Annotated in this window: 50 protein-coding genes, 1 pseudogene and 1 riboswitch (2 of these 52 running past the window's edge); of the genes and pseudogenes, 21 read left to right on the forward strand and 30 right to left on the reverse strand. The window is 60.2% G+C overall.

Annotated features, from left to right (window positions below; translation table 11 throughout):
* A protein-coding gene (locus FZ934_RS27335) for a sugar ABC transporter ATP-binding protein (protein WP_153273892.1) crosses the window boundary here: on the reverse strand, positions 1 to 1017 show its 5' portion. Its footprint begins 498 nt before the window's first position; 1017 of the gene's 1515 nt are visible here — the first part of the coding sequence; its start codon is at positions 1015 to 1017; its stop codon lies off the left edge, out of view.
* Entirely contained in the window at positions 1014 to 1940 is a 927-nt protein-coding gene (locus FZ934_RS27340; protein WP_153273893.1) for a substrate-binding domain-containing protein, read from the reverse strand. Before FZ934_RS27340 ends, FZ934_RS27335 begins: the two co-directional genes overlap by 4 nt.
* A gap of 230 nt (positions 1941 to 2170) precedes the next feature.
* Here FZ934_RS27340 and FZ934_RS27345 point away from each other — a divergent pair.
* A pseudogene (locus FZ934_RS27345) lies at positions 2171 to 3573 on the forward strand (xylulokinase).
* A 20-nt stretch (positions 3574 to 3593) separates the two neighbouring features.
* On the opposite strand, the gene FZ934_RS27355 reads toward FZ934_RS27345, so the two are convergent.
* The gene (locus FZ934_RS27355) at positions 3594 to 4076 is read right to left on the reverse strand and encodes a ProQ/FinO family protein (protein ID WP_153273896.1); all 483 of its coding nucleotides are present in this window, start codon (positions 4074 to 4076) and stop codon (positions 3594 to 3596) included.
* Between the two features lie 196 nt (positions 4077 to 4272).
* Here FZ934_RS27355 and FZ934_RS27360 point away from each other — a divergent pair, with 196 nt between their 5' ends.
* Complete coding sequence (locus tag FZ934_RS27360; protein WP_246737972.1) at positions 4273 to 5256, forward strand: 3'-5' exonuclease; 984 nt, start codon at positions 4273 to 4275, stop codon at positions 5254 to 5256.
* 9 nt (positions 5257 to 5265) lie between these two features.
* On the opposite strand, the gene FZ934_RS27365 is transcribed toward FZ934_RS27360, so the two are convergent.
* Both FZ934_RS27365 and FZ934_RS27370 read right to left on the reverse strand, forming a co-directional pair.
* Positions 5266 to 5922 (reverse strand): HAD-IA family hydrolase, encoded by a 657-nt coding sequence (locus FZ934_RS27365; protein WP_153273898.1) that lies wholly within the window; start codon positions 5920 to 5922, stop codon positions 5266 to 5268.
* Positions 5923 to 6039: 117 nt separating this feature from the next.
* Positions 6040 to 7056 carry a LacI family DNA-binding transcriptional regulator gene (locus tag FZ934_RS27370; protein ID WP_153273899.1) on the reverse strand — a complete coding sequence of 339 codons (1017 nt, stop codon included), beginning with the start codon at positions 7054 to 7056 and terminating at the stop codon, positions 6040 to 6042.
* A 287-nt stretch (positions 7057 to 7343) separates the two neighbouring features.
* Here FZ934_RS27370 and FZ934_RS27375 point away from each other — a divergent pair, with 287 nt between their 5' ends.
* From FZ934_RS27375 to FZ934_RS27400, 6 genes are all read left to right on the forward strand, one after another.
* Entirely contained in the window at positions 7344 to 8375 is a 1032-nt protein-coding gene (locus tag FZ934_RS27375; RefSeq protein WP_432443676.1) for an ABC transporter substrate-binding protein, read from the forward strand.
* Between the two features lie 70 nt (positions 8376 to 8445).
* Positions 8446 to 9267, forward strand: a complete 822-nt coding sequence (locus FZ934_RS27380) for an ATP-binding cassette domain-containing protein (RefSeq protein WP_153273901.1) — start codon at positions 8446 to 8448, stop codon at positions 9265 to 9267.
* Positions 9264 to 10535, forward strand: a complete 1272-nt coding sequence (locus FZ934_RS27385) for a sugar ABC transporter permease (protein WP_153273902.1) — start codon at positions 9264 to 9266, stop codon at positions 10533 to 10535. Before FZ934_RS27380 ends, FZ934_RS27385 begins: the two co-directional genes overlap by 4 nt.
* Before the next feature lie 22 nt (positions 10536 to 10557).
* On the forward strand, positions 10558 to 11286 hold the full coding sequence (locus FZ934_RS27390) for an SDR family oxidoreductase (RefSeq protein WP_153273903.1): 729 nt from the start codon (positions 10558 to 10560) through the stop codon (positions 11284 to 11286).
* Between the two features lie 54 nt (positions 11287 to 11340).
* Positions 11341 to 12975, forward strand: coding sequence for an FGGY-family carbohydrate kinase (locus tag FZ934_RS27395; protein ID WP_153273904.1), 1635 nt, complete (start codon positions 11341 to 11343; stop codon positions 12973 to 12975).
* A 102-nt stretch (positions 12976 to 13077) separates the two neighbouring features.
* Entirely contained in the window at positions 13078 to 14169 is a 1092-nt protein-coding gene (locus FZ934_RS27400) for a helix-turn-helix transcriptional regulator (protein ID WP_153273905.1), read from the forward strand.
* Between the two features lie 22 nt (positions 14170 to 14191).
* Here FZ934_RS27400 and FZ934_RS27405 read toward each other — a convergent pair whose 3' ends face one another.
* The 5 genes from FZ934_RS27405 to hutC form a co-directional block, all read right to left on the reverse strand.
* Positions 14192 to 14554 (reverse strand): PAS domain-containing protein, encoded by a 363-nt coding sequence (locus FZ934_RS27405; protein WP_153273906.1) that lies wholly within the window; start codon positions 14552 to 14554, stop codon positions 14192 to 14194.
* Positions 14555 to 14832: 278 nt separating this feature from the next.
* Positions 14833 to 16368, reverse strand: a complete 1536-nt coding sequence (locus FZ934_RS27410; protein WP_153273907.1) for a SpoVR family protein — start codon at positions 16366 to 16368, stop codon at positions 14833 to 14835.
* Between the two features lie 11 nt (positions 16369 to 16379).
* A complete protein-coding gene (locus FZ934_RS27415; RefSeq protein WP_153273908.1) occupies positions 16380 to 17696 on the reverse strand; it encodes a YeaH/YhbH family protein in 1317 nt (438 codons plus the stop codon).
* Between the two features lie 25 nt (positions 17697 to 17721).
* Positions 17722 to 19671 (reverse strand): PrkA family serine protein kinase, encoded by a 1950-nt coding sequence (locus tag FZ934_RS27420; protein WP_153273909.1) that lies wholly within the window; start codon positions 19669 to 19671, stop codon positions 17722 to 17724.
* A gap of 262 nt (positions 19672 to 19933) precedes the next feature.
* On the reverse strand, positions 19934 to 20695 hold the full coding sequence (hutC, locus tag FZ934_RS27425) for a histidine utilization repressor (protein WP_153273910.1): 762 nt from the start codon (positions 20693 to 20695) through the stop codon (positions 19934 to 19936).
* A gap of 198 nt (positions 20696 to 20893) precedes the next feature.
* On the opposite strand from hutC, the gene FZ934_RS27430 reads away from it, so the two are divergent.
* From FZ934_RS27430 to solA, 6 genes are all read left to right on the forward strand, one after another.
* Complete coding sequence (locus tag FZ934_RS27430; RefSeq protein ID WP_153273911.1) at positions 20894 to 21736, forward strand: transporter substrate-binding domain-containing protein; 843 nt, start codon at positions 20894 to 20896, stop codon at positions 21734 to 21736.
* A gap of 100 nt (positions 21737 to 21836) precedes the next feature.
* The gene (locus tag FZ934_RS27435; RefSeq protein WP_153273912.1) at positions 21837 to 22562 is read left to right on the forward strand and encodes an ABC transporter permease; all 726 of its coding nucleotides are present in this window, start codon (positions 21837 to 21839) and stop codon (positions 22560 to 22562) included.
* Between the two features lie 9 nt (positions 22563 to 22571).
* A complete protein-coding gene (locus FZ934_RS27440; RefSeq protein ID WP_153273913.1) occupies positions 22572 to 23276 on the forward strand; it encodes an ABC transporter permease in 705 nt (234 codons plus the stop codon).
* A 28-nt stretch (positions 23277 to 23304) separates the two neighbouring features.
* Positions 23305 to 24081, forward strand: a complete 777-nt coding sequence (locus FZ934_RS27445; protein ID WP_153273914.1) for an ABC transporter ATP-binding protein — start codon at positions 23305 to 23307, stop codon at positions 24079 to 24081.
* Positions 24078 to 25571: an HAL/PAL/TAL family ammonia-lyase gene (locus tag FZ934_RS27450; RefSeq protein WP_153273915.1), complete on the forward strand. Its 1494-nt coding sequence runs from the start codon at positions 24078 to 24080 to the stop codon at positions 25569 to 25571. The genes FZ934_RS27445 and FZ934_RS27450 overlap by 4 nt, the downstream gene beginning before the upstream one ends.
* A 9-nt stretch (positions 25572 to 25580) precedes the next feature.
* Positions 25581 to 26738 carry an N-methyl-L-tryptophan oxidase gene (solA, locus tag FZ934_RS27455; RefSeq protein ID WP_153273916.1) on the forward strand — a complete coding sequence of 386 codons (1158 nt, stop codon included), beginning with the start codon at positions 25581 to 25583 and terminating at the stop codon, positions 26736 to 26738.
* Between the two features lie 46 nt (positions 26739 to 26784).
* On the opposite strand, the gene FZ934_RS27460 is transcribed toward solA, so the two are convergent.
* The gene (locus FZ934_RS27460; protein WP_153273917.1) at positions 26785 to 29805 is read right to left on the reverse strand and encodes an alpha-mannosidase; all 3021 of its coding nucleotides are present in this window, start codon (positions 29803 to 29805) and stop codon (positions 26785 to 26787) included.
* Between the two features lie 387 nt (positions 29806 to 30192).
* On the opposite strand from FZ934_RS27460, the gene FZ934_RS27465 reads away from it, so the two are divergent.
* Positions 30193 to 30402 (forward strand): hypothetical protein, encoded by a 210-nt coding sequence (locus tag FZ934_RS27465; RefSeq protein ID WP_153273918.1) that lies wholly within the window; start codon positions 30193 to 30195, stop codon positions 30400 to 30402.
* Here the strand turns inward: FZ934_RS27465 and FZ934_RS27470 are convergent.
* Positions 30399 to 31433 (reverse strand): LacI family DNA-binding transcriptional regulator, encoded by a 1035-nt coding sequence (locus tag FZ934_RS27470; RefSeq protein ID WP_153273919.1) that lies wholly within the window; start codon positions 31431 to 31433, stop codon positions 30399 to 30401. The two genes, FZ934_RS27465 and FZ934_RS27470, sit on opposite strands and share 4 nt — an antisense overlap.
* A gap of 187 nt (positions 31434 to 31620) precedes the next feature.
* Here FZ934_RS27470 and FZ934_RS27475 point away from each other — a divergent pair, with 187 nt between their 5' ends.
* The 5 genes from FZ934_RS27475 (at position 31621) to FZ934_RS27495 (ending at position 38610) form a co-directional block, all read left to right on the forward strand.
* Positions 31621 to 34380 carry a glycoside hydrolase family 2 protein gene (locus FZ934_RS27475; protein ID WP_153273920.1) on the forward strand — a complete coding sequence of 920 codons (2760 nt, stop codon included), beginning with the start codon at positions 31621 to 31623 and terminating at the stop codon, positions 34378 to 34380.
* A 66-nt stretch (positions 34381 to 34446) separates the two neighbouring features.
* Entirely contained in the window at positions 34447 to 35529 is a 1083-nt protein-coding gene (locus tag FZ934_RS27480) for an ABC transporter ATP-binding protein (RefSeq protein ID WP_153273921.1), read from the forward strand.
* Positions 35522 to 36403 carry a carbohydrate ABC transporter permease gene (locus FZ934_RS27485; protein ID WP_153273922.1) on the forward strand — a complete coding sequence of 294 codons (882 nt, stop codon included), beginning with the start codon at positions 35522 to 35524 and terminating at the stop codon, positions 36401 to 36403. The genes FZ934_RS27480 and FZ934_RS27485 overlap by 8 nt, the downstream gene beginning before the upstream one ends.
* Complete coding sequence (locus tag FZ934_RS27490) at positions 36400 to 37248, forward strand: carbohydrate ABC transporter permease (protein WP_153273923.1); 849 nt, start codon at positions 36400 to 36402, stop codon at positions 37246 to 37248. The genes FZ934_RS27485 and FZ934_RS27490 overlap by 4 nt, the downstream gene beginning before the upstream one ends.
* A 45-nt stretch (positions 37249 to 37293) precedes the next feature.
* Positions 37294 to 38610 (forward strand): extracellular solute-binding protein, encoded by a 1317-nt coding sequence (locus tag FZ934_RS27495; protein ID WP_153273924.1) that lies wholly within the window; start codon positions 37294 to 37296, stop codon positions 38608 to 38610.
* A gap of 65 nt (positions 38611 to 38675) precedes the next feature.
* Here FZ934_RS27495 and apnL read toward each other — a convergent pair whose 3' ends face one another.
* The 9 genes from apnL to oiaX form a co-directional block, all read right to left on the reverse strand.
* Entirely contained in the window at positions 38676 to 40553 is a 1878-nt protein-coding gene (gene apnL, locus FZ934_RS27500; protein WP_153273925.1) for a D-apionate lactonase, read from the reverse strand.
* Entirely contained in the window at positions 40550 to 41584 is a 1035-nt protein-coding gene (locus tag FZ934_RS27505; protein ID WP_153273926.1) for a Gfo/Idh/MocA family protein, read from the reverse strand. The genes apnL and FZ934_RS27505 overlap by 4 nt, the downstream gene beginning before the upstream one ends.
* Position 41585: 1 nt before the next feature.
* The gene (locus FZ934_RS27510; RefSeq protein ID WP_153273927.1) at positions 41586 to 42650 is read right to left on the reverse strand and encodes an ABC transporter permease; all 1065 of its coding nucleotides are present in this window, start codon (positions 42648 to 42650) and stop codon (positions 41586 to 41588) included.
* Positions 42647 to 44191 carry a sugar ABC transporter ATP-binding protein gene (locus FZ934_RS27515; protein ID WP_194273847.1) on the reverse strand — a complete coding sequence of 515 codons (1545 nt, stop codon included), beginning with the start codon at positions 44189 to 44191 and terminating at the stop codon, positions 42647 to 42649. Before FZ934_RS27515 ends, FZ934_RS27510 begins: the two co-directional genes overlap by 4 nt.
* 2 nt (positions 44192 to 44193) lie before the next feature.
* Entirely contained in the window at positions 44194 to 44838 is a 645-nt protein-coding gene (locus FZ934_RS27520; RefSeq protein ID WP_153273929.1) for a DUF2291 family protein, read from the reverse strand.
* Between the two features lie 78 nt (positions 44839 to 44916).
* Entirely contained in the window at positions 44917 to 45858 is a 942-nt protein-coding gene (locus FZ934_RS27525; protein WP_056814949.1) for a D-ribose ABC transporter substrate-binding protein, read from the reverse strand.
* 76 nt (positions 45859 to 45934) lie between these two features.
* The gene (locus tag FZ934_RS27530; protein ID WP_153273930.1) at positions 45935 to 46762 is read right to left on the reverse strand and encodes a phosphogluconate dehydrogenase C-terminal domain-containing protein; all 828 of its coding nucleotides are present in this window, start codon (positions 46760 to 46762) and stop codon (positions 45935 to 45937) included.
* 106 nt (positions 46763 to 46868) lie between these two features.
* Entirely contained in the window at positions 46869 to 48200 is a 1332-nt protein-coding gene (locus FZ934_RS27535) for a four-carbon acid sugar kinase family protein (RefSeq protein WP_153273931.1), read from the reverse strand.
* Between the two features lie 5 nt (positions 48201 to 48205).
* Positions 48206 to 49462 carry a 3-oxo-isoapionate-4-phosphate decarboxylase OiaX gene (gene oiaX, locus FZ934_RS27540; protein ID WP_153273932.1) on the reverse strand — a complete coding sequence of 419 codons (1257 nt, stop codon included), beginning with the start codon at positions 49460 to 49462 and terminating at the stop codon, positions 48206 to 48208.
* A 179-nt stretch (positions 49463 to 49641) separates the two neighbouring features.
* Between oiaX and FZ934_RS27545 the strand changes: the two genes are divergently transcribed.
* The gene (locus FZ934_RS27545; RefSeq protein ID WP_153273933.1) at positions 49642 to 50346 is read left to right on the forward strand and encodes a transcriptional regulator NanR; all 705 of its coding nucleotides are present in this window, start codon (positions 49642 to 49644) and stop codon (positions 50344 to 50346) included.
* A gap of 61 nt (positions 50347 to 50407) precedes the next feature.
* Here the strand turns inward: FZ934_RS27545 and FZ934_RS27550 are convergent, their stop codons facing one another.
* From FZ934_RS27550 to FZ934_RS27590, 9 genes are all read right to left on the reverse strand, one after another.
* The gene (locus FZ934_RS27550) at positions 50408 to 50884 is read right to left on the reverse strand and encodes a 6,7-dimethyl-8-ribityllumazine synthase (protein ID WP_153273934.1); all 477 of its coding nucleotides are present in this window, start codon (positions 50882 to 50884) and stop codon (positions 50408 to 50410) included.
* A gap of 119 nt (positions 50885 to 51003) precedes the next feature.
* Positions 51004 to 51150, reverse strand: a riboswitch (FMN riboswitch).
* 116 nt (positions 51151 to 51266) lie between these two features.
* Complete coding sequence (dhaL, locus tag FZ934_RS27555) at positions 51267 to 51905, reverse strand: dihydroxyacetone kinase subunit DhaL (protein ID WP_153273935.1); 639 nt, start codon at positions 51903 to 51905, stop codon at positions 51267 to 51269.
* A 13-nt stretch (positions 51906 to 51918) separates the two neighbouring features.
* A complete protein-coding gene (locus tag FZ934_RS27560; protein ID WP_153273936.1) occupies positions 51919 to 52926 on the reverse strand; it encodes a dihydroxyacetone kinase subunit DhaK in 1008 nt (335 codons plus the stop codon).
* A 128-nt stretch (positions 52927 to 53054) separates the two neighbouring features.
* Positions 53055 to 53510, reverse strand: coding sequence for an RpiB/LacA/LacB family sugar-phosphate isomerase (locus FZ934_RS27565; protein WP_153273937.1), 456 nt, complete (start codon positions 53508 to 53510; stop codon positions 53055 to 53057).
* 11 nt (positions 53511 to 53521) lie between these two features.
* Positions 53522 to 54292: a triose-phosphate isomerase gene (locus FZ934_RS27570; RefSeq protein WP_153273938.1), complete on the reverse strand. Its 771-nt coding sequence runs from the start codon at positions 54290 to 54292 to the stop codon at positions 53522 to 53524.
* Between the two features lie 3 nt (positions 54293 to 54295).
* A complete protein-coding gene (locus tag FZ934_RS27575; protein WP_113364820.1) occupies positions 54296 to 55066 on the reverse strand; it encodes a DeoR/GlpR family DNA-binding transcription regulator in 771 nt (256 codons plus the stop codon).
* An 87-nt stretch (positions 55067 to 55153) separates the two neighbouring features.
* The gene (locus tag FZ934_RS27580; RefSeq protein WP_153273939.1) at positions 55154 to 56089 is read right to left on the reverse strand and encodes a sugar-binding transcriptional regulator; all 936 of its coding nucleotides are present in this window, start codon (positions 56087 to 56089) and stop codon (positions 55154 to 55156) included.
* Positions 56090 to 56162: 73 nt separating this feature from the next.
* Complete coding sequence (locus tag FZ934_RS27585) at positions 56163 to 57095, reverse strand: sugar phosphate isomerase/epimerase family protein (protein ID WP_153273940.1); 933 nt, start codon at positions 57093 to 57095, stop codon at positions 56163 to 56165.
* Positions 57096 to 57106: 11 nt separating this feature from the next.
* Positions 57107 to 57450, reverse strand: the 3' end of a protein-coding gene (locus FZ934_RS27590; protein ID WP_153273941.1) for a glycerol-3-phosphate dehydrogenase. 1165 nt of this gene lie beyond the right edge of the window; 344 of the gene's 1509 nt are visible here — the last part of the coding sequence; its start codon lies beyond the right edge, outside the window; it ends in the stop codon at positions 57107 to 57109.

Genomic DNA, 57450 nt, shown 5'->3' on the forward strand with positions numbered 1-57450 from the left:
ATACGCAATTCCGTCTGCCCAGCGCGTGGCCGGCGTGCCGCCCGCAAGCGTCCGGCCGTCGAGTTCGACGCCGCCGCCGGTGCGCTTGTCCGCTCCGATCACAAGGCGCAGGATGTCGCTCTGGCCGGCGCCCGACAGGCCGGTGATGCCAAGTATTTCGCCGGCATGCAGTTCGAACGAGATATCGTGAGCAGACGACGAACTCGCGCCAGTAAGGCTGAGCGCGGTACCCGATGTCGCGGCCGCCTGGCGCGGCGGATAAGCTTCGGCGATCTGGCGGCCCGTCATCATCTCGATCATCTCGGCCTTTGAGATGCTGGAGATGGCCCGGGTAGCGACGGTTTCTCCGTCGCGCAACACGCTCACCCTGTCGGCGATCCGCATCACTTCGTCCATCCTATGGGATACATAGACGATGCTGCGTCCTCTTGCCGTCAGCCCGGCAATCACCTTGAACAGCCGTTCCGACTCCTCGCTGGTCAGCGCGGCGGTCGGCTCATCCATGACGTAGACCCGCGCCGCTTCGCCATCCTCGTCCAGGAAGGCCGCCGCGATCTTCACGAGCATCTGATCGCCGAGCGACAGACGCGCCATCTTTCGACTAGGAATGATGTGGCCGATATCCAGGGCGTCGAGGGCCTTGGAGGCCTGCCTGTTGAGTTCTCGCCAGTTGGCAAAAATACCGAATCGGCGGGGATACGGCCTGCCCAGGAAAAGGTTCTCGGCGACTGACAGCTCGGGGATGACGCTCAGTTCCTGGTGGATGAAGCGAAGCCCGAGCCGGCGTGACTGCGACGGATGCTCGATCGAGACCTCTGCACCATCGACAAAAATCGCGCCGGCGTCGGGCTTTGTGGCGCCGGCGAGGATGCGGATCAGCGTCGATTTGCCCGCGCCGTTCTCGCCCATCAACGCATGGACCTCGCCAGGCGCAATGGCGAGGGATCCATCCTTCAATGCGGGGACACCCGCATAGCTCTTGGAAAGCTTGCGGGTCTCGAGAATTGGAGCGTTCATTCCTTGGCGTTTGCCGAGGTGACAAGCTTGGTCGGCACGTAGATCACGCTCTGCTTGATCTTCTCGCCGGCCAGATGGCGCTTCACGGCATCTGCGGTGGCGCGGCCAATACCCTTGAAATCCTGCGCCATCGACGCTTCGAAATTACTGCCCTTGGCGATCGCGTCGCGGGCCTGCGGGTTTGCATCGATACCGGTGATCACGATACCTTCATCCTGGCGACCGGCTGCCTCGATTGCCTGCAAGGCGCCGAGCGCGGGTTGATCCCAAGCGGCCCATACCGCCGAGATCGATCCCTTTTCGGGATGGGCTGTCAGGATCGCTTCCATCTTGGCGCGCGAGTCGGCAATGCCGCCGTCAGAGACATCAGGCGTGACACGCTCGACGACCTTGATGTCAGGATTGTTCTTGAAGATCGCGTCCGCAATCACGCCGCGTGCCTGGACTGGCGGAAAGGCGTCGAAAACGAACATCACGACGTTGCCCTTGCCGTTGATACGGTTGGCCGTATAGGCGGCGGTATCGGCGGCCATCGCGTAACCGTTCGAGGTTACGTTTGTCACGAGCAGCGGGCTCGCTCCGGCGTCCATGCCGAAGACCGGTATTCCGTCAGACTTGGCGGTCTCGAGGCCGGCGGCAACCTGCGCCGGATCGACGTTGATGACGATCGCGTCAACCTTCTGCGTGCTGACATCCTCGATGCGGCTGATCGCTGCGGCGACGTCGCCTTTCGTATCGATGACGTTCACGTCCCAGCCGTTGGTCTTGGCTTCCTCCTGGAAGGCCTCGACGTAGAATTGCGTGCCTGGTTGGGAGAGGTAAGGCGTGATTACGGCGATCTTGCCGGCTGCATTGGCGGCATTAGCCATCAAGAGTGCAGCAATAGCTCCCGCCACCGCGCCGATTTTCGAAATGGAAGTCATCTAGGTCCCCGCCCATATCTTTTGATTTCTTTAATAGGTGCGGGACGTTAGCCGAGCTCGATGTTCATTTCAATAGAGTGACACAGTCGGGTTGTCGCAGATTGTCATCGACATCTAGCGCAGCTAAGGATGGGCCCTCTCAGAGGGTGTGGACGGAGACAGTTGTGAGCGGGCCAATGCTGATCGGTATCGACGTGGGAACGACGGCGGTCAAAGCGGCGCGCTTTGACATGCACGGCAATGTCGAACGCAGCTATGCCAGGCACTACCCGACGAGGCGTGAGGCGCCAAGCATCGTTGAACAGGATCCCGGTGACTGGATGGTGCACGTTCAGGCGGCGCTGCGGGAACTGAGCGACGGACTTACGCCCGGACAGGTGCAGGCGGTCGGCCTATGTTCCCATGTCAACAGCCACGTGTTCGTGGCTGCCGACGGCGAGGTCCTCATGCCTGCGATCATCTGGCAGGATGGTCGCTGTGCCGAGGTGGCAGCCGAACTCGACGCACAGGTGACCGAGCAGGACAAGATCAGGTGGTGGGGAGCGCCGTTGCCTGTTGACGCCAGCCATGTTCTTTCGCGGATGGAATGGGTGAAACGCCACCGTCCCGACGTCTGGCAAAAAACTCGCTGGGTGATGTCGCCGAAGGATTATTGCATCCTGCAACTGACCGGAGAAGCCGTTGCCGACCCGATGACGTCCTTCGGCGTCGTTGATCAGGACCTGCGATACATCGATAGCCTGATTAGCCTCGTCGACGGAGCAGCCGAACGTCTCGCGCCGATCCATCCGTTCACGTCGGTCGCCGGACGTATCAAACCGGGAATGCCTGCATCGGGTACCCCGCTGGCCGTCGCGACCATGGATGCGTGGTCCGGACTGTTTGGATGCGGCGCGATCCGGGAGGGAGACGGTTTCTATCTCAGCGGGACGAGCGAGGTCCTCGGCATCATTTCAGAAGAAAGGAACCCCGAACCGGGCGTTATTGCCTTTCCGCCTTGCGAAGCCATAACGCTCCATGCCGCGCCGACCCAGGCGGGCGGCGCATCGATGGCCTGGCTCTCGACCTTGCTCGGACGATCGCCAACCGAACTCTCGGCGCTCGCGGCGCAGGTGAACCGGCAGCAGCTGACGCCAGTGTTTCTTCCACACCTGCAGGGCGAGCGAGCGCCCGTATGGAATATTCACGCACGCGCGTCCTTCTCCGGCATAGATGCGGCCATGGGACCGGCCGAGTTCACCGTTTCGATGATGGAGGGGTAGCGTTTTCGGTGCGAATGGCGTTGGATAGCCTGCAGCGGTCGGCTGGTATCGCGCCTCAGGTTCTGAGTGCTGCGGGCGGTGGCATGGGATCAGATATCTGGTGCCAGATCCGGGCCGATGTTCTCGGGAAACCCCTGCATCGGCGGAGGAATCTCGATGCCGGTGTCCTTGGAGCCGCTGTCCTGGCCGGCGCAGGTGCTGCGGTGTTTCCTTCGGTGGCCGACGCCGCCGCACAACTTGTTGTGACCGAACGCGTGTTCGAGCCAAACCCGTCGCTCTGCGAACGTTATGCCTATGGCTACGAAAAGTATCGGGAACTCTATCGTCAGCTTGAGGCGTTCAACCGCGATCTGGTTTTGCGCTCGCAGTAACAAACGCCGATCAGCAACGGTCAGTTCGCCGGTGCGGAAGATGCGCGACGGTTCAAGAGCGCGGCACGGATCAGTTCCGCCTTGCTTGGCGCAGCAATGACCACAGGTGCTTCTGTTGGCTCCGGAGCTTCCTTGCCCTCCCGTTTCAGGAGCGTCAGGAAACTCTCCTGCGCGGCGAGGCGATCCTGGTCCGAAATCTCACCGACAGGCCGTCCATCAAGATCGTGGCGCATAGCATCGGGCTGGGCGCTGGCAAGATAATAGCGTTTGGAATGCAGGTAGCTGCCCATCGCCTTCCGCAAGACTGTCGTGCCGATGCCCGGCTTCAGCAATGGCCGTATCTCGTGCCAGATGCCGACAGCAAGCGGACGAACCGGATCTCCCGGTTCCTTGGGCAGGATTTCAAGCGGACTGACGAGCAATGCATTGATCGCACCTGCACGTCGGACATCGATGTCGCTGGCCGGGATCGGCCCACGGCTGTTTGTCCAGAGTTTTGCCATTACAATCTCCTTGGGAGGGATCTCTTTATCGTCGTTCTATGAAGCGATTTTGACGACATCGTGTGCTGTTCCAATGGCTGCGAGAGCAGAGCGCTATAAGGCGAAGATCAAAACATGGGGATGACAGGCAGGCGTTGCCACAATCAATCTACCGATCATGTATGCTGTGGTCATCGCAGACCAGCAAGAGACTCGCATGGCAGGCATGAGTTCGGCGCCGCAGCTCGATATGTTCGAAGCCGCGAATGAGGTATCCCTGAAGGTCAATCGGGCCGCTCGAGGTCGCCATGAGCGAGCCGGAAGCTTGAGCGAGGACGAGATGGTTCGTCACCTCGAGAAGACTGGTCAGTTTCGCATCCTCAGAAAGCTCGTCCCGCGTACCGTCGCGCCGGTCAGAAGACCGGAGTTTCCACGGGTTGGCGTTATCGTCGATACGGAGACGACCGGCCTCAACCATCGACAGGATCAGGTCATCGAGATCGGTGCCGTCAGCTTCACCTATGACGATGCCGGCCAAATCGGTGATGTCATCGGCCTTTACGGTGGGCTGCAGCAGCCGGACGGTTCTATTCCTCCTGAGATAACCCGCCTGACCGGGATTACCGATTCGATGGTCGAGGGGCAGGCGATCGATCTCGACCTTCTAGATCAGCTCATTGCTCCAGCCGATCTCGTCATCGCGCACAACGCGCGCTTTGATCGCCCATTCTGTGAAGCGCTTTCCCCCGTCTTCAAAGACAAGCCCTGGGCATGCTCGGTATCGGAGATCGATTGGGGCGCACGAAGCTTCGAAGGCACGAAGCTTGGCTATCTGATCGGGCAGGCAGGCTACTTCCATGATGGGCATCGTGCCGTCGATGACTGTTTTGCCTTGCTCGCCGTTCTCGATACACGGGATGGCGAAGAGGAGCTTCCCTTTGCCGAGCTTTACCAGACCAGTCAGCGATCACGGGCACGGGTTTTTGCCGAACACAGCCCCTTCGAGATGAAGGATAACCTCAAGGCGAGAGGTTACCGCTGGTCGGACGGCAGTGATGGCCGCCCGAAGTCATGGTGGATCGAGGTAGACGAGGAAAACCTCGCCGACGAGCTCGATTATCTGAGGTCGGAGATCTACCGATGGCGCGAGGCAGATCCGCCGGTAAAGCGCCTCACCGCCTTCGACCGCTTTCGGGCATAAAACCGTCCGTCAGTTGCCGTTGGCGGACCGGATGAGCGTGATTTCTCGGGCTTCAGCGATCGCGCGGATATCCAGATAGTTCTCCACCTGAGGCTTGCTGGCCGTCAGGGGAATATGTCTCGTTTCAGTTATGGCAAGAACGGCGCATCCCGCAGCCTCTCCGGCCGAGATGCCGACATCAGCGTCCTCGAATACCAGGCAACGCGCCGGGTTTACTGACAGCAACTTCGTTGCTGCGAGATAGCAGTCCGGTGCGGGCTTCCCGACTGAAATGTCTTCCGCCGAAATCATCAGGTGCGGGCTCGGCAGGCCAGCCGCCGCAATCCGTCGAAGCGCCAGCGCTTTGGGAGCGGAGGTTACGACCGCCCAACGCTCAGCAGGAAGCTGCGAAAGAAACTCCCGCGCGCCCGGAATGGGAATGACGCCATCCACGTCGTCGATCTCCATGGCCGTTATCGCCGCCCCTTCGGCATCCGGATCGACGCCCGGGAGATTGAGGTCCCGGACCGTGTCGTTTGCTCTGCGGCCATGATAGTTCGGCGTCGGGATGCCGAGCTTACGTGCCCAGTTGCCCCAGACGCGCTCCGATGGAGCGGCCGAATTCAGGATGGTGCCGTCCATATCGAACAGAAACGCTTCGAACGACGTCGCAAAAAGCCCGTCCATTTGTCCTCGCATGATTTGGTTTGCGCTTCGTTTGGCATTGTCCTGCGGCTTATGCAACCGCACTGCCTGAAGCGATGGAAGCGTCTGCCGCCCCCGGGGAAATTAAGTTGATCACGGTCACGCACTCACGAACAGAGGCGCAATCTGGATGACCTTGTTTGCCGAGCGACCGGTGTCGATGATCTCGAAGACTGCATCGAGCATGCCTTGCACATCCTGCCGCACCATCTCGATGTCGCCGCCGAGCAGCGCCGCGAAAGGATCCCAGTCGAAGCAGCCGATGACGGGCGTGCGATTGTCGTAGTGATGGGACGTCTTGATCCAGCGCATGACGCCTTCCAGCGAGATGGTGGAATTGACGAACATTCCGCGTGGCAGCTCTCCCTCCGAGGCGGCGAGGGCGGCGAGTGAACTCTCGGCTTTTTCAGGGGCATAGCCGCAGGCGAGGATGTGGCGCTCGTCGACCGCGATTCCGAGATCTTCGTGAGCTGCGCGAAATCCGCGTACACGCTCCAGCGTGTTGTGATCGCTCCCGCGACCACCGACGAAAAGCAGTGGCGAGGTTGAACCAAACTTGCGCTGGTAGCTCAACAGCACGCGCCGCGTCAGTTCGCGGGCGCCACCAAAATTATCGGATATGACGGAAACGGCCTTGGCGCCCGGCAGGTCGAGATTGAGGCTGTGTGCGCCCGCAGCGTTGCAGATGTCGGTGATGCGATCGGGATCGGTGGCGCCGGTCGAGATCAGCCATTCCACCTGATAGGAGAGCATGGTTCTCGCTGCCTCGACTTCCAGTTCCGGATCGCGGCGTGTGCAGGTAATGATTGGAAATAGGCCGCGCGAACGTGCCATGTTCTCGAACGTCTCGACGATCGAGCCAAAATAGCGGTTGTCGTACTTCGGCACGATCATCCCGATGATCTTCGATCTGTCGCGCCGCAGCAGGCTGGCCTGCATGTTCAGCGCATAGCCCTGTTCTTCCGCAATTTTCGTGATCTTGTCGGCCAACTGGACGCTGATACGGCGCTTCTTCCAGTTGCCGTTCAGAACTGCGCTGACGGCGCTGGCGGATGTGCCGGCCAACTCCGCCAGATCGTAGATCGTCGTCTTTTTGGTCTGCCTGTCCTGATTCACGAATTTCTCCTTATTGCGCCAGCTTGACATCAATCGAGAGAAGTGACAATTGTTGCTTCATCGATTGAGCAATGTTGCGCAATCGATGAAGTTGGTTGACCGTGGAGGGTCGACCGGGGAGGCATCCAGGTGCAGGCCGCGAATCGACCATGCTGCTTACTAGGCATCGGAAGAGGTCTGTGTGCGTATCGTCTACGAAAGACGAGCGCGGACTTGGGCATAAACCGGAGAGCATCTCTCAGCACGGGTTTGCGCTCACTAAGGAGGAGACAATGAAAATTCATTCCATGCTTTTGCTCTCGGCTGCCGCAGCGGCCGTGTTTGCCGGATCGGCCCTTGCCGACGACGCAGCAACGGTCGCGTTCCTGATGCCTGACCAGGCCTCGACGCGCTACGAACAGCACGATTATCCGGGCTTCAAGGCCGAGATGGCGAAGCTGTGCGCCGGCTGCACCGTGATCTATCAGAACGCCAATGCCGATGCCGCCCTTCAGCAGCAGCAGTTCAACTCGGTCATCGCGCAGGGCGCCAAGGTAATCGTGCTCGATCCGGTCGACTCTGCTGCCGCCGCTGGTCTGGTAGAGATTGCCCATTCGCAGGACGTGAAGGTCATCGCCTATGACCGCCCAATCCCTGACAAGGCGGCTGATTACTACGTCTCCTTCGACAACGAGGGTATCGGCTATGCCATTGCCAAGTCGCTCGTCGACCACCTGAAGGCGAACGGCGTTGCCGAAGGTGCCGGCGTTCTCGAGGTCAATGGTTCGCCGACCGATGCCGCCGCTGGGCTGATCCGCGACGGAATCCATCGTGGGCTGAAGGATTCGGGCTACAAGACGCTTGCCGAATTCGACACGCCGGAATGGGCGCCGCCGAAAGCACAGGAATGGGCTGCCGGCCAGATCACGCGATTTGGCGCCGATATCAAGGGCGTCGTTGCGGCAAACGATGGCACGGGCGGTGGCGTGATCGCTGCGTTCAAGGCCGCTGGCGTGAAGCCGGTACCCCCGGTAACCGGCAACGATGCGACGATTGCAGCACTTCAGCTGGTGATCTCCGGCGACCAGTACAACACGATTTCGAAGCCTTCTGAAATCGTTGCTGCGGCGGCCGCCAAGGTTGCCGTGCAGCTGGCCAAGGGCGAAACGCCCGCGCCGAAGACCACGCTCTACAACACGCCCTCGGAGCTGTTTGTCCCTGCTGTCGTGACGGCTGAGAACATCAAGGCTGAAATCTTCGACAAGAAGATCCAGACGCCTGAGGAAATCTGCACCGGCGAATACGCGGACGGTTGCAAGAAACTCGGCATTACCAAGTAATACCTCCCGACGTACTGGGCCGGAAATCTCCGGCCCAGTACACCATCCCTGCTCAGAAGAGTGCAAAGCCATGGTAAGAGAACAAAGTTCACTTCCGGAGAAGGGTAGCCCGATCCTCCGGTTGCGGCATGTTTCGAAGAATTTCGGCGCCGTCTCCGCGCTCACCGATATCGAGCTCGACGTTCACGCTGGTGAAGTCGTTGCTCTCGTGGGCGACAACGGAGCTGGGAAATCCACGCTCGTGAAGGTTCTCGCTGGTGTCCATCAGCCAAGCTCCGGATCAATCGAATTCTGCGGGCGAGAAGTTTCGCTCGACAACCCGAGCCGCGCGCTTGAGCTCGGCATTGCGACGGTGTTTCAGGATCTGGCGCTTTGCGAGAACCTTGACGTTGTCGCCAATCTATTTCTCGGTCATGAGATGTCGCCATGGAACCTCGACGAGGTCGCCATGGAGGTGCGGGCATGGACCCTGCTGAGAGAGCTCGCAGCGCGTATTCCCTCCGTGCGCGAGCCCATCGCCTCGCTTTCGGGTGGCCAGCGCCAGACGGTCGCGATTGCCCGCTCGCTGCTTCTTGATCCCAAGATCATCATGCTCGACGAGCCGACCGCGGCCCTCGGCGTGGCCCAGACGGCAGAGGTCCTCAACCTCATCGAGCGCGTACGCGAACGCGGTCTCGGCGTCATCATCATCAGTCACAACATGGAGGACGTGCGCGCCGTTGCCGACCGTATCGTCGTCCTGCGACTGGGACGCAATAACGGCGTGTTCAGCCCCGACGCGTCGAACCAGGAACTTGTGGCGTCCATCACCGGCGCGACGGAGAATTCGGTTTCCCGCCGTCTTGACCGCAAGTCGAACCAGAACAACGAGATAGGCGGGAGCCCCGCATGAGCCAGAAGATGTCAAAGGATTTGGTAGGCCAAGCCAAGGCTGGCCAGGCGCTCGACCGAAGCGATGAACGCGTCAAGCACAATGACAGCATAGGCGGCGTGGTCAGCGCCTTCGTGGATCGCGTCCGTGCCGGCGATCTCGGCATGCTGCCGGTTGCGGTCGGGCTGGTCGTGATTTCGACCGTCTTCAGCATTCTGAACCCGGTCTTTCTCGCTCCGAACAATCTCGTCAACCTGCTGTTCGACTGCGCGACGGTCGGTATCATATCGCTGGGGATCGTGTGCGTTCTGCTTTTGGGCGAGATCGATCTTTCGGTGGGCTCGATGAGCGGCTTGGCATCGGCCATGATCGGGGTGCTCTGGGTGAACTCCGGTTTGCCGATTGCGGTCGCGATCATCGCCGCCCTGGCAACCGGTGCGGTCGTTGGCGCGCTCTACGCGGCCCTTTACAATCGTCTCGGCATGCCGAGCTTCGTTGCAACGCTGGCCGGTCTCCTGGCTTTGCTCGGCCTGCAGCTTTACATCCTCGGTCCGACCGGCAGTATCAATCTGCCCTACGCGTCGCCGCTTGTGCGTTTCGGCCAGATCATGGTCATGCCTGATTGGATGTCCTACGTGTTCGCGCTGCTGCCTGGCCTGCTGATGGTCACCGTCGGTGCCGTCGTTGCGCGCCGGCGCAAGGCAGTCAACCTGTCCTCGCAGCCGCTCGGCCTTCTCACTGCGAAAGCAGCAGCCCTCACCCTCGCGCTTGAATTTGCCGCCTACTACCTCAATCTCGGCCGCGGCGTGCCATGGATGTTTGGCCTCTTTGTCGCGCTGGCCGTTGTTCTTAACTACGCACTGACCAGGACGAAGTGGGGTCGCTCCATGTTCGCGGTCGGCGGAAACCGGGAAGCGGCTCGCCGTTCCGGCATCAATGTCCGCCGGATCTACATGAGCGCTTTCGTCCTCTGCTCCACGCTGGCGACGCTCGGCGGCATTCTTTCGGCCTCGCGGCTAGCCTCGTCCAGCCAGCAGGCTGGCACTGGTGACGTAAACCTCAACGCCATCGCCGCAGCCGTCATCGGCGGAACCAGCCTCTTCGGCGGCCGGGGAAGTGCCTATTCCGCTCTGCTCGGCATCATCGTTATCCAGGCTATTTCCAACGGCCTGACGCTCTTAAATCTCAGCTCGTCCCTGCGCTACATGATCACCGGTGCTGTTCTTGCGATCGCCGTTATCGTCGACTCGTTGGCCCGCCGCTCTCGCGTCAGCCACGGCCGCGCCTGAAAAACCAATTGGAGAATTACCCATGGCAGACATCATGAAGGGCAAGGTTGCCGCCATAACCGGCGCGGCATCGGGTATCGGTCTGGAGTGCGCCCGCACTCTGATCGCCGAGGGTGCGACCGTTGTTCTGATCGATCGTGCAAGAGACAAGCTCGAGGCGCTTTGCAAGGATCTCGGCGAACGCGCCAAGCCGCTGGTCGTCGATTTGCTCAACGGTTCGGAGGTCTCCAGCATGTTGCCGTCGATACTGGAGCTGGCGGGTCGCCTCGACATCTTCCACGCGAATGCGGGTGCCTATATCGGCGGTGCCGTGGCGGAAGGTGATCCGGATGCCTGGGATCGGATGCTGAACCTCAACATCAACGCTGCGTTCCGCTCCGTTCATGCGGTTCTCCCGCATATGATCGCGCAGAAGACCGGCGATATCCTTTTCACGAGCTCGATCGCCGGTGTTGTGCCGGTTGTGTGGGAGCCGATCTATACGGCGTCGAAGTTCGCGGTGCAGGCATTCGTGCATTCCACCCGTCGTCAGGTCGCTCAGCACGGTGTACGCGTCGGCGCGGTTCTCCCTGGACCGGTCGTGACGGCGCTGCTCGACGATTGGCCGAAAGCCAAGATGGAAGAGGCACTTGCCAACGGTAGCCTGATGCAGCCAAAGGAAGTCGCGGAAGCGGTTCTGTTCATGTTGTCGCGCCCGCGCAACGTCACGATCCGCGATCTCGTGATCCTTCCAAACAGCGTCGATCTCTGATCGGCGCTTAGGCTCACAGCACCTCTGAAGACCGGAATCTATAAGGCCACGATCATGACCAACGCTCAAAACACGGCGGCGGCTGCCGCGCCACGCTATGTCATCGGTGTCGATGTCGGAACCGGCAGTGCGCGGGCCGGTTTGTTTGATCTGGGCGGCAATATGCTTGCGGCCGCCAAACAGGACATCGACCTGTTCCGCGAGGCCGGCGCCATCGTCGAGCAATCGAGCGCGCAGATCTGGGATGCCGTGTGCGCGACCGTGCGAAGCGTGGTCGAGACGGCAGCGGTCGATCCCGCCGACATTATTGGATTGGGGTTCGACGCGACGTGCTCGCTTGTCGTGATGGGCGAGGGAGGACGTCCGCTTCCCGTCGGACCGTCCGACGAACCCAGCCGCGACATTATTGTCTGGATGGATCATCGTGCCGTCGCTCAGGCGGAACGGATAAACGAGCTGGGTCATGATGTGCTCCGCTATGTCGGCGGGCGGATCTCGCCGGAGATGGAGACGCCGAAGCTCCTCTGGCTCAAGGAGAACAGACGCCATGTCTTCGATGCGGCGTGGCAGTTCTTCGACCTTGCGGACTTCCTGACGTGGCGGGCAACGGGTGACCTCAGTCGCTCCACGTGCACCGTTACTTGCAAATGGACCTATGTTGCCCACGAGCGGCGATGGGAGCCGAGCTACTTCGCCAAGATCGGTCTTGAGGAGCTAGCCGATGAAGGCTTCGCCCGGATCGGCACTGATATCGTCGACCCCGGTACGCCGTTGGGCAGCGGGTTGACCGAGGCCGCAGCGCAGGCGATGGGCCTGAAAGCCGGAACTGCGGTGGCTGCCGGAATGATCGACGCCCACGCCGGCGGTGTCGGTACCGTCGGGATCGGTGGCAAGCCACAGGACAATCTCGCCTATGTTTTTGGAACATCGTCGTGCACGATGACTTCCACGGCCGAACCCGTCTTCGTGCCGGGAGTATGGGGACCATACTATTCGGCGATGGTGCCGGGCATGTGGCTGAACGAAGGTGGCCAGAGTGCGGCAGGTGCCGCGATCGACCAGTTGCTCTCCTTCCATCCTGCTGCAGCGGACGCGGCAGCCAAGGCAAGCCAACTGAAAATTCCTCTGCCGGTCCTGATTGCCGATGCGGCCATGTCGGGTTCGGATAGCGCGTCGGCTGTCGTGCGGCTCGCGACCGGCCTCCATGTCGTCCCGGAATTTCTCGGCAATCGGGCGCCGTTTGCGGATCCGAACGCGCGCGCGGTCATCGCCGGGCTCGATATGGAGCGCGATTTCGACAGTCTGGTTGCGCTCTACATCGCAGGACTTTGCGGCATCGGCTACGGCCTACGGCAGATCATCGATACACAGGCCGCCAATGGCGCCGAGATCCAGCAGGTCGTCATCAGTGGTGGTGCTGGCCAGCATCATCTGGTGCGCCAGCTTCTGGCGGATGCATGCGGCAAGCCTGTTGTTGGCACGGCAAGCGAGGAACCGGTCCTTCTCGGATCGGCTATTCTCGGAGCTGTCGCAGCCGGTGCGTTTCAGCATATCCCCGCTGCAATGGAAAGTCTAAGCGCGGAGGCACAGAGATATGAGCCTGCCCCGGAAACCGCAGCACTTCACGCCGACCGCTACCAGGCCTTCAAAGATCTGCAACTAATGGCTCGTCGCATACGCGACATCTGATGGTTGTTGTTCTTCGTCGGATGTACGAAAGACAGAAATTATACTGCAGTATAGGCTTGAAGCCTCTCCCTTGGCGTGTATCTTGGTGCCAAGGGGGCATCTATGCTCGTAAACATCGAAAGACTTGATCGAGCTCTCGATACCGTGTTGGAAGCGGCAGTCGATACAAGCTTGTGGCCTAAGATTATCGAGGATGTAAGGCAGGCAACGTCGGCTTTCGGCGTCAACATTCTCCCGATGACGGGAATATTTCCGGGCGGCATGATTTCCACCGAGAGCCTCGGCCCGGCGCTTGAGGGCTATTTTGACGGTGGTTGGAACCACAACGAGTGGCGGGTGCGCGGGTTGCCGAGGCTTCGCCGAAGCGGATCCGTGCTTGAGCAGACATACTCGTCGCGCGACGATTTCGAGAACCGCGATTATTATCGCGCTCAGTCTAAATACGGAATCGGCCGAACCTGCATCGTGGATTTCGGCGTCGACGACAACATCCTGTGCTTCACCCTGCACCGCCGTCTCGACGAGGAACCGTTTGGCGAGGCCGAGGAGAAAGTCTTTCAGGCGATGCGTGAGCGTTTGACGGCTGCCAACCGCATAATGCAGGCATTGGAATGTTCACGGATCGACGGCATGGCCGACGCGTTTGAGATCGGCAGGATGCCCGCCATCTTCTTTGATCGGAAGGGAAAGGTCACTCGGGTTAACGCCGTTGCCCAACAGTTGCTCGGCTCTGATCTCCAGGTCAGCAACGGGCGGCTTGTGTGTCGATCGCCTGTTGAAACTGCTCGGCTTCAGCGGCGGATGGAGGCTGTGACATCTGCACTATGGCTGTCGCGGCCGTCGGATCCGATCGCGGTGACCCGACAGGACAAGCATCCGCTCGGCATCCGCGTACAGCGGCTCGGTTCCGGACTGGGAGATGTCTTTGCGGATACAGTTGGTGTTTGCCTGATCGAAGACTTCAATCAGGCCGGTGACCTCGATAAGCTTGCGCTGGTAAGCAATTTCAAACTGACGAACAGGCAGGCCGAAATCGCATTGCTTTTGACCAATGGTCGCTCGTTGCAGTCGATTGCTGAGGAGAAAGGCATCTCTTACGAGACCGCCAAGACGCATCTCCGTGCGATTTTTGACCGAACGGGAACCCGTCGGCAGAGCGAGCTTGTGGCGCTGCTGTCCCGTCGCCGCTTTTGAGGGATCTAACTGGGGAGGTGGGTCAGCCGTCATCGCCGGCCGGAATGACGATCCCGGAATACAGCACGGGAATGCCGCTGCGATCGCTGAAGCTGCGTCCGAAGCATACCACCGCAACATAAATCCCATTCTTCTGCTGGGCGCGATAGGACTCCTGAAGCGGCAACTGCGACAGGATCGTATCACGAATGACCTTCGCAAGCCGTGGTCGGTCGTCTGGATGAACGCGCTCCAGATAATCTTCTACCGGCAGCCCATGCGCTGTTTCCTTGGCGCTCAGCCCAAAGAGCGTTGCCAGGGCGGAATCGCCATAAACGAGGTTCTTGCTAAGATCCCAAGCGAATATCCCCGCCTCAACCGGAGAGATAGAAAGTATTTCCGCCATGAGTTTCGAGTGATCTGCAATGAAATCACTCCTCCCGATAGAAAAATTGTTCCGTTAATTTAGTAGTGCTCGTTTTAGAGACTTCAAGAGTATTGTTTTGGTGCTCGTTCGTTTCGGTGTTATTCACCGTCGGATTTCCCCAAATCGAGGACGGGCGGCAGAGTGGCGGCAGCCAGACCAACGTATCGGCTTACCGGTCCATGTCCCGTAACCGGAACTAAGACGCTTAGAAATATCAGAGTGGGGCCACTAAAGGGGCCGAGGCGGGCAAGCACGCCTCAGCTTGTCGAGCACTCGTACAGAAGGCTGTCCGACTCCCGGTCGACACCTGCGAGGCTGACTTCGTAGCCCCAGAGATGGCGGATATGCCTCAGCGTCTCGTCACGGCTTGCCTCGTCCAACAGAATTCCGTCGGACACGGTGTGCTTCAGCCGCAACTGGCGATCGCCGAGCAGATCGACATCGACGACCTGGATATCCGGCTGGCGACTGCCGACATCATAGCTGCGGGCAAGCGCTTTGCGTACGGCCGCATAGCCTCTCTCATCGTGGATCGACGAGACCTCGCAGTATTTGTCCGTCGCGACATCCGACAATAGAAACAGCCGGAACTTGCGAATGAGGTTGGGGCTCAAATACTGCAGCACAAACGACTCGTCACGATGGTTCGCCCAGGCGTCGAGAAGCGTTTCGCGTGAGTCGCCATTGCCGGCGAAGGATGGGAACCATTCCCTGTCTTCTGATGTCGGATTCATGCAAATCCGTTCGATGTCCTGCATCATCGCAAAGCCTAGCGCGTAGGGATTGATGCCCGGAAAGCGCGGATCGTCGAAGTCGGGTTGGAAAACCACATTGGAGTGGCTCTTCAGCAACTCCAGCATGTTGCCTTCGCTCAGCCTTCCCTGGTCGAACAGCCGGTTGATGATGGTGTAGTGCACGAACGTCGCGCAGCCTTCGTTCATCACCTTGGTTTGCCGCTGGGGATAGAAATATTGCGCGATGACGCGAACGATGCGCAGGATCTCGCGCTGCCATGGTTCGAGAATGAGACTGTGCTTCTCGATGAAGTAGAGGAGGTTCTCTTCCGGCAGGTTGAGAACCTTCTTTCGCTCGGAAGCGTTGCGCTCAGCCTCTTCGGCGTCCCGGCTTTCGGTGGAAAGCGGCAGTGTTCGCCAGAGATCGCTGTAGGTCTGTTCCTCGTATTCCAGACGCTCGCGCGCCCTTTCCCGGACCTTCTCCGAAGATAATCTCGGCGGACGCCGATATCGGAAAACACCGTGGTCCATCAAGGCATGAGCGGAATCAAGGATGGCTTCGACCGCATCCGTTCCATGTCGGTCTTCGCACTTGGCGATGTACTTCTTGGCGAAGTCCATATAGCCGAGGATCGCGCCGGCATCCGTCCATTGGCGGAATAGATAATTGTTCTTGAAGAAGTGGTTATGGCCGAAGGAGGCATGGGCGGTGACGAGAGCCTGCATCGCCATCGTATTCTCTTCCATGAGATAGGTGATGCAGGGATTGGAATTGATGACCAACTCATAAGCCAGCCCGCGTTGACCTTTCCGATAGAGGTTGTCCTCGAATATGAACCTCTTTCCGAAGGACCAGTGCTGGTACATCAGCGGCATGCCGACGGAGGAATAGGCGTCGAGCATCTGTTCGGATGAAATGATCTCCAGCTGGTTCGGATAGACGTCGAGCCCCATTTCATCGAGCGCAATCGTTTCGATCGCTTCATACGCGCGCGAAAGCGTGCTGAAATTCCAGTCCGATCCGGTGAACAGCAGGGATGAGGTCGCGCGTTTCGCCATATGCCGGTTCCCTAGCTGCGAGCACGTACGGCTGCTTGCCGTGTAAACAGCTTGCGAAACACCGGATAGATATTCGCGGGCCGGGCAATGCGCGCCATCTGGAAATTCGGAATTTCGCCGTCGACGGTGCGATATGCGCGCCAGAGCGAGGTCCCATTATCAGTCGATCCGAATATCTCCGTTTCGCGTTCGTCGATGATTTCGACATAGGCATAATATTGGCATAACCGCATGACCTCCTGGCGGAGCAGGGCCGCGCAACGGTCGGAGTCGCCGCTGGTGTTGTCTCCGTCCGAGGCCTGGGCGGCGTAGATGTTCCAGAGGTCAGCAGGGTAGCGTTCTTCGATGATCCGCAGCATCTCCTCGAGTGCCGTCGAAACGACCGTGCCGCCGCTCTGCTTACTGTAGAAGAACGTCTCTTCGTCGACCTCCCGCGCTTCGTCGGTGTGGCGAATGAAGACAATGTCTATCCGCTTGTAGCGCCGCTTGAGAAAGAGGTGGAGCAGGACGAAGAACCGCTTGGCAAGGTCCTTCTCTCGTTCACCCATCGATGCGGAAACATCCATGAGGCAAAACATGACGGCGTTGGCATTGGGCAGAGGTTGCCGCTCGAAGCGATTGAACCTGACATCAACGGGGTCGACATAGGAAATGCGCTTGCGACGCTTTTCGAGCAACGCCAGTTCGTCGCGAAGTGCCCTAAGGCGTTTGTTGGTCTGCGCTGACACAAGCTGCTCGCTCTCGAGCAGTGCTATTTCATCCGCAACGGCGCGAATCTGCTTTTCGCTCGGTCGCTGTAACGCGATGCGCCGGCCGAAGCTGTTGCGCATCGTTCGCCCGATATTGATGTTTGTCGGTGTTCCGGCCGTCGTGAAGCCAACTCGGTGAGGCTTGAAGGTTACGGTTTCCTTCAGGTTCAGCTTGATCATGTCGGGAAGTTCAAGATCCTCGAAAAACAAGTCGAGAACCTCTTCCCTGGACAGAATGAAGTGGAATTCGTCTTCGCTCTCTCCCCGACCGGCTCCCTTTCCGATTCCTCCGGCTCCAGCCTCTGGTTTGGTCAATCGATCGCCAGCGGAGTAGTCACGGTTGCCGGGCAGCACATGCTGGCGCTTTCCGCTTCCGAACGACGGGCGAAACGTCGGTTCGCCCGCGCCGCGCGTCGGAATCGGGACACCGTGCGCCGCGTCGACGTCCACTATCCTGTCAGACTTTACCTGATCCTTGATCGCACGCTTCAGTTCCTCACGCGCACGCTTTAGAAAACGCTGCCGGTTCCCGAGGCTCTTGTCCTTCGGATTGAGCCGGCGATCGATGAAATTTGGCATGTGCCAACCCCTCGCTTCGTCATCGTCAACCGGCCTTGTTTACTCGCATGTACCAGTCAACGAGTCGGCGTACCTGGCGTACGGTGTAACCGCGCTCCGTCATACGCTGGACGAACTCGGCATGCTGCTTCTCGGTTGTGCTGTCCTTCTTCGAGCCGAAGCTGATGACGGGCAGCAGGTCTTCGACCTGCCCGAACATGCGCTTCTCGATGACCTCGCGAAGCTTCTCGTAGCTCGTCCACGAGGGGTTGCGGCCATTGTTTCGGGCGCGTGCGCGCAGGGTGAACTTGACCACCTCGTTGCGGAAGTCCTTGGGATTGGCGATGCCCGCCGGCTTTTCGATCTGGGAGAGTTCGCTGTCGAGGATTTCACGGTTGAGGATCTGCCCGGTATCGGGATCCTTGAAATCCTGATCCTCCAGCCAGGCATCCGCGTAGGCGATATACCGATCGAACAGGTTCTGGCCGTACTCGCTGTAGGATTCCAGATAGGCCTTCTGAATTTCATGGCCGATGAATTCCGCGTAGCGGGCGGCGATCTCGGTCTTGATGAAGTCCAGGTATGAGGCTTCCGTTTCCTTCGGGAACTGCTCTCGCTTGATCGCCTGTTCGAGAATGTACATCAGGTGCACGGGGTCGGCCGCGACCTCCTTCGTATCGTAGTTGAAGGTCTCGGAGAGCACCTTGAAGGCAAAGCGGGTGCTGATACCCGTCATGCCCTCGTCAACACCGGCCGCGTCTCGATACTCTTGCACCGACTTCGCCTTGGGGTCGGTATCCTTGAGGTTTTCGCCGTCATAAACCCGCATTTTAGTATTCAGCGGCGAGTTCTCGTGCCGTGCCAGCCGGGTCGAAACAGTGAATCGGCTGAGGTTTTCAAGGACCTCCGGCGCACACGGGCTCTTGGAAAGCTCGCTTTCACGCAGCAGCTTTTCGTAGATGAGGCGTTCTTCCGTCACCCGAAGGCAATAGGGAACTTTCACCACGAGAATGCGGTCAAGGAAAGCTTCGTTATTGCGGTTGTTCTTGAATTGCTGCCACTCAGATTCGTTCGAGTGAGCGACAACGATACCCTGGTAAGGGAAGGCGCCGAAATTCTCGGTGCCGTTGTAGCTGCCTTCCTGCGTGGCCGTCAGCAGCGGATGCAGCACCTTGATCGGCGCCTTGAACATTTCAACGAATTCCAGCAGGCCTTGGGTCGTCCGGTTCAGGCCACCGCTGTAGGAATAAGCGTCGGGGTCGGCCTGGCTGTAGTTTTCGAGCTGCCTGATATCCACCTTGCCGACGAGCGCAGATATGTCCTGATTGTTTTCATCGCCAGGTTCCGTCTTGGCGATGGCAACCTGTCGCAGGCGCGAGGGCATAAGCTTGACGACGCTGAAACGGGAGATGTCACCGTCCAGCTCATCGAGCCGTTTTGTCGCCCAAGGGGAGATCAGCCCTGTCAATCGCCGCCGCGCGATGCCGTATTTGTCCTCGAGCAAATCAGCCATGCGATCGGGTTGGAAAAGACCGAGAGGCGACTCGAAGATCGGGCTGATTTGCCCGTCGATTGCGAGGGTGTAGATCGGCGAGTGCTCCATCAGCCTCTTCAGCCGCTCCGCTAGCGACGACTTGCCACCGCCGACCGGTCCAAGCAGATAGAGGATCTGTTTCCGCTCCTCCAAGCCTTGCGCCGCATAGCGGAAATAGCCGACGATGCGCTCAATCGTGTCCTCCATTCCGTAGAAATCGGCAAAGGAGGGATAAACTTTCACGGTTCTGTTAGAGAAGATGCGTCCCAAGCGCTCATCGGCGCTGGTATCGACCAGTCTGGGCTCACCGATCGCCTCAACCATGCGTTCTTGGGCCGTAGCGTACATTCGCTTGTCGTCACGGCAAGCAAGAAGATATTCCTGAAGGCTGAATTGTTCCTGAGCGGCGCTCGTATAGATCTCTGAGAAAAGATCGAACACGTCGCTTTCGCTTTTTGGCATAATATGCTCTCCCGCGGCCGGTTGGGTTAGACGGGATCGCTGCATGTCGGCTCGCGTAATATAAACGCGTCAGACTCGCTATTGTTCCAAATGCTTACACGAAATCCGGGACAGTCTGATGCCGATAGCCGCGACCTTCGTCAGGCACCCATTATGCAGCGCGTCGCGAAGATCGCCAAGGGCGCAAAAGGCTTTCCACGCATTTAATTGGTTGTTGGCTAATTTAGGTATGCAAAATTCGCAAGGTTAATCCCATATACAACTAAGCTTGGTCGTCGGAGGGTTTTCCGCTGCGGCTCTCCAGGCGATATCGGCTTGCCGGGTAGATAAGCCGAGCGGTCGACACCACGTGCTGGCCCGACCATGTTCTGCGCCGGATTGACAGGCAGGGTTCGCTTCTCAAAATCGTCAGCAGTTTACACTCCCACGCTTGCGGCATAACGGCTTCTACGACGTGCTCGGAGCCGCTGAGAGGTGCGGTTGACGTTAGATAGGCGTTCGGCGTCAGGGAGGAGAAGTCCTGCGCGAGGTAGTCGGGTGCGGCCGCCGGATTGACGAAGCGGTCCTCGATCTGCACCGGGACGCCGTTCTCGCTGTGCACGACAAGAGAATGGAAAACGGGCGCCGCGATTTCGAGATCAAGTGCATCGGCGACCTCCGGGGAGGCCGTTTCAGATGCCAATACGATCACGGATGCATCGTGAACATGGCCGCGTTCGGCAATCTCGTCGGCTATATTGCGGACCTCGAAGAGCGCCGAATAGCCTTTGCGCTCCGCAACGAAGGACCCAACGCCTTGAATTCTGACCAGCTCACCTTCGTTGGCGAGTTCCCGAAGGGCGCGATTGGCGGTCATCTTGCTGACGCCGAGTTCGCTAACCAGTTCATTTTCCGAAGGAACTCGAAACTTCGGAGGCCATTCACCGCTATGGATCCGATCAAGAATCATTTGCTTGACGCCAGCATAAAGTGGTGAGGTGTCGTGCTGCACCAGCTCTTGCTTCATCTTGCCTGAATGCTTCATCGCCTGTTCCTTTTGCAGCCGAAGAATCTAACCGACCACGACTTTCCTCTTGCATATCATAAAATATCTCATATGGTACCATATACAACCTCGAGATCAACGCATTTCGCATTGGGATCGAGCAAGCCGACAGAAGATCGGTCGCAAGAACAATAAGATGTGCCCCCAGGCCAGTTTTACCTCAGAGGAGAGGCTACGATGAAATCCCATATGCTGTTTGTTTATGCTGCTTTGGCGCTCTCGACCGTTGCGGCGCCCGTCGCTGCCAAGGATTGGAAGAGCGCGACCATCACCCTTGAAGGTGCCTATGCGCCTTGGAACATGACCAATGCCGACGGCACGCTCGGCGGATTTGAACCGGAACTTGCCAAGGTTCTTTGCGAGCGCGCCGAGATCGAATGCAAGCTCGTCGCATCTGATTGGGACGGGATGATCCCGGCGCTGAATGCCGGTAAATTTGACGTGATCATGGATGCCCTTTCGATCACTGAGGATCGCAAGAAGGTCATCGGCTTCACGATCCCCTACGCCGCGACGCCTGCCGCCTTCGCGACCGCCAAGGATAGCCCGCTTGCCAACGCTGCCGGCACCGGCGCAACGATCAAGATGACGCCCGGCCAGACCGGCGTTAAGGAAGTCGATGCACTGAAGGAAGCTTTCAAGGGTAAGACGATCGGCATCCAGGCCGCGACTGTCTACGCCAAGTTCGTCTACGACAATTTCGGCGATATCGCTGAGATCCGTGAATACAAGACCGGCGCCGACCGCGATCTCGACCTGCAGAACGGCCGTATCGATCTTGGCTTCGACGATGCCGTCTATTTCGCCAACGCATTCCAGTCGGCCAACGACACGCTGGCCTTTACTGGCCCGGAAATCGTCGGCTCCATCTGGGGCGAGGGTGAAGGCCTCGGTGTCCGTCAGGCCGACACCGACCTTCGCGACAAGCTCAACGAGGCGATCAAGTCCGCACTCGCTGATGGTACTGTGAAGACCCTGTCGATGAAGTGGTTCAAGGTCGACGTCAGCCCGCAAAACTGATTTCCGGCGGAGGCCGGATATCCCGGTCTCCGGCTCCAATGCCGGAGACCGCATGCTATTCTGACACTGCCGAGACAGCGGCAGGCGCGGGGAACATGACATGGCAACACTGGAACTGATTGGATTCGGCTCGAACGGATGGGGCGCGCTACTTCTGCTCGCCGCACTGATGACGCTTTGCGTGACCGCGACCGCGCTTGCGATCGGTGCCGTGCTTGGCGCGATAATCTCTGCCGCCAAGCTCTCCGGCAAGACATGGCTCGTCGCGCTCGGCAACGTCTACACAACCGTCTTTCGCGGTGTGCCGGAACTGCTGATCATCTACCTGATCTATTTCGGAGGTTCGTCGGCGGTAACCTCGATCGGCAAGGCGATGGGCTACGAAGGCTTCCTCGGGATGCCTTCGTTTCTCGCCGGCGCGCTGGCCGTCGGGATCATTTCCGGCGCCTACCAGGCTGAAGTCTTCCGTGGAGCCTACCTTGCCATTTCCAAGGGTGAGCTCGAGGCGGCATCGGCGATCGGCATGCATCGCGGCCTTCGGTTTCGCCGGATCATCATCCCGCAGGTGCTACGTTTCGCCATCCCCGGTCTCGGTAATGTCTGGCAGCTCAGCCTGAAAGACTCCGCACTGATTTCGGTGACAGGCCTGGCGGAGCTGATGCGCACCAGTCAGGTGGCTGCCGGCTCGACCCGACAATATTTCCTGTTCTTCATCGTCGGCGGCATCCTTTATCTGATCCTCACCAGCCTCTCCGACCGGGTGTTCAACGGCGCCGAGCGGCGCGCCAACCGCAGCATGCCGACAGCGGCCATGGGAAAGGCGTGAGGTAGGACGATGGATTTCGCTTTTCTCGCTCAAACGATGGGCACCCTGCTGAAGGCCGTTCCGATGACCTTGGCGCTGTTTTCGCTATCGGTCTTCTTCGGCGGCCTACTGGCGCTTCTGATTGTCTGGATGCGCGTCGGCGGCAACCCCGTCCTGTCGGCAATCGCCAAGGGGTACATCTTCATCTTCCGCGGCTCGCCGCTGCTGATCCAGATGTTCCTTGTCTTCTACGGTCTCGGTCAGTTCGGCTTCATCCGCTACTCTTTCCTGTGGCCGTTCCTGCGCGAGCCATTCGTTTGCGCGGTATTGTCGCTGGCGCTCTGCACGGCGGGTTATTCGGCAGAGATTTTCCGTGGTGGCATTCGCGCCGTCTCGCCGCGCGAGATCGAGGCTGCCCGTTCGATCGGCATGTCCGGCGCGTTGCTCGTCCGCCGTATTCTGGCGCCGATCGCCTTCAGGCACGCGCTGCCTGCCTATTCCACCGAGATCGTCCTGATGATGAAATCGACGGCGCTGGCAAGTCTGGTGACCGTATGGGAAGTGACCGGTGTGGCGCAGCGGCTGATCTCGCAGACATACCGCACCATGGAAGTGTTTCTCTGCGCGGCCATCATCTACCTTGTTCTCAACTTCATCATTCTGCAGGTGATGTCCCTGCTCGAATACTCGCTCTCACGGCACCGCCGCGCGATTCCGCCGGCGCTGAAGGCCTGAGAACCGAACAGACACGATTGGAGCTTTCATGCCAGGCGTTACACGACTTTCCGTCCGCAACATCCGCAAGAGCTTCGGCACGCATGAGGTCCTTCGCGGCATCTCGCTCGATGCGCAGGATGGCGACGTCATTTCCCTGCTTGGAGCCTCGGGCTCGGGGAAATCCACCTTCCTGCGTTGCATCAACCTGCTCGAGACGGCGACCGATGGCGAAATCTGGGTGGATGGAGAGCAGATCCGGATGATCCACAAGGGCGGCACGAGCCGTCCGGCGAGCCAGAAGCAGGTCGATCACATCCGCTCCGAACTCGGCATGGTCTTCCAGTCCTTCAATCTCTGGTCCCATATGACGATCCTGCAGAATGTCATCGAGGGGCCGGTCCATGTCCTGAAGCGTCCGCGTGCCGAGTGCATCGCGGAGGCCGAGGCACTTCTGGAAAAGGTTGGCATCGCTGCCAAGCGACACGCCTATCCGGCACATCTGTCCGGTGGCCAACAGCAGCGCGCCGCGATCGCCCGCGCGCTCGCCATGAAACCGAAGGTCATGCTGTTTGACGAACCGACTTCCGCGCTCGACCCGGAACTGGTCGGCGAGGTGCTGCGCGTCATGCGCGCGCTTGCGGAGGAGGGGATGACCATGCTGGTCGTAACCCACGAGATGAGCTTCGCACGCAACGTTTCCAACCGGGTTGTCTTCATGAAGGAAGGCCTTGTCGAAAGCACCGGTTCGCCGGACGAGATGTTCGGTGGCGGCGCCTCGCCTGCATTCCGCCAATTTATCGGTCACTTCGGAAACGGACAATGACAGTCACTATCGATGCGCGGATCGGCTGGCGCGACGTGGCGAGCGTGGCCGCCGGGGAGATGCTTGCGCTCTCTGACGGAGCTTGGGCGCGCGTGGACAATGCAGGCCGGATCGTCGAGCGGATCGTCGAAACCGGCGTGCGCGCCTATGGCATCAATACCGGCGTCGGCGCGTTGTCGGATACGGTCGTCGATCGCCCCTCGCAGAGCCGGCTTTCGCGAAACATCATCCTCAGCCATGCCTGCGGCGTCGGCGAATTGTTGGCGGCGCGCGAGGTTCGCGCGATCATCGCCGCGCAGATCGCAAATTTCGCGCATGGTCATTCCGGCGTCCGTGCCGATATCATCCGTCATCTGGCAGGGTTTCTGGAGCGGGACTGCGTACCGGATGTCCCGTCGAAAGGTTCCGCCGGTTATCTGACCCACAATGCCCATACGGCACTCGTGCTGATCGGCGAGGGAAGCGCATCCGTGGCGGGCAAGCGTATGCCGGGCCGCGAGGCACTGGCTGCGATCGGCCTTTCCCCGCTCGTTCTCGGCGCAAAGGAAGGCTTGAGCCTTGTCAATGGCACCGCTTGTGCGACGGGCTTGGCAAGTGTCGCATTGGCGCGCGCCAGCCATTTGCTCGACTGGGCAGACGCAATCGCGGCCCTGACGTTGGAGGCTGCCGGTTGTCAAATGGCAGCCTTCGACGAAGCCGTCCTGGCGCTTCGCCCATCGCGGGGCATCGCCTACGTCGGTGCTTCCCTGAGGCGCCGCCTCGACGGCAGCGGCCTGATAGGAGCGGCTCTCGGAAAACGCACACAGGATGCGCTGAGCCTGCGTTCCGTGCCGCATGCTCATGGCGCGGCGCGTGACGTCTTTGAAAACGCATCCGACGTCGTCGATCGTGAACTTGCTTCGGTAACCGACAATCCGGCGGTTTCGGGCACGCCCGAAAATCCTGTCGTGTCGTCGGAGGCTCACGCGGTTGCGCCCGCTCTTGCGGTGGCCTCTGATAGCCTGGCGATCGCGCTTGCGCAGATCTCCGCCATGAGCGAACGCCGCATGGATCGGCTGGTCAATCCGCTGGTGAGCGGCCTGCCGCCGTTCCTTGCGAGCGATGCCGGCAGCAATTCGGGCTTCATGATCGCCCAATACACAGCTGCGGCTCTCAGCAACGAGAACCGCCGTCTGGCGGCGCCCGCTTCCACCGATGGCGGCCTGACCTCGGGCCTGCAGGAGGATTTCCTGGCCCACCCGACCGCAGCGGCAAACAAGCTTCTGTCTGTGGTCGACAACGCCGAGTATATCCTTGCGATCGAGTTGATGGCGGCGGCGCAGGCGCATGACTTCCTGGCGCCAACGGCTGCGCGCGCCCCAGGAACGGATGCCATCCACCGTGTCGTGCGCCAGGCTGTTGCGCACTACGCCGACGATCGGCCGCTTGCCGGCGACATGGAAGCGCTTCGTTCTCTGATCAGAGACGCGGCACCGCCCGCCCTGGGCTGAGGAGTTGAAATGACAGTTGAGTTCGACGTTGCCGTGATCGGCCTCGGCGCCATGGGAAGTGCAGCACTCTCTCACCTTTCGGCGCGTGGCGCCAAGGCGATCGGGATCGACGCCTATTTCCCGGCCCATACGCTTGGTTCCTCGCATGGAGACAGCCGTCTCATCCGGCTCGGCTATTTCGAGGATCCATCCTATGTGCCGCTCTTGAAGCGTGCCTATCGTAACTGGCGGGACCTGGAGGCTCGGCTTCGCTCGGATATCCTGACGATCACCGGTGTTCTCCAGATCGGCAGCGAGAACAGCAAGATCGTCGCCGGAACGCGTGCGTCCTGCGAGATGCACGGATTGGCGCACGAAGTGTTCGACAAAAGCGAGATGGCGCTTCGGTTTCCCGCCTTCCAGCTCGACGATTGCGAAATCGCCATCCTTGACCCCCAGGGCGGCTATCTGAAGCCCGAGGCTGCCGTGATGGGTTATCTCAAGCTGGCAGCGCAAGACGGCGCAGTCCTGCATTTTGGCGAACGGGTTACCGCCATCGAACCGAGCGACAGCGGCGTGACGATCCGGTCGGCCGTTGGTCAATACCGCGCCAAGAAGGTCGTCGTCGCCACCGGTTCCTGGATCGCCGAGCTCGTTCCGCACCTGAAGGAGCATGCCGTCCCGATCCGGCAGGTCGTCGCCTGGTATCAGCCACGCGACGGCTTTGCGACCGAACCAAGACGCATGCCATGCTTCCTCCGCGACGAGGGAACAGAAGGCTCCTACTTCGGCTTTCCGGCAATTGGCGTCGATGGCGTCAAGATCGGACGGCATGCCCACTTCCGCGAGCCGATCGATCCCAATCAACCCAATCCGCCTGTCAATGAAGCGGACACCGCGCTGCTCGACGGCTTCATCGCAAAGCGTGTGCCTGCCGCTGCCGGCCTGCGGGTCAATGCGATTACCTGCCGCTATACGATGTTGCCAAGCGAGGACTTCCTGCTCGACTTTGCACCCGGCAATCCGAACGTGGTCGTCGCTTCGCCGTGCTCCGGGCACGGCTTCAAGTTCACCAGTGTCGTCGGTGAAATTCTTGCCGATCTCGCGCTCGAGGGCGGAACGAGCCTGCCGATCGGAGCCTTCTCGTTCGATGCCATGACGCGCTTTCTGGCGCAACGCCAACAGTAGCCGGACTGGAAAGGGGCCGAGATCAGCCCCTTTCGCCACCAGGCATTCAGCTCTTCGAAATCCGCCAGCTCTTGACCTCGAAGGGCATCAATCCTTCGGCGGGTATATCCATCGCTTCCTCCAGGATGCTGACGGGACCCTCGTTGCGCCAGCCGGACGGCAGGTCGAGTGCGAGAGCGCCGCGGCGTCCAGCGGGTTCGTAGACACGCACAATCAGCCCATCCCCGTCCTCCGTCGGCTTGATCGTTGAAAGAGCAGCGTCGATGCCGCTCGTCTTCAGCGGCTGCCAGTTCCCGGTCGCGCGATCTGTCGCCGGGGCAACGAGAAGCGGCTGGTTCAGGTCCTCGGCTTCTTCGCGAACTCCCCCGTCATACCAGGCGCCCTCATGCGGCATCAGCGCGTAGGTGAACCTCTGAAAGCCTTCATCAGCGAGCGGGTCAGGATAGATCGGAGATCGCAGCAACGACAGGCCGAGAACATTGCCGCGAATGCTGTGGCCATACTTGGCGTCATTCAAAATTGCGACACCGAAGCCTGGCTCGGAAAGGTCGGCGAAACGGTGGGCCGGCGCCTCAAACATGGCCGCGTCCCACGACGTGTTGGAGTGCGTTGGCCTCTCGACGACGCCATAGGCGCATTCGCAGGTCGCGCGGGCGTTGCTGACGGCGACGTTGGTCAGCGTGCGCAGGAACGCGCGGCGGTCACGCCAATCGAGCTCGGTCTCTATATCGACGCGTCGGGCATTGGCGCCAAGCGACAGGATTTGCGTGATCCGCGAGTGCCGCCATGTTCTGACGATCCGGATCGCCACTCGGTGCGGTCCATCGTCTAGGACTTCGAGGCTGTCGAGTGCACTTATCTCTTCCCCGCGAGCAGCGTAGTCCTCCTCGACATCCCAGGCGTCCCAGTTGCGCGGCTTATCGGCGGGATAGACGAACAGACGATTGCCGCCATCCTGCAAAGCCTCACGACCAGTCGGCTTGTGAATGATGCTTGCGATCGAACCATCCTTCGCCAAGCTGACCTTCAGGATCGCGTTTTCGAGGTGCCTGCGACTGACCGAGAGGCCGGGCGTTGCCTGCAGCGTTTCTCGGGCGAGGACGGCAACACCAAGCGGCGGGATCATGACGTCAGATGAAACGATACTCCCTTCTGGCAGCGTCAGCCGGGCCGGGCGGGTGGACAGGGATGGATTGACGACGAGAAGGTTGTCGCCGGTGCCCTTCGGCAAGTGCGCGGCAATGCTTTCCATCGCTTCTGATTGGGCCGCCTGGCCGGTCGCGATCACCGCTTCGAGTTCCGTTTCCGCGTCGGCATAGACTTCTGCGATCGACGAGCCCGGAAGAATGTCATGGAACTCGTTCTTCAAGACGAAGCGCCATTCCGGCTCCATCGATCGCGGCTTGTTGGCGCCAAGCAGATGCGCGAGACCGAAAAGTGTCTCCGTCGTGATCAGCGTGCGTTCGGCCTTACGATGCAGGCGCTTGACGACGCTTTGACTGGTCAGCGTCGCGCGATGCAGTTCAAGATAGATCTCGCCCCGCCACGTCGCCAGGTTCTTCGCTGTGGCGCTCTGATGGGCGCCTTCGAAGAAGCCGTGGACATTCGTCCACCTTGCCTTGGGCAGTGCTGGAAATACGCGCAGCTGCTCTTCGCGGACGATCATCTCCGGCGTGACCCCACCGCCGCCGTCGCCGTAGCCGACCGCGAGAAGGGTGGTGTCGTGCTTGTCCTTATTCTTGAAATTCCGCCACGTCGGGACGAAGCAGTCGGCGCGTACAAAGCCGTTGTAGCCCTGCATTGGATTGTCGAACGTGTGGGTAAGGACCCGGCTTCCATCAAGCCCCTCCCACCAGAAGAGATCGGATGGGAATTTGTTTGTCTCCGACCAGTTGACCTTGATCGTGAAGAAGCTATCCATCCCTCCCTGCCTTAGCAGCTGCGGCAGGGCGCCGGAGAAGCCGAAGCAATCCGGCAGCCAGCAAACACGGTGGCGAGTGCCGAACGTCTTTTCAAAATAGCGCTGCCCATAGAGGATTTGCCGGGCAAGGCTCTCGCCGGTCGGCATGTTCGTGTCGGGCTCGACCCACATGCCGCCGAGCGTCTCCCATTGGCCCTCACGGCTTCTTTCGACGATCCGCTCAAGCAGCGCCGGATCGTCTTCGGCGATCTGCGCATAGTAGTGGGCGGTCGATTGGTTGAAGCGGAAGTCGGATGATTGCTCCATTAGCGACAGCGCGGTGTGGAACGTGCGGCGCATCTTGCGCCGTGTCTCGTTGTAGGGCCACAACCACGCCAGATCGATGTGTGCATGTCCTGTCAGTGCGATCTCGCCCTGCGGCGGGAAACGTTCCTGGAGTCCTCGAAGTTTTTCCAGCAAGACCTGATGGGCGGAAATCACACTCGCGCGCTCGGCTTGATTGAGTCCCTCGGGCGAAGCTTCCAACGGCGGAAGCTGCCAGACTTTCTGCAGCATCGGAGATGGCGCCATGCGCGCCACATAAGCAGCTGTGGCGGAGGGCCACTCCAGTCCCCTCATTGCGTCCTCGGCAATATCCAGAAGGTGTGGAACGACCTCATGCTGCTCCAGAATATGGACCGACTCGCAAATCTGCCGCAGCAACAGCCAGAGATCGTCGACGGCCGTGTCGAGCCAGATCAGCGCTGCATGCTCCAGTCTCGGTGCCCGAACCGGCTCGCCGAAAGGTAACCTGGCCACGCTTTCGGATGTGATCCTGACGTTGCTCGAAGGCAGCGCAAATTCACGGTGGTAGGGATCGAGACCAAGCCGCTTTTCATTGCCGGCCTCGTCGTTCAGCGTGATCAGGCTTTCACCGCCGAGATCCAGCGCCAGGCGCGCGTCTTTGAGTGGCCAATGATCTGGGACATTCGCACGCGCCGAAAAGTGAACCGTGCCAACGCTCTCGGGCCAGAGCGCGCCAATCTCGATCGGCTCACCGTTGAACGTCCAGCCATCGACTTGAACCACTTCTCGGATGCGCCAGTAGGCAAGCTCGGTCGTGCGGACATGAAGGCGTTCGAGGCGTTGGGCAAGCGTGAGCGTCATGAGAATTACCCTGCGATTTGAAACGAAGATTAAAAAGCGGCGGTCGCATCAGCGTGCCGGGTGAATGGATAGAGATCTGAAAATCTGTTGGTCGCCAGAATGGGCTTGCAGGCGATGGTTTCGGTGTTTCCGCACGCCATCGCATGCTCTCCGGCTGCTTTGTTCCGTGGACGTTCAACCCAACGATTGCGAACCCTATCGCCGGAAGTTGGGCAGACGCCATGGGAAAATGTTGGATACCGACCGCTGGCAGTTCTGCCTCCAATGCCTGCCGGTTTCATCGCCGCGATCGTGATCGATGACGCTGCCGCCTTACTCAGTTCGAATGAATTGTCAGCGGGGATCATCTGTAATTTAGTATGTATTAATATACTACAGGAGGGCGCCATGCGAATACTTCTCGCTATCGTGATGTGCTGCGTTGCATTCGATGTCTCTGCGTCGAGCCGTTACATTCATGTTCCCGGTTTTGCCTTCAAGACCGACCCGAGCTGTCATCGAACCAAGCCGGCCGATCGCTTTGATCCTGTCTGCGATGAACCGGTCCTGGGCTATAAGGATTTCTCACCGTTCTTTCTGGTTCCAAGCGCAAGCTAACCACGTTCGGTGGATGGCACAGGGTGGATAGATCCGCGCTCGATCAGCGGGCACTCAATCTTCACGCGCTGCGCACTTCGGTGCGCGGATATCCCGTCGTTCTGATCCAGCAAGGTGCCGACGGCCCAGCGAGCCATCTCGTCATGGGGGAGAAGCACCGTCGATAGAGGCGGAACCATGTAGGAGGCGAGATCCTCGTCGTCGAAACCGACGACGGAGATATCCTCGGGCACCCTCAGTCCCCGGCTCTTGATGGCGTCGTAGGCGCCGACGGCCATGCGGTCGTTGAAACAGAAGATCGCGGTCGGCGGGTCCGCCGAATCCAGAAGTCGCGTCGTCAACGCGCGGCCGCCGTCGACCGTCCATCCGCCAGTTAGGATCAGTTCCTCGTCGATCGGCACGTCCCAGGTGGTCAGGGCCTGGCGATATCCCTTTTCCCTGTCCTGTGCCGCTTCGATCCATTCTTCACCCTTCAGATGGGCGATCCGTCGATGGCCGGCGCGCAGAAGGGCATCGGTCGCGGCATGTCCGCCGGCGACGTCACCGGGAACAACTGACGGATGGCGGCGCTGCTTTTCATAGCAGTTCATGAGCACGGTCGGCATGTCGCTCAGACGATCGGGGGCGACGACCTGCCGGGTCGTCAGTGTCGTGTAGAGGATGCCGATCACGTTCATTTCGAACAGCAGATCCAGGGCGGCATTTTCGAGCTTCGGATCCGAGCGGGTGCAGAAGGTTGCCACAATGACGTCCTGAAGCGCGGCTTCATCACGCGCCCCCTCGATGAAGGGCATGGCAAACGGCGTCGACATGACCTCGTCGATCAGCAAGCCGATCACCGGCCTGCGGTGTTCCGGGACGTTGTGCCGCGGTCCCTTTCGATAACCGAGTTCCTCGGCGGCTTCCATGACGCGAGCGCGCGTGGCCTGCGATACACGAGGATTGCTGACGCCATTCATGACGAGCGAGACCGTTGCCTGGGAGACGCCCGCCCGCTGCGCAACGTCGATCATCGTGGCACGCTTCGTCACTGTTTAACCCCGCTCCCTCATTCGGTCCGCCAATTGGAACTGATTGCAAACTATAAGGAATTTGGGTTGCCCACAACGTCCCTGCAGCTTGCTGTCCACGGCGCAAAAAACCGGCTTGCCTTTTAGTTATAAGGCCGATAATGCTTACTAATAATATAACTAATAATTTTACATGCAAGGAGGGATCATGCCAACTCAGAATGCGGCTGCGGAGGCTAAGGGTCGGGAAACGATAGCGCTTGATGGCGTCTGGGATTTCCAGTTCGGCGACAGCGATGCGTGGCGCAAGAGCGCCGTCCCCGCGGTCTGGCAGGCAGAGTTTGCGGATCTGCGGACAGCGTTCGGCCGGGCACGTCATCGGCGAACATTTTCCCTGCCGCAGGAATGGGCAGGCAAAAGGGTCATGCTGCGTTTCGGCGCCGTGAACTATTTCGCCGAGGTGCTGGTCAACGGGCGAGCCGTTGGAACGCATGAAGGTGGCTATCTCCCGTTTTCCTTCATCATCCCGCACGATTTCCTTCGTCCGGAAAATGAGCTGGAAGTCGTCGTGACACTCCCAAGCGCCGATGCCAACCAGTATCCGCAGTTCCCCTTCTCCGAGATACCGCATGGCAAGCAGAGCTGGTACGGGCCGTTGGGCGGCATCTGGCAATCAGTTGTTCTCGAACAATGCGGCGAGTGCCATATCGAGCACGTAAAAGTCGACGCCGATCTGGCCTCGGGCGTGGTTGACTTTGATCTTGAATTGTCAGGCGATGGCGGCGGATACGAAGCGACGGTCGCGATCGTCGATCCTGATGGTGTCGAGGTCGCGCGGGTCTCGTCCTCGGGAGCGTCGCTGCGCGCAACGATCGCTAACATCAAAGCCTGGTCGCCAGACACGCCGGCGCTTTATCGCGCCGATCTCATTCTTTCCGCTGGCGGCACACCCATCGACAGAACCTCCGTCACTTTCGGCTTTCGCACGTTCGAGGCGCGTGACGGCAGGCTCTACCTCAACGGTGCGCCGTTCTACATGCGTGCGGCACTCGATCAGGACTATTATCCAGCGGGCATCTGCACGCCGCCTTCACTCGAATTCCTGGAAGATCAGGCGCGCAAGGCCAAGGCACTCGGCTTGAATACCTTGCGTATTCACATCAAGATTCCAGACCCCCGCTACTACGAGGTTGCGGACAGGCTCGGGCTGGTGATCTGGACGGAAATTCCGAATGTGCAGATCTTCACGGAGGCATCGGCTCGGCGCATGCGGGAGACGATGGCCGGGATTCTGCGCCGCGATGGTCACCATCCGTCGATTGTCGCGTGGACGATCATCAACGAGGACTGGGGCACACGCCTCGTCGAGAACGAGGATCACCGTCGTTGGCTCGCCGATACCTATGATTGGCTGAAGGCGCTCGATCCGACGCGCCTAGTGTCCGACAATTCCGCGTGCTTCCCGAACTTTCACGTGAAGTCGGATATGAACGACTATCACTACTATCGCTCCGTGCCGGAGCGTCTTGGCGAGTGGGACGAACTCACCAAGCAGTTCGCCGGCGGCGCGTCCTGGACCTACTCCAGCCTCGGGGATGCGCAATGGCGCGGCGATGAACCGCTCATCGTTTCCGAGTTCGGCGTCTGGGGTTTGCCTGATCCTTCCAAGCTGCTGCTCGATGATGGCAGCGAGCCGTTCTGGATGGAGACGGGCGCTACCTGGGGAGATGGTGTCGCTTATCCGCATGGCATCCAGACCCGGTTCAACACCCTACATCTCGATGGTGTGTTCAAAGACTTTGGTGCCTTCATCGAAGCGGTGCAGTGGTACCAGTTCGACAATCTCAAGTACCAGATCGAGGTGATGCGATCCTATCCGTCGATCGTCGGCTACGTGATCACGGAATTCACGGATGTTCATTGGGAGGCCAACGGTCTCCTCGACATGAACCGCAATCCGCGTGTGTTTCACGACGTGTTTCCGCAGGTCAACGCGGATCTCGTCATCATCGCAAGGCCGGCAGCCTGGGCGGTGTATGCGGGCGATGTCCTTGACGTCGATGTCAGCGTCGCCACCGGCGGCGGCGAAATTCCGGATGGGGCAATCCTGAAATGGAGCTATGCCGAGCGCGGCGAGCGTGCGTTGCCGGCTGCGGGGCCGAACGGCCTGTCGAAAGCCGGTACGCTGAAGTTGCCGATACCAGAGTCTGCCACAAACGAGCGGCTGCGGATTGTCTTCGAAGTGATCTCGAACGGCGTTTCCATTTCGACGAACTTCCTCGACATCTCGGTTTACGCGAAACGGCAGGCAACGCGCCTTCCGAGCGTGACGTCCAGGGACCCGGAACTGCTCGCCTTCGCGCAGGCAATCGGCTACCCGATCGCGCAGGCCGAGGCTGCCGATATCCATCTCGCTCATGCTCTTGATAGCGACGACATCGAGAAAATGCGCGAAGGCGCACGTTACCTTGTTATCGCCGACGGCTCGGTTGCCACCCATCGCAACCTTCGCACGGACGTTCCCGCAGGCGAGCGCCTTTATCGAGAAATGATCGTCAATGAGCGCAACATGCCTGTTGGCATCGATCAGCAATTGCCGGGCATTGGTCTGATCGAGCGCGAGGGAACCATGTGGCGGGGCGACTGGATTGCGAACTTCAGCTGGATCCGGCGCAAGGGCGCATTTGCATCCATACCCGGCGGTCCGCTCCTTGATCTCTCGTTCGAGAAGGTGGTTCCGCATCATGTGATGACCGGCTTCAGGACGTTCGAGTTCGCCGGACCCGTTCATGGCGGTGTCGTCATCGGCTGGCTTCACAAACCCGCGGTCACCATTGCCGAGCGGAGTGTCGGGCGCGGTTCGTTGCTGGCAACCACCTTCCGGCTGACGAGCAGCGCTCCGGGTTCGGATCCTGTGGCCGTTGCCCTGTTCGATGCAATGACCGCGACCATCGCTCAGCGTCGTTGAGGTGAAGCGTGGGGCGCGGAGGAGCGCCCCATCTCGACCGGGCGTTGGAAATATCGGAGGAAAAGTGTGGCGCTCATTGAACTGAAGAACATCACGAAAAGCTACGGCGCGGTAAAGGTCATCGATGACCTGACACTGACGATCGACTCCAATGAATTCATGGTGTTTCTCGGACCGTCGGGTTGCGGAAAATCCACTCTGCTGCGGATGATTGCCGGTCTCGAGGGGATCGATGGCGGAGAAATCCTCATCGACGGACGGCGCATCGACCCACTGCCGCCCGGCGAACGCGGGATCGCCATGGTCTTCCAGCACTACGCGCTCTACCCGCATATGAGCGTGCGCGACAACATGGCTTTCGGCCTGCGAAACATCGGCGTTCCCGAAGCCGACATCAAGGAACGGGTGACACGCGCAGCGCAGATGTTGGTCCTCGACAATCTCCTGGATCGCAAGCCAAGCCAGTTGTCCGGCGGTCAGCGTCAGCGCGTCGCCATCGGCCGGGCGATCGTCAAGGAGCCAAAGGCATTTCTCTTCGACGAACCGCTCTCCAATCTCGATGCTGCCCTTCGCGTTCGCACGCGGGTCGAGTTGGCGCAGCTTCATAATCGCATGCGGTCGACCATGGTCTTCGTGACACATGACCAGATCGAGGCCATGACCCTCGCGCACCGGATCGTGGTCATGAACAATCGGCGGATCGAGCAAGTCGGCACGCCGATGGAAATATACTCCAGGCCGGCAACGCGCTTTGTCGCGGAGTTCGTTGGCTCGCCGGCAATGAATTTTCTGCCCGTGACGACCGAAGGCAATCAGCTAAAGCTTGCCGACGGCACTGTCGTCGGTCCGAGCCCACGCATTGGAACGGCTTCCGGCGGAGCCCCGCTCACGCTTGGCATTCGGGCGGAAGCCGTCGCGCTTGGCGCTCCCGGCGTCGGCGGTTTGGATGCCGCAGTCGAGGTTGTCGAGCGCCTTGGAGACCGAACACTCGTTTATTCGAGGCTCAAGACCGGCGCGCTTATCGTTGCGGAAGCAAAGGGCGACAGCGCTCTCACCGCCGACACGACGGTATCTCTTGGCTTCGACAGAGCGGGAATGCACTTCTTCGACGCTGATGGCAAAGCCTGCCGGGAGATGTCGGATGCGTAGCGCGACTGCACATCAATCCGATCTGAAGAACGGCATTTTCGTCACACCGTTTCTACTGGTTTTCTCCTGCCTGCTTGTCATTCCGCTGCTTTGGGGTGCTTGGCTCAGCCTGACGAAGGCGGATCTGTTCGGGCCCGGCAAATTCGTCGGGCTGGCCAATTACTCGAGGCTGTTTGCCGACAAGGTTTTTCTCGGATCGATCGTCAATACCCTCTACTTCGTCTTGCTGACCGTACCGGCCTTCGCCGTTTGCGGTCTTGCGCTGGCGCTGGCACTGAACCGCCAGACGCGGTTTGCGACCGTCATGCGCGCCATATTCTTCGCCTCGTCGGTGCTGTCGGTTACGGTTGTCACGCTGATCTGGCGCATCGTCTTCATCCCCGACATCGGCTTGCTGTCCAATATTTTCGGCTGGCTCGGATTGCCGCAGGTTGCGTTCTTGAGCAGCCCGAAGCTGGCAATGCCGGCGATCGCCATCGCAACGCTCTGGTGGGGCATTGGCCTGCCGATGATGCTGTTTCTGGCGGCGCTGCAGCAGATACCCGGCGAGATCTATGAGGCTGCGGCGCTCGACAATGCGAAACGCTGGAAAACGCTGTGGCACATCACCCTGCCGGCCATACGTCGGACGTTCGTGCTCGTCCTGATCGTTCAATGCGTGCTGCAATTCCAGCTGTTCGGTCAGGCCCAGCTGATGACGCAGGGTGGCCCGAACAACGCCTCACGACCAGTGGTTCTCTATGTCTACGAGGTCGCGTTCCGTCGCTTTGACGTCGGCATGGGTGCCGCGACATCGCAGGTCCTCTTCGCGCTCATCTTGATGGCGGCTCTGGTCCAGTACGTCGTCGCACGCCGCAAGGAGGAGAGCCGATGACCGGTGCGAACATTGGAATGGTCAGGCCGCGGATAGGCGATGTCCTGATCGTGCTGCTTGTCGTGCTTGCCGCTCTGATCATGATCCTGCCGATTGCCTGGGTGATCGCGCTGTCCTTCAAGCTCAATCAGGAGCTCAAGCTTGATACAAACGCCGTTTTTCACGCGCCGTATACGCTGAAGAACTACCTCGACGTCCTCGGCGGGTCGAACGTCTTCCGCTGGTTCCTGAACAGCGTGATCGTATCGTTTGGAATGACGGTCGGTGTCCTGATCCTGTCGTCGCTTGCCGGATATGGATTTGCGCGTCTCCGCTTTCCAGGCCGGGATATCCTGTTCGTTCTCGTCCTGTTTGGCCTTGCGGTTCCCGAGCAGGCCGTGATCGTCGCGCGTCACCAGATCTTCAGCATGCTGAAGCTGCACAATACCTATCCCGGCCTCATTCTCCCGGGGTTGGCCGCGCCATTCGGTGTGTTTCTGATGACGCAGTACTTCCGGGAAATACCGAAGGAGCTGGATGAGGCGGCACTTCTCGACAATGCCTCGCGCTTCTCGATCTTCTGGAAGGTCCTGTTGCCGCAAACCATTCCCGCCCAGGCGACACTTGGTGTCTTCACCTTCCTCGGAGCCTGGAACGATTACCTGTGGCCGCTGATCTCGGCGACGAAGAAGGAGATGTACACGATCACGACAGGGATCGCGTCGATGCAAACCAACTTCGCGCAAACCGAGGGACTTGGCTTTCTCATGGCGCAGGCGGTTTTTGCCGGCCTGCCCACGCTTCTTGTCTACCTGTTCTTCCAGAAATACATCGTCGCTGCCGTCTCCGGCCGAGCAGCACGTTGAAGTAACCCGCAATTTGTTTTCGCACAGCAATAGGAGGAGATTGCAATGAAAACTGGCATGCGAAATATTCTCTTGGCAGCGTCGCTTGCGCTGACGACAGGACCGGCACTGGCGGCCGATCCGGTCGAGATCACCGTCCAGCGTTTCTTCGGTACGTGTGATGCCGACTGGGGGACGAACACCGATATCAGCAAGGCCATTGGCGAATGCGGTATCATCACGTCCCAGATCAACAAGTTCGCCGCCGACAATCCGGATATCAAGGTGAACGTCAACACGGTCGAATGGCCGGGCTACGATCAGCTGACCGCGCAGTTGGCGTCCGGCGAGCCGCCGGATCTCGTTACCATCCACGAGTCCGTCCTGTCCGACTACCAGTCGAAGGGGCTGCTGCAGCCGCTCGATGAGGTTCTGAAGAGTGCGGGTGTCGATCCTGCCGGCTTCACGGCGGCTGGCCGCGAGGGTGTCACGAAGGATGGCCAGATCTTCGGTCTTCCGATCGATTCCCACACGATGCTCTGGCACATCAACATGAACTATTTCCGCAAGGCCGGTCTGGTCAACGCGGACGGTACACTGATCCTGCCGAAGACCGCCGATGAGCTTCTCGCTCAGGCCAAGCAGTTCAAGGAAAAGGTGGGCAAGCCCTATCTGGTCCAGAGCATGGCCAATGAAAAAGGCGCCTTCTACCGCGCCATGTACATCTACCTGACGCAGATGAAGTCGGATTTCTTCGCGGATCCGACCCATCTGAAACTGAACACGCCTGAAGCAAAGAAGATCGTCCAGCTGTTCAAGGACATCTACGATCAGGATCTGACGACGAAGGATCAGGACTACGCGGCATCGCTTTCCGGTTTCACCAAGGGTGACGGCGGCGTTCTCCTGAACGGAACATGGGTGGTCGGCGACTTCGACGCGCTCTCCAAGGCACAAGGCAACGCCCTGTCTGATGGTTACACCGTCTATCCTTACCCGCCCGTCTTCGGCGGCACGCCGGCCTATTGGTCGGACGGCCATTCGTGGGCGCTGACGAAGAAGGATCGCTCGCCTGAGCAAACGGCGGCCATCCAGAAGTTCCTGAAGTTCATGGCGGATACCAACTTCGAATGGGCGCGCACCGGCCACCTGCCGGCGCAGCAGGCGGTCATCGACTCTGCCCAGTTCAAGGCGCTGCCGCATGTCACGACGATCCTCGATATCGCTGCAACCGCCAAGCCGCTCCCGGCACAGGTGCGCCATCAGTTCGCCGTCAATGACATCATCGGCGAAGAGGTCGCGGCTGCGATCATGGGGCAGAAAGAGATCGACGCCGCCTTGGCTGATGCCGAGACGCGGGTAAACGATCTGCTTGCCAACTAAAGACAAGAGGCTCGGCGCTGTCGCGCCGAGCCTCCTCAAACGTCGTAAGCGCGACGTTCTCGCGGCTAGATGACCGCTGTATTTGCCAGCCGCAGAAATTTCGTTGCGAACGGCTCAAGCACAAATCCGATTCGATCTTCTGATGATGCCAGATCAAGGCCTGATGGCTCCACGTGCTGCTCGCGAGGCGTCAGGTTGACGACATGCAGGCTGGATTCCGATTGCTCGCCGGCGATGAAGGCCAGGACCTCGGATGGCGCCGATGACGTGCATTCCGTCCAGGTTGCTCCGCTCAGCCGAGCGAGCTTCTGCACCGTATCGAAGAGCGGGCGACGTTCGCCTTCGGCAACCGGTTCCCCCGCTTCAGCAATTAGCCCGAAGGGTCCGGTCAATGCCGATAGGGTCAAGCATTCCAGATCCGCGTCCAGCACGCGAATGGCATAGCCGAGTGCGAAAGCTTCAGCGAAACGCCCGTTATGCCGCGGGTCGCGATTTGCCATCGGGATACGCTCGCCGCGCGGATTTTCCATCGTGCGGCTTCCATACGGGTTCTGGCGCATCGGAATGGTCGACGGGCCGATCCGATAGGGCTTTTCAGCATATATCGCTCGCACGGAGCGCGTTATGAACGGCAACGCCTCAAGCGTCTGCATGACGCTGAGGTCATCAGCGGCGTGGACGATGGGATTGGTGCAATGGCTGACGAACGCGAGCTGTTCGCCGGGCACGCGCTTGCGATTGAGTTCGGTGAAATAGCTCAGCATTCCGCCGCCGATGCGGATATCGCCAAAGGCGGCATGGGCTGCCGCATAGACATCCTCGAGCGGCGGGCATTCCGGCCACTTGCTGCCGGGAGGCGTGGATTGCCGGTCGACCGACGGTGAGATCATGATCGCGTCCGGCCTGAAGCTCGCTTCCCGCATCTGCCGCGCGATCTGGCGCGTCTCTTCCGCCGGTGATTGCCTGCATGGCAAGGCGATTTCGAGCGTCGAGCGTCCGCTGTGAACCGCGAGCAGAGCGGCGAAATCCCTCAGCGCATCGACGCCATGCCCGGCGCCCGGGTCGAAATGGAAAAGCAACTCCTGTGCGCCGGTCTCGGACAGGGTCGCCGCAGCTCTGAGAGATTTAGCAGCTTCCTCGGGCGTAATGACTAGCCCGATTATCGGCATTCTGCCGCCACGCGAACCAGGCTTAAGCTTGATCACTCCGCTGGTTTCGGAGGTCTGCACTGAATTGGCAACGCGGCGATCCGCAACGCTGAGCGTGATCCGCTGTCGCATGGGTTCGCCAGCGGCAATCTGGTATGGCCAAGGCAGGGCCAGGGGGCGAACATAGGTCTTGTATGAGGCGTCGGACCAATTGCGCTGGTCCTCCATTTCGAAGGTGTCACCCTCCATCCGGCATTCGGCCGTTACATCAGGCGCGACCGTGTGGCTAATGGAGCGCATATCCTTGAACGGTTGCCAGGGATCGATCAGGTCTGGAAACGTGGTTGTCTCCACCGAGCCATCGACGTGCTCCACGACCGCTGCCTCACCTGCGACGCCAACGATGGGGTGCAGGATGCAGAAGCCGCAACGGTTGGTCTCGAAGCCGGTCGATGTGCGGGCGTCTGCTTCAAATTCGAGCCGATCTTTGGTGCCGGCGATACGGACGCCGATCGTGAGTTTGGTGTCCTTCGGTCCGGTAAGACCCGCCCGATAGGAGACCTCGAAGCGACCATCGCTCTCGCCAATCTTCAGGTCGCTTATCTCAGGGCTGTAGGTGCCCCAGTCGCGGTCGCGAACGAGATAGGATATCGCCCGCAGTACCTCGGTGCCGTCATAACGGATGCTGCGCAGATTGCCGCCCGCAAGATCCGCCTCGAGTTTGCCGGCGCGCAATCGTCTCGGCGCTGGTTCAGCTTCGTGGGTACCGTAAAGCTGAAACGCATCTGCCGTCATTGAAACATAGCTCCGATGTCCACTGGCTCGCGTCTGGCAGCGCTGTCGTAGGCGGCCTCCACCAGAGCAAATGTCTTCAGATTATCGGCTCCCGATGTCGAATGCTCACGGCCGTGTCTGAGTTGATCGATCCAGTGTTGCTGGATCGCGTAGACGCTTTCCTGAATATTGTGCCAGGGCCGCGATGCCCACGGCAGCAGCTTGGGCGAGACGTCAAACGAGCGCGTTCCGTGCACATTCGCGATCTCGAGCTGGTAGCCTTGCGTCAGCCGAATGGTTCCTTCTGTGCCATCGAGCTCGATCAAGGTCTCGGGAAACGGCTCCTTCGAAAGCTTGGTCGCATAGCTGACATCGACGATCGACGTTACGCCGCTCTCGTGATCGAGCAGGATCGTTGCGACGTCCTCGCCCTTGATCCTTGGATTGACCCGCTTGGTTCGGGCAGTGACGGAGAGGACATCTCCGAGGATGTAGCGGGCGATGTCGAGCGTGTGGATGCCGAGGTCTTCGATGATAAACCTGTCCTGCTCGGCGAGATAAGGCTGGCCGGAAAAGACGTCGTAACCCGAGCGAAACGTGAAGCGGCCCCAGAACGGTGTGCCGATCGCGTTCTCGTCGAGAGCCTTGCGGACAGCCTGGATGGGTGTCTGCCACCGGAAGTTCTCGTGGATCATCAGCGTAACCCCTGCATCACGGCAGGCTGCCACCATCGCCTTGGCATCGGCAAGCGTCTTGGCGAAAGGCTTCTGGCAGATGGCTGCAACCTTGTGCCGCACGGCCATCTCGACGAGCGGGCGGTGGCTCTGCACGGTCGTTGCAATATCGACGAAATCAAAACCGCCATCCGAGAAAAGCGCCTCGGCATCGCTGTAGCGCCGCTCAATTCCGAATTGATCGCCGACGATCTTCAGACGCTCGGGATCGCGATCGCAGATCGCGACGATCTCAGCGCCGTCTACATCGTTCCAGGCATGCATCTGGTTGACCGCGAAGAAACCGCAACCGATCAATGCACCTTTCAATTCCGTCATTTCAACCTGCCTTTGCCATCTGCATGAGAGTAACGCGCTGCTGCAGGCGGCGCTGCGCCTGGTCGACGACAACCGCGATGATGATCACCAGCCCCTTGATGACCATCTGCCAGAAGGACGAGACGCCCATCATCACCAGCCCGTCCGAGAGGATGCCGATCACGAAGGCGCCGATGATCGTACCGCCGATCGTACCGCGACCGCCCGACATCGAGGTGCCGCCGAGGACGGCTGCCGCGATCGCGTTGAGTTCGAAACTTTCGCCCGTTGCCGGGTGCGCAGCCATGAGCTCCGACGAGATGATGACGCCGACGATCGCCGCGCAGAGGCCGGAAAACATATAGACGAAGATCTTCACGATATCGACGCGGATGCCGGACATGCGGGCCGCACGCTCGTTGCCGCCAACGGCAAAGATGTGGCGTCCGATCGGCGTCGAACGTGCGACATAGGCAGCGAGAAGTGCGAGCGCGATCAGGATCCAGATCGAAACCGGTAATCCGAGGATGCGCCCCGCGCCGAAGAAATCGAAGCCGGTCGTCGCATACTCAGGACGACCGACGAGGTTCGGAAAGGTCTGTCCGTCCGAGGAAAGCAGCGCCAGGCCACGCGCGACATAGAGCGTGCCGAGAGTGGCGATGAAAGGCGCCACGTTAAGCTTGGTGATCAAAAGCCCGTTGATCAGGCCGATGAACAGGCCGATCGCAAGCGTGATGAGCACGATCTCGAACAGATTGAAGTAGATGGTGTAGCCGACCGGCAGTTCGATCCCGTAAAGGATCAGGCCACCGGCCACCATGCCGCAAAGCCCGACGATCGAGCCAACCGAGAGGTCGATGCCGCCGGTGATGATGACGAATGTCATGCCCATCGCCAGGAAGGCATTGAGCGCCACATGCTTCGACATCAGGATCATGTTCGCCGTCGATGTGAAGTTCGGAGCGAAGATCGCGAAGAAGATGATGACGGCGAACAGCGCGATGAAGGTTCTGAGCTTCATCAGCGTTAGGAGAACAGAGCCGTTCGTGCTCGTCGGCGAAGAAGTGGTAGAGGTTGCCGCCGTCATGACGCGAGTTTCCCTTGATGTCCGTGTCCCTTGGCCGAAGCCGCGATAATAGCCTCTTCCGTCGCCTCGTCCCTGTTGAAAACAGCGACCAGCTGGCCGTTGCTCAAGACCGCGATGCGATCGGAAAGCGCCATGACCTCTTCGAGGTCTGAAGTCGAAAACAGAATGGCGAGGCCGTTTGCAGCCAGCCGCCGCATGGTGCGAAAAACGTCGGCCTTGGCGCCGACATCGATTCCGCGGCTCGGCTCATCCATCAGCAGAACCTTCGGGTTGGTCATCAGCGCCTTTCCGATCACCACCTTCTGCTGGTTGCCGCCCGACATCGAGGTTACCTCGAAATCCGGGTTGGGTGCCTTGATCGCGAGATCCTTTATGGCGTCGCGAATGGCGACCTTCTCCGCCGCCGCGTTGATATGGAAGAACCGGGCAAAGCGGTTGAGACTTGCCAGCGACAGGTTGCTGGCGATCGAAAGAACCTGGACGAGGCCTTCGCGCTGCCGATCTTCAGGGATCAGCGCCAAGCCCCGGCGGATACGGCGCGTGACATCGCGAGCAGCGACCTCCTTGCCGTCGATGAAGATCTTGCCGGTGGAGTGCGCGTGGCGTCCCATCACGCATTCGAAGAATTCGCTGCGTCCAGCCCCCATCAGGCCGTAGATGCCGAGGATCTCGCCTGACTTGACCGACAGGGAGACGCGATCGACCGCAAGGCCGCCCGTCGAACGAGGAAGACTGATATCCTCAGCACGAAACATTTCCTTGCCGACCGCATGGTCCACGGACTTGGCAAAGTCCTTGGCGTCGGAGCCAATCATCGAGCGCACGATCCAGCGCGTGTCGATGTCGCGGACCAGTGCCTGGCCGGTGATCTGGCCGTCGCGCAGTACGGTGATGTAGTCGCCGATCCGCATCAGCTCTTCCAGGCGATGCGAGATGTAGACGATGGCGACGCCTTGCGCCTTCAGCTCCGCGATGACCTTAAACAGGATCTCGACCTCCGCCGCCGAAAGCGCCGACGTCGGCTCATCCATGATCAGGATGCGTGCGTTCAGCGACATTGCCTTGGCGATCTCGACGAGCTGCTGCTGGCCGATGGGAAGGTCTTCCACCATCGTCCCGGCGTCGATCCCGGCATCCAGTCGCTTCAGGAATGCATTGGCTTTCTCGACCTGCGCCTTGTGGTCGATGCCGCGCAAACCGCGGGTGATCTCCCGTGTGGCGAAGATGTTCTCGGCCACCGACATGTTGGAGAAGAGATTGAGTTCTTGGAAGATCATGCCGATGCCGTGCGCCTGCGCATCAGCCGGGCTGTCGAAGGAGACCTGCTCGCCGTCGAGAATGATCTTGCCGAGCGTTGGCCTTTCGACCCCCGCGATGATCTTCATCAGCGTCGACTTGCCGGCTCCGTTTTCGCCGACAAGCACGTTGACCGCACCGCGCCGCAATTCGAGATTGGCGCGCTTGACCGCGACGATACCCGAGTAGACCTTCGAAACATCGTCAAGGCGAAGGATGATGTCGTTGTTGGGGGCTTCGCTCATGGCTATTGCCCCACCGTCAGTTCCGATGGAGTGACGAGCGGCAGCTGCCCCGCGCCTGGCACCGGGAAGGCGCCGAAGACCGTTACGGTTTTTCCGACAAGTCCATCGCGCGGCACGGCCGAGAGGAAGGCTTTGTTTGCCTTCTCATTGAAGGCCTTGCCGAACTGGGCCCATTCGATCTGGTTCTTGAATTCGTTGAAGTTGACGAAATCAAGCGTGTCGCGCAGCGCCGTCCCGCGCAGAGCCGGACCGATCTGCACCTTGGCATCGGCCTTGCCGTCGCCATCGGCGTCGACATCAAGCGTTGCCGCGCGCGATTGTGTATCGGCCGCGACCACCTTGCCGGAGAATTTCACGGCATAGGTCCAGGGCGAACTCGCCTGCTTCCTTGGATTCCCGTATTTTTCGCCGGCCTGGTCGGGGCTCGACGCGGCAAGTGCCGCTACGTCCTTGAGTTCCCCGGCGCGCTTTTCGAAATAGGGGACAGCCTGCGATTGCCAGATCGCCTCGACCTTCGCATTCGGATCGAATGCGTCCTTTGCAGCCGCCTGTGCCTTTTCCTCGGCAGTCGGCGTCTTGATGATCTTGCAGCCAGGCAAAGCCGCCGCCACGAGAGCGGCGATCAGGGCGCCCCTGATCCTCAACATGCGATGAACCTCGAAGTTTAGTGAAATAGACCACAGAGGGCCCGGTTTCCCGAACCCTCTGCGGCTGTTCTCTGTCAATTACTTCGCCAGCGCGAAGGTCTCGAGCTTGGAAGCGTTGTCAGCGTTGATGAGAACGCAATCCATCAGCTGCTTTTCTTCCTTCGGCGAGGTCTTGTTCTTGATGTAGGCGTCAGCCTGTTCAACGGCCATCTGTGCCTGCGCGTAAGCCGGCTGCAGAACGGTTGCCTTGATGCCGCCTGCCTTGATGGAGTCGCGAACATCGTTGGAACCATCGAAGCCGACGACGATGACGTCCTTGCGGCCGGCAGCCTGCAGGGCCGCGATGGCGCCCATGGCCATCGTGTCGTTACCGGAGATCACGCCCTTGATGTCGGGGTTGGCCTGCAGGATGGTTTCCATCTTTGCGTAGGCTTCAGTCTGGCTCCAGTTGGCCGACTGCTTGGCAACGCTCTTCAGGTCCGGATAGTCGTCGATGACGTCATGATAGCCCTGCGAGCGGATGCCGGCGTTGGTGTCGGATTCCTTGCCGACCAGCTCGACATAGTTGCCCTTCTCGCCCATCAGCTTGACGAACTCCTGTGCGCCAAGCTGGGCGCCCTGGTAGTTGTTCGAAACGATCTGCGCGACGGCGACGCCGGTGGCGTTGATTTCACGGTCGATCAGGAAGGAGGGGATGCCTGCGTCCTTGGCCTTCTTGACGGCTGCGACCGATGCATCGGCGCCGGCGTTGTCGAGGATGATCGCCTTGGCGCCGCGACCGATCGCGGTGTCGATCATTTCGGACTGCTTGTTGGCGTCGTCGTCATGCGTCATGACGAGGGCTTCGTAGCCAAGCTCCTTGGCCTTGGCTTCGGCGCCGACGGCTTCAGCCTTGAAGAACGGGTTGTCATGAGCCGGCGTGATGATGGCGATGAGGTCCGCCGAGAAGGCCGGAATGGCCGTGCTGAGCGCGAGCGCGCCGGCAAAGGCCGCCAGGGTCAGTTTGCGTGTCAGTGTCATGTTATCCTCCCGAGTGTGAATAAGCCCCGTCTCCCTTGGGGCGGTGATGGGCGAGGCTTTCGCCTCGCCGAGCAGATCAGGTAATGCGCCGGATGCTTTCGGCGATTTCCTGTGGTTCGAATACCTTTTTCCAGTCGTCGCGCATCAGCGCGGGGATGCCGAACTCGATGGCCTTGTTGCAGGCATCGGAGAATACCCCGTCAACTTCCTTGAAGATGACTGCGCCGAGCACGTTCATGTGGCCGAGCAGGAAGTCGCGGGCGGCTTCCGCAGGCACGCCGCGTGCCACGCATTCGTCCATGGCCTGGCGCATGACGACGAGCAGCGAGGCGCAGACGGTTTCCGAAAGGCCGGGCTCGAGCATCGCCATCTGCTCGACGGTAACGCGGTGCGAGCGCATGACGGGCGCCCAGATGACCTTGGCGATTTCCTCACCGAGTGCATAGGCGGCGTCCGGTCCCTGCATCAGCGCGGAGACGATGTGCTGCTTGGCGAAGAGGCCACCGAAATGATCCTTCTTGGCCTGCATGTCCGTCTCGTCGTTGAAGATCGGCGGGTGGCAGGGATGGGTGACGAAATAGGTGAGATCGTCGCGCTTGGGCAGGTGATCCGCAAACGGGGCGGCCGCGTCGAGAGCGATGACCATGGTGCCCGGCTTCAGCTTGTCGACGATGCCAGCTGCAACCTTGCCGATCGCGGTATCGGGAACTGCGAGGATCACGACCTCGGCGCCGTCGAGCCCGGCGTCCGCACCGACGCAGTCGATACCGAGATCGTTCTTCAGGCGTGCCTTGCCGGCGTCACTGACTTCGACATGACGCACGTCGAAACGCGAGCCTTTGAGATTCTTGGCAAGTCGATAGCCCATTTTGCCACCGGCGCCGAAGAGGGCAATTGTAGTCATGTTTCCTCACCTTTTCTGTGGTCTGGATAGGAGCATAAACTGGTATGATGAGTCAATCACCATATCACTAGTGAAGTGTGCATTTTTGGGGATTTCGCGAGCCATCTCAGCTTCGGGCCCCATCGCGTATCTGTGAGAAATATCCGTCGGTGCCGACTTGCCCGCCCTTCAGCGCAATCTGGAGCCCATTCGTGGGCTCATGGCTGCCATGGGCGAGGCAGAGCGGCGATCCCGGGGTCTGGGGAAGCGGCAGAAGTGTGGTCAACGCATCCACTCTCAGTTCCTTGAGGGCATGGCTCGATGTGTCGCCGCCCGCTATGACCGCCCGCTTCAATCCCTCGCGTTCGATAAGGCTGCGCAATATGCGACCGAGAGACTGGCCCAGCCGGTGGCGCGCACCGGGAATCTTGTCGATATCGACACCGCGATCCGCGCTCGGACCGAGCGCCGTGTGCAGAATGACGCTGCGGCCGTCTGTCAGCGCGGACGCCCCTGCGGCAATTGCCGCTTGCGTCGCCCGCTCGCCATTTTCCGAAACCAGCGCGACCGGATCGAGGGCGATCCCGGCGAAGCCATTGTCGAGAGCGGTGCGGATCTGCCGCTCTGTCGTGGGCGACACGCTGCCGGAAACCACGGCCAGGCGATCGACGGCGCCGACATCAGCAAAAACAGTGCTGTCGTTCGCAAGACCCTGCCGGCGCCAGGCCGCGAGAAGCGCGTATTCAACGCCCGAGGAACCGGCGACAAAGGCTCCGGCCTGCTGCGTGACACGCAGCATCTGGTGGCCGGCCGTTTCCTGGCTTTCGGCAGAGCTCACATCGATCAGAAGGATGCCCTGCTTGGCAGCCAGTTGGTCGATACGATCATCCGCATCCGGCGCAGCGGTCGCAACAAGGTCAGCAACAGCGACCGGGATGTTGGTCTGCGCTCCAAGGTGAAGTGCGAGATCCGCCTCGTGCATCGGCGTAACCGGATGACGGCTCATGACCGGGTGGCGGTCGATGCGAAAGATCTGGCCCTGGTAGGCGGCAAACAGGTTCCCGAAGGCGGTGTAGCGCTTCAACTGCGGCGCGCCGACAATGACAGGCACGGTTGTCTGGCCGAAGGTCGTGCGGCCGATCTCGATCGCCTTCCCGATGTTGCCGACTTTGGGGCTCGAGTCGAACGTAGAGCAAACCTTGTAGTGGCATATGCTGGCATTGAGCGACTTCAGCCATTCGAACGCAGGCGTCAGATGTTCCTGCATCCAGTCCGGGGTTTCGCTCCGGCTGGTTCCGGCAACGCCGATGGCGCGGCACTCGTCGAAACGCCCAAGCATTTCGGGCGTCGGGATGTCGAGGAAAAGCACCGTTGGAACACCGTTCGATGCCAATGCTTCCATGACGTCGGTAGAGCCGGTGAAGTCGTCGCCGTAATAGCTGAGAAGCGGATTGCTCATTGCTGTCACGCGCCCTTGCCGTCGCTGAACTTGGCAATCGAAGCGGCAAGTTCAGGGTGGTCCTTGGCATAGGTTTCCAGGGGAATGTCGGCCACTGCGGCCTGCCACGCCTGCTGTACCGCGCGAACGCCTGCCGCCGGACCGCCGGGGTGGCTGACAATGCCGCCGCCGCAGAGATAGAGGAGATCGGTGGTACGACCGGTTCTCTGGTAGGTCTCGGGCGCCTGGCCGCCCCATTGACCGGAGCCGGCAACCGGCAGCGGGCAGTCCGCGGCATCGAACAGCGGCGTACTGACCGCCTTGAAGGACGACACGAAACTCTCGTCAGGCTCCCAATACTTGACCCTGATGCCGTTGATCTGAAACTGGTCGACGCCGAGCAACCGCCAGAACTGCTGGTAGACCTTGAAGTCGAGGCCAGCGCCCGGATCCCGCGTCAGCACATCCCAGCCGTTGCGATGAGCATGCAGCAGCAGGCTGGAGCGCTTGCGCAAGAAGCTCATGCCGCCGAAGCCGATCGAATTGATGTTGACGACGGCGCAGTTGCCACCGGCCTTGGCGACGATGTCATGGTTGCGCATCATCTCGTCCGGGTCGGCATGCGAGATGCCGAAGGCATACATCACCTTCTTGCCGGTCTTCTGTTCGTGATCGAGAATTCTCGGCATGATCGCGGCAACCCGGTCCTTCAGCGGCGAGTAGGCCGGGCTCATCAGCTTCTCGTCGTCCTTGATGAAGTCGACCCCGGATTCGATCAGTTCTCCGACAAGCTCTGCGGTCTCGTGCGGACGCAACCCGAGGGCCGGCTTGACGATCGTGCCGATGATCGGACGGCCCTCGACGCCGGTCAGTTGCCGGCTGCCGGGAATGCCGAACTGCGGACCGGGATGCGCATCTCTGAAGGCATCCGGAAGCTTCATATCCACGATGCGGATGCCGGTCATGCCCTTGATGGAGAACACGCCACCGATGGCGATGGTCATGAGGGCGGAAAGGTCGGTTCCGATCGCGTCGAGAGGAAAGGCGATGTCGGCGTCAGCGCGGTTGAGACGCGTACCGGGGGCGACTTCTGGCCATGTCGGATAGCTCGCCCCCTCGAGCGGGCGAATATCCAGTACCCTTGCGGCGACACGCGACTTCAGTTCCTCGGTCTCACCGGGGACCGGAACAAAGGTCCCGGTCGACTGATCGCTTGCGATCTTCTCCGCCATGGCTTCGACGCTGCCCGGCGTCTCGATGCGGTAGGTCAGGGTAATCATCATGAAATGCCGGTTGCTCCTCTCGCCAGATCAAATTGTCATGGCGTCAACTCATCAACTGGTATAATGAGTATTCCAATTCATGGAAAGCAAAATTTTGGTGCGGATGAATTTTCGCTCCGTTGCTTTGTCGAGCAACGGAGATGATGGTAGGGAGGTGATATTTGAGCCAGCGAGATCTTATGACCCAACCCATCGAACAAATCGTCCGTCGGAAATTGTCCGACGAGGTGTTTGATCGACTAGAACGGATGATCACTTCAGGCGAGTTGCAGCCGGGTGACGAGATGCCGTCGGAACGTGTTCTGATGGAGCGGTTTGGTGTCGGACGGCCGGCGATCCGAGAAGCGATGCAGTCGCTCGCGAACAAGGGTCTCGTCAACATCTCGCACGGGGAGCGCGCGAAGGTCCTGAAGCTCACCGCGCGGTCGATCTTTCAGCAGGTCGATCTCACCGCGAAGATCATGCTGTCGCAGTCATCGGACTCGCTTGAGCATCTGAAGAGTGCGCGTATCTTCTTTGAGCGCGGCATGGCGCGAGAAGCGGCGCAACGGGCAACCAAAGCGGACATCAGCGACCTCAAGGAGATCATCGAGCGTCAGCGCAACTCGCTGGGGCAGGCCGAGGAGTTCATTGCGGCGGACATGCATTTCCATACCCGCATCGCGCAGATTTCGGGCAACCCCATCTATGTCGCGGTCAGCGAGGCGATGCTTGCGTGGTTGAAGCAATACCACACGGAGATGCTGATCTGGACGGGCAAGGAGAAGTTCACGCTCGTCGAGCACGAGGAGATCGTCGACCGCCTGGAGGCAGGGGACGCCGAGGGCTCCGAAACGGCCATCCTGAAGCATCTCGAACGCTCGAGAGCGCTGTACTCGAAGTGATGCGGTAATCCCGTCTCGGGGTGAGAACGACGGCCAGCCAATGGCCGCCGTCCCAAGGCTTTTACCCGACGCTGGCGAGAAGCTTTGCTCTGGCACCGAGGATCGCGGCGCAGGCGTTTGCGGCTTCCTTGCCCTTCGTCACGAAGTGCTGCTTGAAGAAGCCGATGTGAGCTTCGGATTCCTGGAAATGGTGTGGCGTGAGAACGACGGAAAGGACCGGCGTGCCGGTGTCGAGCTGAACGCGCATCAGTCCGTCAAGAACGGTTCCCGCGACGAAGTCATGGCGATAGATCCCGCCGTCGACGACGAATGCGCAGCCAATGACAGCATCGTATTTTCCGGTGCCGATCAGCGTTTGAGCATGGAGAGGGATCTCCAAGGCGCCGGGAACGTCAATGATCTCGACATCGGAAGACGACCGACCAAGATTGCCCCATTCGGCCACGAACGAGTCGACGGCGTTGTCGACGATGTCGGCGTGCCAGCGAGCCCGGATGACCGCGATCCGTTTTTGGGTGGTGACTGCAGTTTGAAGCATCGAAATGCCTTTCAAGGGTTTTGCCGGCGACGCCGGCTATGACGATAAAGCCCCGGAGGGCCTGATCCCTTGAGCGAACAGACAGGACGCGCGTCCCCTCGCAACGAAAGGTGCGCCTGCCATGTCCTCTTCCATCCGGACTATACCGTCGGCTCCGGCATCTCACCGGATCTGCTGACCTTCCGACGCTGCCGGAAGCGCTCGCGGGCTCCAGGCTTTCGCCTGATACCGCCGGTGGGGAATTTCACCCCGCCCTGAGAACGCTGGCACAATAGTTCGGAGGCCAAGAGGAATGCAAGCTCCCGGACGTCGCCTGCTGTCGCGGGTCGATCATTTTGCAGTCCGGTTCCCACGCAGATCGGCGCACGCGGCGCAGATCTGATCAAGCGTCGAAGGAGCGCGCTATTGTGTCGATCAGCACGACGGCCGATGCCGCTCCGGGGTCCATATGACCGATGACGCGATCCCCAAGCCGCGACGAACGTCCCTTGGCCGCAATCATGTCTTTGGTGGCCTCGGCGCCCTTCGTTGCAGCGTCCAACGCCGCTTCCAGGCAAGCGACAAGCGGTTTACCCTCAAGCTGTGCGGATCTTGCCGCCGCCGCCGCAGGCGCCCAGGCATCGACCATCGTCTTTTCGCCCGGCTCTGCCTTGCCACGATCCTGAATGCCCTTTGCCATAGCTTCGAAGGCGTCGATCATGTCGCCGTCGGTGAGTGAAGGCTTACCCTTCACCGCGGCGCCTGCACGCATGAATGCAGTCGCATAAAGAGGACCGGACGAGGCGCCGACTGCCGACAGAAAAGACTTGGCCGCGGTGTTGAAAACGGCGGTTGGGTCACTTGTGGCAGGATCAAGCGCCGCGACGGCCTTCGCCGCGGCAGAAAAGCCAAGCTCCATTGCAATCCCATGGTCGGCGTCTCCGATCACGCCATCGAGTTCGCACAGCCGTTCCTTCTCGCGCGCCATCGCCTGTGCGATCGCGCCGAACATCTCCTGCAGTCGAACGACATCAACCTGCATCGCTTCTCTCCCCTTAGCCCACCCTGAACATCGCGCAGTCGCACGGATGATCGATCAGGCGCTGCAGCTCGTGATCGAGATGCATCAAGGTGATCGAAGCGCCCGCCATCTCCAGCGATGTGCAGTAGTTGCCGACGAGCGAGGTGTGAATGACGAGACCCATCTGATCGAGGCGCTGCTTCACGCGTCGCATCATAATGTAAAGCTCCATCAGCGGCGTGGAGCCGAGCGAATTGATCAGGACGGCGACGCGATCGCCTGCCGAGGCCTTCATCTCTTCAAGGATCTTGTCGAGCAGCGTGTCGGTCACCGCGTCGGCGGGAGCGAGCTCGCCGCGGGCCACGCCCGGTTCGCCATGAATGCCCATGCCGATTTCCATCTCGCTCTCGCCGATGGCAAAATTCGGCTTTAGCGTCTGTGGAAGCGAGCAGGGGGAAAGGGCAACACCCATGGTGTAGGTGCGCTCGTTCGCAAAGCGAGCGACACGTTCGACCTCATCAAGGGAATACATCAGGTCGCAGGCCGCACCGGCTGCCTTGAAAATGAATACGTTGCCGGCAACGCCTCGGCGCTTCTCGCGCTGATCTGCAGGAGCCGATGCGACATCGTCGGTTGACAGGACTGTCCTGACTTCGAGGTCGTCCATGGCAAGCATTTCGGCCGCCATGTCGAAGTTCATGACGTCGCCGGCATAGTTGCCGTACAGGAACAGAACACCGGCGCCACCGTTGACCGCGGTTGCGCAGGCGATGATCGGATCGGGCGGAGGAGATGCGAAGACGTTGCCGACGGCAGCCGCATCGGCAAGTCCCTTGCCGACGAAGCCCAGAAAGCTTGGCTCGTGTCCGGAGCCGCCACCGATGACGAGCCCGACCTTACCCTGTCGCGGTCCATGACGGGCGACGATTGCCCGCGGCATACCGTCAACGGCATAGAGATGATCCGGATGAGCGGAAAGAATGCCCTCCAGCATTTCGTCGACGGCGTTTTCGCCGGCATTGATAAGCTTCTTCGTCTTCACGCCAATCCTCCCATTGTCGTGCGATCGGCAGGCGGCTTCCAACTTGCCAGGCGGCTATCGACGCCGGTTAGGCAAGGTTGAAGTCCGCCGTCCGATGGCAGTCGCGTGGAGCGCGACTGCTCAGATGACTAGCGGCTGTGATACTTTGTATCAAGCTCGTTGATAGCGTTGACGTTGCTGGCGGAGCGACCCTGCTCGTCGAACGTCTGCGTCAGAAAAGCGTCCGCGATCGACTTGGCGAGTTCGCTACCGATGACGCGGGCGCCCATGGTGATGATCTGCGCGTTGTTCGACAGGGCTGCACGTTCCGCCGAATAGGTGTCATGGGTGAGTGCAGCGCGAATACCCGGCACCTTGTTTGCCGAAATGCAGACGCCGATTCCGGTGCCGCAGACCAGGATCGCGCGATCATAGGTGCCGTCGAGGACGCCCGACGCGACGCGGTCGGAGAGGTTTGCGTAGAACGGATCCGCCCCTTCGGACGTGCGCGATACCTCATGAACGTCGAAACGGTCCTTCAGGTGATCGGCGAGAACCTTCGCCAGGCCTTCGCCCGCGCTGTCTCCTGCGATTGCAAGCTTCATGGTCTTTCTCCTCAGAGTTTGGCGGCGCATTTGGCGAGGATGTCGAGATAGCCTTCGACATTCCAGGCAGAACGGCCGATGAAAAGCCCGTCGATATGCGGGCAGGAAATGAGTTCCTCGCAGTTTTGCGGATTGACCGAACCGCCGTAGAGGCAAGGGATCTGGCGCCCGAGGACGTCTTCGGCGACGGCGATGATCTCTGCCTGGCGGGCATCCGCATAGTCGGCGCTCGCCGGAATTCCCTTCTCACCGATTGCCCAGACGGGCTCGTAGGCAAGGAGGATTTGTGCAGATTTCTGCGACGCCGATAGCTTGCCCAGCGCGCCACGAACCTGCGTCTCGAGGATTTTTGCGGCCTGTCCGCTTTCGCGGTCCGAAAGGGTCTCACCGATGCAAATCAAGGGAATGAGACCGTGGCGGACGGCAGCCTCGGTCTTCAGCCCGACCGTTTCGTCCGTTTCGCCAAAGAACTCGCGACGCTCGGAGTGGCCAAGCTCGACGATGTCGAGGTTGCAATCCTTCAGCATCAGCGGCGAGACCTCTCCGGTCCAGGCGCCCTGATCGGCCCAGTGCATGTTCTGGGCTCCGACCTTGACGGAGGTGTCGGCAAGCATTGCTTTCACTTCACGAACGGCCGTGAAGGGCGGAATGACAAAGCGTTGGATGCGCGCATCGCGGGCGGCGTCCGCAGCCTGCAGGCCACTTGCGAAGTGCTTGGCCTCCGCAAGCGTCTTGTTCATTTTCCAACTGGTTCCGATCCAGAACTGCGGGTTGTCGGTCATGTTCTATTCCTGCGTTGCGGCGATCGTCAGGCGGATGCCTTGCCGATCGAACTCCTCCTGAACGGCAACGCCGGGGGCGCTGTCGGTGATAATGGCATCGAAGTCGGCGAGCTCGGCCATGGCATGCAGGGCCGTGTGGCCAAAACGCTGGTGGTTCACGAGTAGGCACTTGCGCGTCGCCGACGACATCATTGCCCGCTTCGCCCGCACGACATTGTCGTCCATGTGATAGGCGAGCCTGCCGCTGACAGCAGGTGTCGAGATGAAAGCGATGTCAGCTCGCAACCGAAACAGCGCCTCCTCAGTCACGACGCCGAGAAAGGCATTGAACTTCGGCGAATAGATACCGCCAAGGGCAATCAGCGTGATCCCGGATTCGCCCTTCAGTCTTTCCATGATCGCCGCATTGTTGGTGATCAGCGTCAGCGGTCGCTTGTGCAGCAGCATCTCGCCGAGGACAGCGGCCATCGATCCGTCATTGACCATGACTGTCATGCCCGGTTCGACGAGCGAGAGAGCCGCGCGTGCCATGGCAATCTTAGCTTCGTTACCCTGCCGCTCACGGATGCGGAAATCGCTTTCGAACTGGGTGCCGGCATCAATCGTCGCGCCGCCGCGGACCTTGCGAAGGACACCCGCTTGCTCGAGTTCGTCGAGATCGCGATGGATCGTCATTTTCGAGACAGTGAAGCGATCTGCAAGATCATCGAGGTCGACGGTCTTGCTTTCGACGAGCAGGTTGATGATCGACTGCTGCCGCTCCTCGCGCTTCATCGGATGCTCCATAATGTTGTGTGAAACATAACATGAATATCACATTATGCAACATCATCATTGTTATATTGGGATGATATCCTGTTATTAAGTGAGCAGCGCCTTGGCGGTGCGTTCATCGGTAATCAGCCCAAACAGACGGTGGCTGTTGAGAATGGCGCGGATCGCCTCGACCTTCGACTGTCCGCCCGCAAGCGCGACCAGTCGCTCAGTTCGCTTTTGTGGAAAGGAGGCTGAGAGTGTCCGCGCCGTGAGGGCGGTATCAAGGACCTCTCCATTCGCATCGAAGAAGTGCCCGAGGATCTCTCCGACGCCGCCCGCGGCAGCGATATCCTGAATCTCGGCGGGCTCGACCATGCCGGAAAGTACGAGCTGTGCTTCGGCATCGACGGTCCCAAGGCCGACAAGTTTCAGATCCGCCTTGTTTGCAAGGTCGAAGACCTCCTTCACGCCGCGCTGGGCACGCAGAACTTCCCGATCCTCGCCAGTATTGGCAAAGAAGGGGACCGGCATCACGAAGGCATGCGTGCCGGTTTTCTCCGCAATTCGATGCATCACATCGTAGGGATTGGCGCCGTAATTCCTCGTCAACCCGCCAAGCAGGGATACGAAGCGCACATCCTTGGCCGCGACACGCGGCATGTATTGTACGGCCGCCGCAAGCGTCCGCCCGTGCCCGAGGCCGATGACGCTGTTGTCGCCGCGCTCGATTTCCCGTTTCAGGAAGGTCGCGCCGGCGTGACCGAGCGCTCTGAGCGGAAGGCCTTCCTCCCCGAGATCGGGGGCCACCTCACAGTAACGCAGCCCGAACCGCTCCGAGAGCTTGTTCTCAAGCGCAACGCACTCGACGATATCGCCGTCGATCGTTACCTTGACGACACCTTCAGCCACAGCTTTCGCGATCAACCGATGCGCTTTCACCGATGGAACGCCAAGCCGCTTGGCGACATCGGATTGAGTGAGCCCGCCGGCGTAATGCAGCCAGGCGGCACGCACGGCAAGCGTGTCATCAGTGTCCGCCATGAGCAGTTCCCTTCTTGTCTTGTGGCCGGATCTTCTGCCGCGCCTTAGGAGGACGACTTTGTAAATCTCCGGATCAAATGTTCAAGTCGGCAACGCCAGTGTCGATGTGAGGCGCCCAGAATGCGACGCTCTCGGCGATTTGCGGAATGACCTCGCGGTCATTAGGCTCCCGCTCCTTGAACGAGAGTTCGAGGCAGATTTCGTTGTCGACGGCGCCGCCTTCGGCAAAGGCTTGAAGGAGGGGGGCGGGCTGAATGCGGCCCTTAGCGTTGAATGCAGCGGTGAAGGGACGATGACCGCCCTTGTCCATGAGGCTCTGTTTGATGTGGATGATCGGCGATACCTTGGGAACCGCGCGCGCCCACGCATAGGGATCGTAATCGTCGGGGTTGGCGGAAGTGACGTCGCCGTGATCGACGTCGGCCATCATCCACATCGGAATTGCGAGGTTTGCGGCCGTCAGGCGCTCCTGCAGAGCCAGGCAGGCGGATATCGTCTCTCCGAACTCGCGTCCGATACTCATAGGTTCCCAGAAGACATAGGACAGACCGGCTGCGCGGGCGTGCTCGGCGACCTCTGCCCAGCAGTCGATGGCGATGCTGATCAGTTCTTCGCGGCGAACCGGATCATCGAAGTCCTTGTAGGTGAAGATTGCGAACTGCGTTCCGACGGACTGGCCGCCGAGGTCGCCGATGATATCGGCAAATGTCTTGAACCAGTCGATATAGTAGCGCCGGACATCCTTGTCCGGGTGGCCAAAGTGGTTGAGGCGACCATAGGGGCCAGTCATGCCGGAGGTCACACGGACGCCGGTTCGCTGGAGTGCTGCATCCATGCTGCGTGTCATTCGGCGAATGACTGGCGCCTGCCAGCTCGGATTGATGAATTCGTGGGTCAGTTGCAGGTCGCGCAGTCGCAGGTCGCGAGCCACTGTATCGATCAGGTCGTCCGGATCCGCAAAGCGATTCACGAGCGGATTGGTATTGAGCGAAAGCGTCAAAGGCATCGGTGTATCCTTCAGGCGGCAACAAGACGGGCCGAGGCAAACCATTCGGTGAAGGCCGCGCGTTCGGCTTCGGTCAAATGCAGATAATGCTTGGTGCGCCGGTACAGGATGTCTTCAGCCGTCTCTGCCCACTCGGTTGCGACCAGATAGCGGGCCTCTGCCTCATAAAGCTGGCCGCCGAAGTGCCTGCCGAGGCCTTCTGCGCTGGTTGCCCCGGCGATCACGTTTTTCGCGCGGGCACCGTAAAGGCGACCGTAGTGGTGCACCAGCTTGCGTCCCATCCACGGATAGGCATCGCGCAGGCTGTTGGCGAAGGTCTCATAATCAGCGTTCGGGATTTCACCACCCGGCAGCG

It is taken from the genome of Rhizobium grahamii, from assembly GCF_009498215.1.
Taxonomy (GTDB): Bacteria; Pseudomonadota; Alphaproteobacteria; order Rhizobiales; family Rhizobiaceae; genus Rhizobium; species Rhizobium grahamii_A.

Excerpts from the sequence above, each read along its gene's own strand:
- FZ934_RS27520 (WP_153273929.1), bottom strand. The coding sequence starts at position 44,838 with ATGTTGAGGATCAGGGGCGCCCTGATCGCCGCTCTCGTGGCGGCGGCT.
- FZ934_RS27545 (WP_153273933.1), top strand. The coding sequence starts at position 49,642 with ATGACCCAACCCATCGAACAAATCGTCCGTCGGAAATTGTCCGACGAG.
- FZ934_RS27515 (WP_194273847.1), bottom strand. The coding sequence starts at position 44,191 with ATGAGCGAAGCCCCCAACAACGACATCATCCTTCGCCTTGACGATGTT.
- FZ934_RS27365 (WP_153273898.1), bottom strand. The coding sequence starts at position 5,922 with ATGGACGGGCTTTTTGCGACGTCGTTCGAAGCGTTTCTGTTCGATATG.
- FZ934_RS27355 (WP_153273896.1), bottom strand. The coding sequence starts at position 4,076 with ATGGCAAAACTCTGGACAAACAGCCGTGGGCCGATCCCGGCCAGCGAC.
- FZ934_RS27340 (WP_153273893.1), bottom strand. The coding sequence starts at position 1,940 with ATGACTTCCATTTCGAAAATCGGCGCGGTGGCGGGAGCTATTGCTGCA.
- FZ934_RS27445 (WP_153273914.1), top strand. The coding sequence starts at position 23,305 with ATGCCAGGCGTTACACGACTTTCCGTCCGCAACATCCGCAAGAGCTTC.
- FZ934_RS27565 (WP_153273937.1), bottom strand. The coding sequence starts at position 53,510 with ATGAAGCTTGCAATCGCAGGAGACAGCGCGGGCGAAGGCCTGGCGAAG.
- FZ934_RS27430 (WP_153273911.1), top strand. The coding sequence starts at position 20,894 with ATGAAATCCCATATGCTGTTTGTTTATGCTGCTTTGGCGCTCTCGACC.
- FZ934_RS27485 (WP_153273922.1), top strand. The coding sequence starts at position 35,522 with ATGCGTAGCGCGACTGCACATCAATCCGATCTGAAGAACGGCATTTTC.
- FZ934_RS27510 (WP_153273927.1), bottom strand. The coding sequence starts at position 42,650 with ATGACGGCGGCAACCTCTACCACTTCTTCGCCGACGAGCACGAACGGC.
- FZ934_RS27360 (WP_246737972.1), top strand. The coding sequence starts at position 4,273 with ATGGCAGGCATGAGTTCGGCGCCGCAGCTCGATATGTTCGAAGCCGCG.
- FZ934_RS27530 (WP_153273930.1), bottom strand. The coding sequence starts at position 46,762 with ATGACTACAATTGCCCTCTTCGGCGCCGGTGGCAAAATGGGCTATCGA.
- FZ934_RS27380 (WP_153273901.1), top strand. The coding sequence starts at position 8,446 with ATGGTAAGAGAACAAAGTTCACTTCCGGAGAAGGGTAGCCCGATCCTC.
- FZ934_RS27410 (WP_153273907.1), bottom strand. The coding sequence starts at position 16,368 with ATGGCGAAACGCGCGACCTCATCCCTGCTGTTCACCGGATCGGACTGG.
- FZ934_RS27375 (WP_432443676.1), top strand. The coding sequence starts at position 7,344 with ATGCTTTTGCTCTCGGCTGCCGCAGCGGCCGTGTTTGCCGGATCGGCC.
- FZ934_RS27490 (WP_153273923.1), top strand. The coding sequence starts at position 36,400 with ATGACCGGTGCGAACATTGGAATGGTCAGGCCGCGGATAGGCGATGTC.
- oiaX (WP_153273932.1), bottom strand. The coding sequence starts at position 49,462 with ATGATGATTACCCTGACCTACCGCATCGAGACGCCGGGCAGCGTCGAA.
- FZ934_RS27570 (WP_153273938.1), bottom strand. The coding sequence starts at position 54,292 with ATGACCGACAACCCGCAGTTCTGGATCGGAACCAGTTGGAAAATGAAC.
- FZ934_RS27580 (WP_153273939.1), bottom strand. The coding sequence starts at position 56,089 with ATGGCGGACACTGATGACACGCTTGCCGTGCGTGCCGCCTGGCTGCAT.
- FZ934_RS27585 (WP_153273940.1), bottom strand. The coding sequence starts at position 57,095 with ATGCCTTTGACGCTTTCGCTCAATACCAATCCGCTCGTGAATCGCTTT.
- FZ934_RS27525 (WP_056814949.1), bottom strand. The coding sequence starts at position 45,858 with ATGACACTGACACGCAAACTGACCCTGGCGGCCTTTGCCGGCGCGCTC.
- FZ934_RS27465 (WP_153273918.1), top strand. The coding sequence starts at position 30,193 with ATGCGAATACTTCTCGCTATCGTGATGTGCTGCGTTGCATTCGATGTC.
- FZ934_RS27400 (WP_153273905.1), top strand. The coding sequence starts at position 13,078 with ATGCTCGTAAACATCGAAAGACTTGATCGAGCTCTCGATACCGTGTTG.
- apnL (WP_153273925.1), bottom strand. The coding sequence starts at position 40,553 with ATGACGGCAGATGCGTTTCAGCTTTACGGTACCCACGAAGCTGAACCA.
- FZ934_RS27405 (WP_153273906.1), bottom strand. The coding sequence starts at position 14,554 with ATGGCGGAAATACTTTCTATCTCTCCGGTTGAGGCGGGGATATTCGCT.
- FZ934_RS27415 (WP_153273908.1), bottom strand. The coding sequence starts at position 17,696 with ATGCCAAATTTCATCGATCGCCGGCTCAATCCGAAGGACAAGAGCCTC.
- FZ934_RS27550 (WP_153273934.1), bottom strand. The coding sequence starts at position 50,884 with ATGCTTCAAACTGCAGTCACCACCCAAAAACGGATCGCGGTCATCCGG.
- FZ934_RS27505 (WP_153273926.1), bottom strand. The coding sequence starts at position 41,584 with ATGACGGAATTGAAAGGTGCATTGATCGGTTGCGGTTTCTTCGCGGTC.
- FZ934_RS27575 (WP_113364820.1), bottom strand. The coding sequence starts at position 55,066 with ATGAAGCGCGAGGAGCGGCAGCAGTCGATCATCAACCTGCTCGTCGAA.
- FZ934_RS27535 (WP_153273931.1), bottom strand. The coding sequence starts at position 48,200 with ATGAGCAATCCGCTTCTCAGCTATTACGGCGACGACTTCACCGGCTCT.
- FZ934_RS27435 (WP_153273912.1), top strand. The coding sequence starts at position 21,837 with ATGGCAACACTGGAACTGATTGGATTCGGCTCGAACGGATGGGGCGCG.
- FZ934_RS27385 (WP_153273902.1), top strand. The coding sequence starts at position 9,264 with ATGAGCCAGAAGATGTCAAAGGATTTGGTAGGCCAAGCCAAGGCTGGC.
- FZ934_RS27420 (WP_153273909.1), bottom strand. The coding sequence starts at position 19,671 with ATGCCAAAAAGCGAAAGCGACGTGTTCGATCTTTTCTCAGAGATCTAT.
- FZ934_RS27440 (WP_153273913.1), top strand. The coding sequence starts at position 22,572 with ATGGATTTCGCTTTTCTCGCTCAAACGATGGGCACCCTGCTGAAGGCC.
- FZ934_RS27460 (WP_153273917.1), bottom strand. The coding sequence starts at position 29,805 with ATGACGCTCACGCTTGCCCAACGCCTCGAACGCCTTCATGTCCGCACG.
- solA (WP_153273916.1), top strand. The coding sequence starts at position 25,581 with ATGACAGTTGAGTTCGACGTTGCCGTGATCGGCCTCGGCGCCATGGGA.
- FZ934_RS27475 (WP_153273920.1), top strand. The coding sequence starts at position 31,621 with ATGCCAACTCAGAATGCGGCTGCGGAGGCTAAGGGTCGGGAAACGATA.
- FZ934_RS27395 (WP_153273904.1), top strand. The coding sequence starts at position 11,341 with ATGACCAACGCTCAAAACACGGCGGCGGCTGCCGCGCCACGCTATGTC.
- FZ934_RS27450 (WP_153273915.1), top strand. The coding sequence starts at position 24,078 with ATGACAGTCACTATCGATGCGCGGATCGGCTGGCGCGACGTGGCGAGC.
- hutC (WP_153273910.1), bottom strand. The coding sequence starts at position 20,695 with ATGAAGCATTCAGGCAAGATGAAGCAAGAGCTGGTGCAGCACGACACC.
- dhaL (WP_153273935.1), bottom strand. The coding sequence starts at position 51,905 with ATGCAGGTTGATGTCGTTCGACTGCAGGAGATGTTCGGCGCGATCGCA.
- FZ934_RS27390 (WP_153273903.1), top strand. The coding sequence starts at position 10,558 with ATGGCAGACATCATGAAGGGCAAGGTTGCCGCCATAACCGGCGCGGCA.
- FZ934_RS27495 (WP_153273924.1), top strand. The coding sequence starts at position 37,294 with ATGAAAACTGGCATGCGAAATATTCTCTTGGCAGCGTCGCTTGCGCTG.